This window comes from Erythrobacter sp. R86502, assembly GCF_042466465.1.
Lineage (GTDB): Bacteria > Pseudomonadota > Alphaproteobacteria > Sphingomonadales > Sphingomonadaceae > Erythrobacter.
In genome coordinates this window covers 2168862-2224170 of the sequence record NZ_JAXHCJ010000001.1, presented here as the reverse complement: position 1 = coordinate 2224170, position 55309 = coordinate 2168862, and the positions used below count along the sequence as shown (strand labels likewise).

Annotated in this window: 60 protein-coding genes and 1 tRNA gene (2 of these 61 only partly in view); 46 read left to right on the top strand and 15 right to left on the bottom strand. The window is 62.5% G+C overall.

What is annotated here, in order from left to right:
* From SJY33_RS10690 to SJY33_RS10630, 13 genes are all read left to right on the top strand, one after another.
* A protein-coding gene (locus SJY33_RS10690) for a MarC family protein (protein WP_379923573.1) crosses the window boundary here: on the top strand, positions 1-609 show its 3' portion. Its footprint begins 15 nt before the window's first position; the window shows 609 of its 624 coding nt (coding positions 16-624); its start codon lies beyond the left edge, outside the window; it ends in the stop codon at positions 607-609.
* Positions 610-755: 146 nt separating this feature from the next.
* Complete coding sequence (locus SJY33_RS10685; protein ID WP_379922742.1) at positions 756-1337, top strand: TerD family protein; 582 nt, start codon at positions 756-758, stop codon at positions 1335-1337.
* Positions 1338-1393: 56 nt separating this feature from the next.
* Entirely contained in the window at positions 1394-2539 is a 1146-nt protein-coding gene (locus SJY33_RS10680) for a TerD family protein (RefSeq protein ID WP_379922741.1), read from the top strand.
* Positions 2540-2583: 44 nt separating this feature from the next.
* Complete coding sequence (locus SJY33_RS10675) at positions 2584-3636, top strand: DUF475 domain-containing protein (RefSeq protein ID WP_379922740.1); 1053 nt, start codon at positions 2584-2586, stop codon at positions 3634-3636.
* Between the two features lie 76 nt (positions 3637-3712).
* Entirely contained in the window at positions 3713-4291 is a 579-nt protein-coding gene (locus SJY33_RS10670; protein ID WP_379922739.1) for a TerD family protein, read from the top strand.
* Positions 4292-4349: 58 nt separating this feature from the next.
* On the top strand, positions 4350-4931 hold the full coding sequence (locus SJY33_RS10665; RefSeq protein WP_379922738.1) for a TerD family protein: 582 nt from the start codon (positions 4350-4352) through the stop codon (positions 4929-4931).
* Between the two features lie 20 nt (positions 4932-4951).
* Positions 4952-6109 carry a S1C family serine protease gene (locus SJY33_RS10660; protein WP_379922737.1) on the top strand — a complete coding sequence of 386 codons (1158 nt, stop codon included), beginning with the start codon at positions 4952-4954 and terminating at the stop codon, positions 6107-6109.
* Positions 6102-7244, top strand: coding sequence for a phosphoribosyltransferase domain-containing protein (locus tag SJY33_RS10655; RefSeq protein WP_379922736.1), 1143 nt, complete (start codon positions 6102-6104; stop codon positions 7242-7244). Before SJY33_RS10660 ends, SJY33_RS10655 begins: the two co-directional genes overlap by 8 nt.
* The gene (locus SJY33_RS10650) at positions 7241-7990 is read left to right on the top strand and encodes a sucrose-6-phosphate hydrolase (RefSeq protein WP_379922735.1); all 750 of its coding nucleotides are present in this window, start codon (positions 7241-7243) and stop codon (positions 7988-7990) included. The genes SJY33_RS10655 and SJY33_RS10650 overlap by 4 nt, the downstream gene beginning before the upstream one ends.
* Positions 7990-9063, top strand: coding sequence for a cysteine protease StiP domain-containing protein (locus SJY33_RS10645; RefSeq protein ID WP_379922734.1), 1074 nt, complete (start codon positions 7990-7992; stop codon positions 9061-9063). Before SJY33_RS10650 ends, SJY33_RS10645 begins: the two co-directional genes overlap by 1 nt.
* Positions 9063-9977, top strand: coding sequence for an HpcH/HpaI aldolase/citrate lyase family protein (locus SJY33_RS10640; RefSeq protein WP_379922733.1), 915 nt, complete (start codon positions 9063-9065; stop codon positions 9975-9977). The genes SJY33_RS10645 and SJY33_RS10640 overlap by 1 nt, the downstream gene beginning before the upstream one ends.
* Complete coding sequence (locus SJY33_RS10635) at positions 9974-10933, top strand: toxic anion resistance protein (RefSeq protein ID WP_379922732.1); 960 nt, start codon at positions 9974-9976, stop codon at positions 10931-10933. The genes SJY33_RS10640 and SJY33_RS10635 overlap by 4 nt, the downstream gene beginning before the upstream one ends.
* Positions 10934-11012: 79 nt before the next feature.
* Entirely contained in the window at positions 11013-11489 is a 477-nt protein-coding gene (locus tag SJY33_RS10630; RefSeq protein ID WP_379922731.1) for a hypothetical protein, read from the top strand.
* Positions 11490-11492: 3 nt separating this feature from the next.
* Here the strand turns inward: SJY33_RS10630 and SJY33_RS10625 are convergent, their stop codons facing one another.
* On the bottom strand, positions 11493-11780 hold the full coding sequence (locus tag SJY33_RS10625; RefSeq protein WP_379922730.1) for a YciI family protein: 288 nt from the start codon (positions 11778-11780) through the stop codon (positions 11493-11495).
* Positions 11781-11940: 160 nt separating this feature from the next.
* Here SJY33_RS10625 and putA point away from each other — a divergent pair, with 160 nt between their 5' ends.
* Together putA and SJY33_RS10615 are read left to right on the top strand one after the other, a co-directional pair.
* Positions 11941-15075, top strand: coding sequence for a bifunctional proline dehydrogenase/L-glutamate gamma-semialdehyde dehydrogenase PutA (putA, locus tag SJY33_RS10620; protein WP_379922729.1), 3135 nt, complete (start codon positions 11941-11943; stop codon positions 15073-15075).
* A 7-nt stretch (positions 15076-15082) separates the two neighbouring features.
* Positions 15083-15787: an endonuclease/exonuclease/phosphatase family protein gene (locus tag SJY33_RS10615; protein WP_379922728.1), complete on the top strand. Its 705-nt coding sequence runs from the start codon at positions 15083-15085 to the stop codon at positions 15785-15787.
* A gap of 18 nt (positions 15788-15805) precedes the next feature.
* Here the strand turns inward: SJY33_RS10615 and SJY33_RS10610 are convergent, their stop codons facing one another.
* Entirely contained in the window at positions 15806-16765 is a 960-nt protein-coding gene (locus SJY33_RS10610) for a sensor histidine kinase (RefSeq protein ID WP_379922727.1), read from the bottom strand.
* Positions 16766-16964: 199 nt separating this feature from the next.
* Here SJY33_RS10610 and dcd point away from each other — a divergent pair, with 199 nt between their 5' ends.
* On the top strand, positions 16965-17519 hold the full coding sequence (dcd, locus tag SJY33_RS10605; protein WP_379922726.1) for a dCTP deaminase: 555 nt from the start codon (positions 16965-16967) through the stop codon (positions 17517-17519).
* Between the two features lie 112 nt (positions 17520-17631).
* Positions 17632-18810, top strand: coding sequence for a saccharopine dehydrogenase family protein (locus SJY33_RS10600; protein WP_379922725.1), 1179 nt, complete (start codon positions 17632-17634; stop codon positions 18808-18810).
* Between the two features lie 84 nt (positions 18811-18894).
* Here the strand turns inward: SJY33_RS10600 and SJY33_RS10595 are convergent, their stop codons facing one another.
* Together SJY33_RS10595 and SJY33_RS10590 are read right to left on the bottom strand one after the other, a co-directional pair.
* Positions 18895-21096, bottom strand: a complete 2202-nt coding sequence (locus SJY33_RS10595; RefSeq protein WP_379922724.1) for a TonB-dependent receptor — start codon at positions 21094-21096, stop codon at positions 18895-18897.
* A gap of 266 nt (positions 21097-21362) precedes the next feature.
* Positions 21363-21437 (bottom strand) — tRNA-Gly (locus tag SJY33_RS10590).
* A 231-nt stretch (positions 21438-21668) separates the two neighbouring features.
* On the opposite strand from SJY33_RS10590, the gene SJY33_RS10585 reads away from it, so the two are divergent.
* From SJY33_RS10585 to SJY33_RS10570, 4 genes are all read left to right on the top strand, one after another.
* A complete protein-coding gene (locus SJY33_RS10585; protein WP_379923572.1) occupies positions 21669-22601 on the top strand; it encodes a tetratricopeptide repeat protein in 933 nt (310 codons plus the stop codon).
* On the top strand, positions 22598-23224 hold the full coding sequence (locus SJY33_RS10580) for an LON peptidase substrate-binding domain-containing protein (RefSeq protein ID WP_379922723.1): 627 nt from the start codon (positions 22598-22600) through the stop codon (positions 23222-23224). The genes SJY33_RS10585 and SJY33_RS10580 overlap by 4 nt, the downstream gene beginning before the upstream one ends.
* Before the next feature lie 217 nt (positions 23225-23441).
* Complete coding sequence (locus tag SJY33_RS10575; protein ID WP_379922722.1) at positions 23442-24518, top strand: HWE histidine kinase domain-containing protein; 1077 nt, start codon at positions 23442-23444, stop codon at positions 24516-24518.
* Positions 24482-24874, top strand: a complete 393-nt coding sequence (locus tag SJY33_RS10570; protein ID WP_379922721.1) for a response regulator — start codon at positions 24482-24484, stop codon at positions 24872-24874. Before SJY33_RS10575 ends, SJY33_RS10570 begins: the two co-directional genes overlap by 37 nt.
* An 84-nt stretch (positions 24875-24958) precedes the next feature.
* Here the strand turns inward: SJY33_RS10570 and mtnP are convergent, their stop codons facing one another.
* Positions 24959-25825 carry an S-methyl-5'-thioadenosine phosphorylase gene (mtnP, locus tag SJY33_RS10565; RefSeq protein ID WP_379922720.1) on the bottom strand — a complete coding sequence of 289 codons (867 nt, stop codon included), beginning with the start codon at positions 25823-25825 and terminating at the stop codon, positions 24959-24961.
* Positions 25826-25878: 53 nt separating this feature from the next.
* A complete protein-coding gene (locus SJY33_RS10560) occupies positions 25879-26583 on the bottom strand; it encodes a glutathione S-transferase family protein (protein ID WP_379922718.1) in 705 nt (234 codons plus the stop codon).
* Between the two features lie 187 nt (positions 26584-26770).
* On the opposite strand from SJY33_RS10560, the gene SJY33_RS10555 reads away from it, so the two are divergent.
* Genes SJY33_RS10555 through SJY33_RS10540 form a run of 4 tightly spaced genes read left to right on the top strand, consistent with a single transcriptional unit; the run spans position 26771 to position 31670 of the window.
* A complete protein-coding gene (locus SJY33_RS10555; protein WP_379922717.1) occupies positions 26771-28198 on the top strand; it encodes an aldehyde dehydrogenase family protein in 1428 nt (475 codons plus the stop codon).
* 48 nt (positions 28199-28246) lie between these two features.
* On the top strand, positions 28247-29026 hold the full coding sequence (locus tag SJY33_RS10550; RefSeq protein ID WP_379922716.1) for a M48 family metallopeptidase: 780 nt from the start codon (positions 28247-28249) through the stop codon (positions 29024-29026).
* Positions 29023-30384, top strand: coding sequence for a phosphotransferase (locus SJY33_RS10545; RefSeq protein WP_379922715.1), 1362 nt, complete (start codon positions 29023-29025; stop codon positions 30382-30384). Before SJY33_RS10550 ends, SJY33_RS10545 begins: the two co-directional genes overlap by 4 nt.
* Positions 30384-31670: an acyl-CoA dehydrogenase family protein gene (locus SJY33_RS10540; RefSeq protein WP_379922714.1), complete on the top strand. Its 1287-nt coding sequence runs from the start codon at positions 30384-30386 to the stop codon at positions 31668-31670. The genes SJY33_RS10545 and SJY33_RS10540 overlap by 1 nt, the downstream gene beginning before the upstream one ends.
* Before the next feature lie 11 nt (positions 31671-31681).
* Here the strand turns inward: SJY33_RS10540 and SJY33_RS10535 are convergent, their stop codons facing one another.
* The 8 genes from SJY33_RS10535 to SJY33_RS10500 all read right to left on the bottom strand — a co-directional run bounded on the left by SJY33_RS10535 (position 31682) and on the right by SJY33_RS10500 (position 38172).
* Positions 31682-32407 carry a sigma-70 family RNA polymerase sigma factor gene (locus SJY33_RS10535; protein ID WP_379922713.1) on the bottom strand — a complete coding sequence of 242 codons (726 nt, stop codon included), beginning with the start codon at positions 32405-32407 and terminating at the stop codon, positions 31682-31684.
* Positions 32404-34503, bottom strand: a complete 2100-nt coding sequence (locus SJY33_RS10530; RefSeq protein WP_379923571.1) for a flagellar biosynthesis protein FlhA — start codon at positions 34501-34503, stop codon at positions 32404-32406. Before SJY33_RS10530 ends, SJY33_RS10535 begins: the two co-directional genes overlap by 4 nt.
* An 11-nt stretch (positions 34504-34514) precedes the next feature.
* Positions 34515-35540: a transglycosylase SLT domain-containing protein gene (locus tag SJY33_RS10525; protein ID WP_379922712.1), complete on the bottom strand. Its 1026-nt coding sequence runs from the start codon at positions 35538-35540 to the stop codon at positions 34515-34517.
* 111 nt (positions 35541-35651) lie between these two features.
* Positions 35652-35987, bottom strand: a complete 336-nt coding sequence (locus SJY33_RS10520; protein WP_379922711.1) for a flagellar protein FlgN — start codon at positions 35985-35987, stop codon at positions 35652-35654.
* On the bottom strand, positions 35980-36303 hold the full coding sequence (locus SJY33_RS10515) for a flagellar biosynthesis anti-sigma factor FlgM (protein ID WP_379922710.1): 324 nt from the start codon (positions 36301-36303) through the stop codon (positions 35980-35982). Before SJY33_RS10515 ends, SJY33_RS10520 begins: the two co-directional genes overlap by 8 nt.
* A gap of 79 nt (positions 36304-36382) precedes the next feature.
* Positions 36383-36910, bottom strand: a complete 528-nt coding sequence (locus SJY33_RS10510) for a flagella basal body P-ring formation protein FlgA (protein WP_379922709.1) — start codon at positions 36908-36910, stop codon at positions 36383-36385.
* A 117-nt stretch (positions 36911-37027) separates the two neighbouring features.
* A complete protein-coding gene (locus SJY33_RS10505) occupies positions 37028-37501 on the bottom strand; it encodes a hypothetical protein (protein WP_379922708.1) in 474 nt (157 codons plus the stop codon).
* The gene (locus tag SJY33_RS10500) at positions 37498-38172 is read right to left on the bottom strand and encodes a MotA/TolQ/ExbB proton channel family protein (protein ID WP_379922707.1); all 675 of its coding nucleotides are present in this window, start codon (positions 38170-38172) and stop codon (positions 37498-37500) included. The genes SJY33_RS10505 and SJY33_RS10500 overlap by 4 nt, the downstream gene beginning before the upstream one ends.
* 234 nt (positions 38173-38406) lie before the next feature.
* On the opposite strand from SJY33_RS10500, the gene flgB reads away from it, so the two are divergent.
* From flgB to SJY33_RS10420, 16 genes are all read left to right on the top strand, one after another.
* Positions 38407-38760 carry a flagellar basal body rod protein FlgB gene (gene flgB, locus SJY33_RS10495; protein WP_379922706.1) on the top strand — a complete coding sequence of 118 codons (354 nt, stop codon included), beginning with the start codon at positions 38407-38409 and terminating at the stop codon, positions 38758-38760.
* Positions 38761-38765: 5 nt separating this feature from the next.
* Positions 38766-39176 (top strand): flagellar basal body rod protein FlgC, encoded by a 411-nt coding sequence (gene flgC / locus SJY33_RS10490; protein ID WP_379922705.1) that lies wholly within the window; start codon positions 38766-38768, stop codon positions 39174-39176.
* Positions 39176-39502: a flagellar hook assembly protein FlgD gene (locus tag SJY33_RS10485; RefSeq protein WP_379922704.1), complete on the top strand. Its 327-nt coding sequence runs from the start codon at positions 39176-39178 to the stop codon at positions 39500-39502. The genes flgC and SJY33_RS10485 overlap by 1 nt, the downstream gene beginning before the upstream one ends.
* A 36-nt stretch (positions 39503-39538) precedes the next feature.
* On the top strand, positions 39539-40351 hold the full coding sequence (locus tag SJY33_RS10480) for a flagellar hook-basal body complex protein (RefSeq protein WP_379922703.1): 813 nt from the start codon (positions 39539-39541) through the stop codon (positions 40349-40351).
* A 4-nt stretch (positions 40352-40355) separates the two neighbouring features.
* Positions 40356-41114, top strand: a complete 759-nt coding sequence (locus SJY33_RS10475; protein ID WP_379922702.1) for a flagellar basal body rod protein FlgF — start codon at positions 40356-40358, stop codon at positions 41112-41114.
* Positions 41115-41132: 18 nt separating this feature from the next.
* Positions 41133-41924, top strand: coding sequence for a flagellar basal-body rod protein FlgG (gene flgG, locus SJY33_RS10470; RefSeq protein WP_379922701.1), 792 nt, complete (start codon positions 41133-41135; stop codon positions 41922-41924).
* A gap of 8 nt (positions 41925-41932) precedes the next feature.
* Complete coding sequence (locus tag SJY33_RS10465; protein ID WP_379922700.1) at positions 41933-42649, top strand: flagellar basal body L-ring protein FlgH; 717 nt, start codon at positions 41933-41935, stop codon at positions 42647-42649.
* A gap of 26 nt (positions 42650-42675) precedes the next feature.
* Positions 42676-43776, top strand: coding sequence for a flagellar basal body P-ring protein FlgI (locus tag SJY33_RS10460; protein ID WP_379923570.1), 1101 nt, complete (start codon positions 42676-42678; stop codon positions 43774-43776).
* Positions 43773-44105, top strand: a complete 333-nt coding sequence (locus SJY33_RS10455) for a rod-binding protein (protein ID WP_379922699.1) — start codon at positions 43773-43775, stop codon at positions 44103-44105. The genes SJY33_RS10460 and SJY33_RS10455 overlap by 4 nt, the downstream gene beginning before the upstream one ends.
* Entirely contained in the window at positions 44105-45445 is a 1341-nt protein-coding gene (gene flgK / locus SJY33_RS10450) for a flagellar hook-associated protein FlgK (RefSeq protein ID WP_379922698.1), read from the top strand. The genes SJY33_RS10455 and flgK overlap by 1 nt, the downstream gene beginning before the upstream one ends.
* A gap of 14 nt (positions 45446-45459) precedes the next feature.
* A complete protein-coding gene (locus SJY33_RS10445) occupies positions 45460-46380 on the top strand; it encodes a hypothetical protein (RefSeq protein ID WP_379922697.1) in 921 nt (306 codons plus the stop codon).
* A gap of 12 nt (positions 46381-46392) precedes the next feature.
* Positions 46393-47256 (top strand): flagellar motor stator protein MotA, encoded by an 864-nt coding sequence (gene motA / locus SJY33_RS10440; RefSeq protein WP_379922696.1) that lies wholly within the window; start codon positions 46393-46395, stop codon positions 47254-47256.
* Between the two features lies 1 nt (position 47257).
* Entirely contained in the window at positions 47258-48175 is a 918-nt protein-coding gene (locus SJY33_RS10435; RefSeq protein WP_379922695.1) for a flagellar motor protein MotB, read from the top strand.
* A gap of 163 nt (positions 48176-48338) precedes the next feature.
* Positions 48339-48647 (top strand): PadR family transcriptional regulator, encoded by a 309-nt coding sequence (locus SJY33_RS10430; protein WP_379922694.1) that lies wholly within the window; start codon positions 48339-48341, stop codon positions 48645-48647.
* On the top strand, positions 48644-49210 hold the full coding sequence (locus SJY33_RS10425) for a hypothetical protein (RefSeq protein ID WP_379922693.1): 567 nt from the start codon (positions 48644-48646) through the stop codon (positions 49208-49210). Before SJY33_RS10430 ends, SJY33_RS10425 begins: the two co-directional genes overlap by 4 nt.
* A complete protein-coding gene (locus SJY33_RS10420) occupies positions 49210-49560 on the top strand; it encodes a hypothetical protein (RefSeq protein ID WP_379922692.1) in 351 nt (116 codons plus the stop codon). Before SJY33_RS10425 ends, SJY33_RS10420 begins: the two co-directional genes overlap by 1 nt.
* A gap of 154 nt (positions 49561-49714) precedes the next feature.
* On the opposite strand, the gene SJY33_RS10415 is transcribed toward SJY33_RS10420, so the two are convergent.
* On the bottom strand, positions 49715-50539 hold the full coding sequence (locus SJY33_RS10415) for a flagellin (protein WP_379922691.1): 825 nt from the start codon (positions 50537-50539) through the stop codon (positions 49715-49717).
* A gap of 285 nt (positions 50540-50824) precedes the next feature.
* Between SJY33_RS10415 and SJY33_RS10410 the strand changes: the two genes are divergently transcribed.
* The 5 genes in view from SJY33_RS10410 to SJY33_RS10390 are tightly spaced (at most 3 nt apart) and all read left to right on the top strand, a layout consistent with a single transcriptional unit that may run on beyond the window.
* Positions 50825-52129: a sigma-54 interaction domain-containing protein gene (locus SJY33_RS10410; protein ID WP_379922690.1), complete on the top strand. Its 1305-nt coding sequence runs from the start codon at positions 50825-50827 to the stop codon at positions 52127-52129.
* Positions 52126-52488: a flagellar hook-basal body complex protein FliE gene (gene fliE / locus SJY33_RS10405; protein WP_379922689.1), complete on the top strand. Its 363-nt coding sequence runs from the start codon at positions 52126-52128 to the stop codon at positions 52486-52488. Before SJY33_RS10410 ends, fliE begins: the two co-directional genes overlap by 4 nt.
* Positions 52489-52491: 3 nt before the next feature.
* Positions 52492-54174 carry a flagellar basal-body MS-ring/collar protein FliF gene (gene fliF, locus SJY33_RS10400; RefSeq protein WP_379922688.1) on the top strand — a complete coding sequence of 561 codons (1683 nt, stop codon included), beginning with the start codon at positions 52492-52494 and terminating at the stop codon, positions 54172-54174.
* Entirely contained in the window at positions 54171-55214 is a 1044-nt protein-coding gene (locus SJY33_RS10395) for a flagellar motor switch protein FliG (protein WP_379922687.1), read from the top strand. Before fliF ends, SJY33_RS10395 begins: the two co-directional genes overlap by 4 nt.
* A protein-coding gene (locus tag SJY33_RS10390) for a FliH/SctL family protein (protein ID WP_379922686.1) crosses the window boundary here: on the top strand, positions 55207-55309 show its start. The gene runs 539 nt beyond the window's last position; only the first 103 of its 642 coding nucleotides appear in the window; the start codon lies at positions 55207-55209; its stop codon lies off the right edge, out of view. The genes SJY33_RS10395 and SJY33_RS10390 overlap by 8 nt, the downstream gene beginning before the upstream one ends.

Here is a 55309-nt window from a genome sequence, read left to right as displayed (position 1 = left end):
ATTTCCGCCTTTGTGACTCTGTTCGTGGTGATCGACCCTCCGGGGTGTGCGCCGATCTATGCCGGACTTACCAAGGGTGCCACGCGCGAACAGGCGCGTACGATGGCGTTGCGGGCTACTTTCATCGCCACCATTATCCTGCTGATTTTTGCCCTGTTCGGGCAGGAATTACTCGGTGCGCTGCATATTGAACTGGATTCGTTCCGCATTGCTGGCGGGCTTATGCTGTTTTTCATCGCGTTTGACATGGTGTTCGAAAAGCGCACGCAGCGGCGCGAGGAACGGGCTGAAAAGATCGCTGCGACCGCCGAAGTCGAAGACGTATCGGTTTTTCCCATGGCGATGCCGATGCTGGCGGGCCCCGGCGCGATTGCAGCGATCATGCTGCTGATGAACGAAGCCGAAGGCTGGCCCGAAATGATCGAAGTGCTGGCCGCGCTGGGGCTGGTGCTGGCCATCACCGCCGCAGCACTGGTGGCTGCGGGGCCGCTGATCCGCCTGCTGGGCGACAAGGTCGAGGCCGTCATCACGCGGCTGCTTGGCGTGTTGCTGGCGGCGCTGGCGGCGCAATATGTGATCGACGGGCTGAAAGGCAGCTTCGGTATCTGAGGCTGGTGAAACCCTTTGCTAGTTAATGAATCTGTAATAAATTCAAGGATTCACGCTGGATAACCGAAGCTTGGGCTACACTTGACACCCCACAGCCCAGCAGGGATACACCGTACTTGCATTTTATGCGGGGAACGGGGGTTTCGGTGGGAATTTCGCTCAAGAAAAGCGAATCGGTAAGCCTGGCAAAAGCCGCGCAGGACGGATTGTCTCACATCAGCCTTGGCGTGGGTTGGGATGTGGCGAAGAAGGGCTTTTTCGGCGGGTTGCTGGGCGGCGGCGGCGATATCGATCTTGATGCGTCGTGCATCACCTTCGATGCCGACAAGACCGTGCTGGAATTGGTGTGGTTCGGAAAGCTTACCAACGCATCGGGCACGATCCGGCACAGCGGAGACAATCTAACGGGCGAAGGTGACGGGGACGATGAAAGCATTGTCATCCAGCTCGACAAACTCGATAGCCGCGTTGAATATATCGTGCTCACGGTCAACAGCTTCCGTGGGCAGACCTTTGACAAGGTCGCCAATGCGTTTGGCCGGGTGGTCGATGCGCGCAGCGGGCGTGAGATTGCCCGGTTCGACATATCGGATTCGGGCCCGCACACCGGCTTTGTGCTCGCCAGCCTGTCGCGTAACGGCGGGCAGTGGGATTTCAAAGCGATTGGTGAACGCACGGGCGGGCGCACGGTTCAGGATCTGACCGGCCCTGCCCGCGCTATTCTGTAACAGAATCCGGACGCCGGGAACACGGCGTCATATGCAACCCGGCGGGAGCCTGAACCATGCAATTGCAACGCGGCGAAAAGCGCGCACTCGCCGATCTGGGTATTGCGCCCCAATGCGAAATGACGATCGAATTCGGGATGGATGGCATCGATATTGCGGCCTTCGGTCTCGAAGCGGGGCAGAAAATCGGCGATGATCGCTATGTCGTGCTGTTTTCGAATCCCCGGTCACCCGGCGGGGAAATCAGCATGACAGGCACGCCGGGGTCGGCCCGTTTCACAATCGATCTTGCAAAGCTGCCCGTCACTATCGACCGCATCGTGTTTACCGCCACGCATGACAGCCGCGCCGTTGGCGAAGCGCGTCCGCTGCGTTTGGCTATCGATGGCGGCAAAGCCACCTTCGATGCGGCCGCGGGCCTTACCAACGAAAAGGCGGTGATGCTGGCAGAACTCTACCGCCATGCGTCAGGCTGGAAGCTGGGCACGATCGGGGCCGGTTTTGCCGGTGGCCTTGCCGCGCTGATAAGGCATTTCGGCGGAGAGGTTGCCGAAGCTGCGCCTCCGCCGGCCCCGCCGCCGCCTCCCGCGGCCCCCGTAAGCTTGAAGAAGATCAGCCTCGACAAGGGCAATTCCTCGGTCAGTCTGAAGAAGCAGGGCAGCAGCTTCGGGGAAATCGTGCTCAACCTCAACTGGACCGCGCGCACGCAGAAGAAAGGCTTTTTCGGCGGCAGCCAGCAGCTCGATCTGGATCTGGGCGTGATCTTTGAACTGGCCGATGGCCGGGGCGCAGGCTGCATCCAGGCGCTGGGCCGCAGCTTCGGTTCCTACCACCAGCCGCCCTTCATCGAATTGTCGGGCGATGATCGCACCGGCGCGGTCGCCGCTGGGGAAACGATCCGGGTCAACGGCCAGCATTTCGATCAGATCCGCCGCATCGGCGTGTTCGCGCTGATCTACGAAGGCGCGCCCAATTGGGCCGAGACCGATGGAGTGGTCAGACTGAATATTCCCGGCCAGCCGGAAATCGAGGTGCGCATGGACGAAACCGGCAGCCGCGATCGGCTGTGCGGGATCGCCACGATCGACAATGTCGGCGGCGAATTGAAGATGAGCCGGCTGATGCGCTTTTATTCCAGCCAGAAACCTTTTGCCGAAGACATCGGTGTCTATCTTCAATGGACACGTGGCAGTAAGGACTAGGCCACAAGGTCCCGCACGATGCGGCCAGAAGGAAAGACGTTTCGATGTTCAAACATTTCGGGGGCTCGCTGCTATTTACCCTGGCGGGCCTGCTTTTGGGCGCGTGGTATGGCTGGGAGCTGACCGGCACGCTGGATGGCATGCTGGGGATCGTGTGGATCTGCGCGGTGCTGGCGGTGCTGGAAGTGTCGCTGTCCTTCGACAACGCCGCGGTCAACGCGTCTGTGCTGAAGGATATGTCGCCGATCTGGCAGCAACGCTTCCTCACCTGGGGTATCGCGATCGCGGTGTTCGGGATGCGGATTGTCTTCCCGCTGGTGATCGTGATGGTCGCCGCCCAGCTTGGCCCGGTCGAAGCGGTCAATCTCGCGCTCAATTCCCCGGCCGAATATCAGCGCATCGTCAGCGATGCGCATATCGGGCTGATGGGCTTTGGCGGCGCGTTCCTCGGGATGGTGGGCCTTAAATACTTTTTCGATTCCGAAAAGGAGGTCGACTGGATCGCCGCGATCGAACGGCCGCTGTCCAAGGTTGCCGAGATTGAGGCGATTGCGATCGGGCTGGTGCTGGCCGCGATCTGGGGCACCTCGACCATGCTGGCCGATGCCGATGCGCTGACCTTCATCACCGCCGCGATTGCCGGCCTGCTGGTCTATCTCGCGGTCGAGATCGTCAACCACCTGCTCGAACCGCCCACGCCCACCACCGGCGATGTCGCCAAGGCGGGCTTCGGTGCGTTCCTGTATCTCGAAGTGCTCGACGCGAGCTTCAGCTTCGACGGGGTGATCGGGGCATTTGCGCTGACTAACAACCTCATCATCATTGCCATCGGCCTCGGTATCGGCGCGATGTTCGTGCGTTCGATGACGATCTTCCTCGTGCGCAAGGGGACGATGTCGGAATATCGCTATCTCGAACACGGCGCTTTCTATGCCATCATGGCGCTGGCGATCATCATGTTCATCAACACCTTCGCGCACATCCCCGAAGTCATCACCGGCCTGATCGGCGCGGTGCTGATCGGATTGGCGTTCTGGTCCTCGGTGCGCTGGAACAAAAGCAACCCCGACGGGACGCCCGAAGACGCGCTGGCCTAAGGCCGGCGCACCATTTCACCACGAACGGCGGCCGCATCACACCCGGCCGCCAGACTTGAGAGAAGGAAGACGTACTATGGCGATCTCACTGTCGAAGGGGGGCAATGTCAGCCTGTCGAAGGAAGCCCCCGGGCTTGACCGCATCATGGTTGGTCTAGGCTGGGACGTGCGCGCCACTGATGGTCAGGATTTCGACCTCGATGCCTCGGCGTTCCTGTGCAAGAGCGATGGCAAGGTCCGCAATGACGCCGATTTTGTGTTCTACAACAACAAGAACGCGGGCGGCGGCGCGGTCATCCATCAGGGCGACAACCGCACCGGCGAAGGCGACGGCGATGACGAACAGGTCGAAATCACCCTGTCCAAGATGCCCGCCGATGTCGACAAGGTCGCGGTGGTCGTGACGATCCACGATGGCGACAGCAAGGGCCAGACCTTCGGCCAGGTGTCGAACGCCTTCATCCGGCTGGTCGATACCAACAACAACAACGAAGTCGTGCGTTTTGACCTGTCGGAAGATGCCTCGGTCGAAACCGCGATGATTCTGGGCGAAGTTTATCGCCACGGCGCAGAATGGAAGTTTCGCGCGGTCGGCCAGGGGTTCAAGGGCGGCCTCGGCCCGCTTGCCGGTCACTTCGGTGTGAACGTCGGCTAAAGCGCACGCGGCGCGCTGTGCAGACGGCGCGCCGCACGTCAAAAGGGGAGCACTGACTATGGCGGTTTCGCTCAGCAAAGGCGGCAATGTTTCGTTGTCGAAGGAAGTACCGGAGCTCAACGCCGTCACAGTCGGTCTTGGCTGGGACGTGCGGCGCACCGATGGCACGGATTTCGATCTCGATGCCTCGGCCTTCGTGGTCGGTGCGGATGACAAGGTGCTGTCGGACGCGCATTTCATCTTCTACAACAACAAGACCTCGCCCGATGGCGCCGTGGTGTACAGCGGCGACAATCGCACCGGGGAAGGCGACGGCGATGACGAGACGATCCACATCGATTTCGGCAAGCTGGCGCCCGATGCCAAGAAGGTTGTGATCGCGGTCACGATCCATGATGGCGAAATCAACGGCCAGAACTTCGGTTCGGTCCAGAACGCCTTTGCGCGTGTCACCAACCGTGCCGATGGCAAGGAGCTGGCTCGTTACGACCTGTCCGAAGACGCCTCGATGAATGTCGCAATGATCTTCGTCGAACTCTATCGCGGCTCGGCGGGGGACATCAAGGTCAAGGCGATCGGCGAAGGCTGGCGCAGCGGGCTTGCGGGCCTCGCGGGCGCGATGGGCGTTAATATCGGCTGATCGGGCAGGGCCGCAAACACATGCCGCCTGCTCAGCCCGGACAGCGCCTTCCCATCAGCCCCAAGGCTGATTGCCGCATCGCCATGCAAGGGCCGGAAGCCCCGCGCATCGCAATCGCGGCGATCAGTCACGCTGGTGGCCAGGATGGCCGCGCGCTCGCCTTCGACCGGACCGACCCGCAGCATTGGAACATGGACAGCATGGCCGAACTGGACGGCGATTTCGAGATCGTCGCCTATGTCATGGATGATCGCCATGGCGGCTTCGCCAATGCGGCCTATCCGATCCATATGGAGGTGGACGGCACGACGCACGTGATGCCAGCGCCATCGGAACAGCTTGCTGCGGTCATCCTCGCCGAGGTTTATACCCGCAATGGCGAACGGCGAATGAAGCTGTCGAACGAAGGGTTCACCTTTGGGATCGATGCTTATGTCAGGTCGCGCAATCTGGGCGCGGTGACGGTGCCGTTCCGCAATGCGCCCGATATTCCCCCTCCCGGAAACGGCCCGATCCCCCACCCGGACGGCCGCAGTCACAATCGTCCCAAGCCTGCACCCGGCCAATTGATCGGATCGGGCAGCGGCGTGCTGATCGCGCCCGATCTGATCATCACGAATGCTCATGTGGTCGAGGATGGTCAGCGTTTCGAAATCGATCCGGCGCGTGACAAGGCCGTGGTGCTGGCGGTGGACGTGCAGCACGATCTGGCACTGCTGCGCTGCCAGACCGCAGGCACCCCGCTGCCGCTTAGGATCGGATCACCGCTGTTTCTGGGCGAGGATATCATGGCCGCCGGATTCCCGCTGATCGATGTGCTGGGCGCCGATCTCAAAGTGACAACGGGCAATGTCTCGGGTCTGACGGGCGGCGGCGGGGATGTGTCGCGTTTTCAGTTTAGCGCGCCGATCGGTTCGGGATCATCGGGCGGCGCCATCATCGACGAGTTCGGCAATTTGGTGGGCATTACATCGGCCAGCCTCGCGCACGACAATATGCGCCATCGCGGCTCGATTTCGGAAAACGTGAACTTCGGCATCCGCGCCGCGCTGGTGTACGAAATGGCGGCGGCAGCGGGGGCGGATGTGCCGCCGCTGGCGATTGCGACCGACAATTTGCGCCGCAATGTCGTGGGCCGGTTGCGGGGCGGCGTTGTCAGTATCATCATCCATGCCTGACACAGTTGGCGATATGGTGACGGTTGATTTGCCAACCGGGCAATTGGTGCTGCGCGGCGTAGCGCCTGCCCGGGTGGCGCAGCTGTGCGATTTTGCTGCAAGAGCCAATCCCAAACGCGGGTTCCTGATCGTGTCGAAAGTCCTGGGGCGGCATCTGCCCGCAGCGCCTCACGCCATGCGCGCTGCCGCCGATGCCCTTGCAGTGCAAATACCGGGCGGGCTGGCAGAACCAGTGCTGTTCTGCGGCATGGCCGAAACGGCCACCGGCCTTGCGCAAAGCGTATGGGCGGCATGGCGCGTGCGGAATCCGGGCTGCGCCAGCGCCTATATCCAGAGCAGCCGCCAGATCGCGCCAGGCGCGCGTGTCCTGTGCCGGTTCGAAGAAGGCCACAGCCACGCCGCATCGCATATGGTGCAGGTCAGCGCCGATATCGAGCCGACGCTCGCCGCTGCCCGCAGCCTTGTGATCGTCGATGACGAATGCAGCACCGGCAGCACCTTTGTCGAAGCGGCCGAGGCGCTGGTTGCAGCGCTTCCGCAGATCGAGGCGGTGCATTGCGCCAGCCTTACGGACTGGAGCGCGGGCGGCTTCCTTACCCGGATGCCGCGTCCCGCCGCCACCCATGCGCTGATCGCAGGCACGCTCGAATGGACGCCGGGCGCGGGGCAGGCCGCTGCCATCCTCGCCCCAGCCGCAGGCCGCCACGGCACCGCGCCTGCTTCGGGGATGCGCAGCCGCACCGGCTTGCTTGCGCCCGAGGCCGCCCACCGCGCGCCGATCGTTGCCGCACCGGAGGAGCGGGTGCTGGTTCTGGGTGATGGTGAGCACGCCTATGAAGCACTGCGGATCGCCGAAGATCTTGCCGCACAAGGCGCGATCACCGCCGTCCAGTCGATCACCCGCACACCTGCTCTGATCGGCCATGCGATGCAGAGCGTCACCATGCTTGCCGACGCCTATGGTTCGGGGGCGACCTGCCATGTGTACAATCTGCTCGCGCACGAACCAGACCGCATCGTGGTTGCTTCCGAAATTTCGGGCGGTCAGGCGCAGGCGTTGGCGCGCTGGTTATCGGACGAAGGCAGCAGTGCGGTGGTAGAACTTGCCCGGTGCCGCTACGGGCCGCAGCCATGACCATGCGCCCGCTGATCCTTGCCGACCTCGATGACAGCCTGTTCCAGACGCGGGGCAAATGTGGCGATTGGCCGGACAATTCGCTGAGGCCCATGAGTTGCCTCGTCGATGGCAGCCCCAGTGGTTTTGCCACGCCGCCGCAGCAAGCCTTGCTGCACTGGCTGGAGCAGGGCGATATGGTCCCTGTGACAGCACGCAGCCGCGAGGTCATGGCGCGGGTGGATATTGCGCAGGCTCCTGCGGTCTGCGCCAATGGGGGCTGTGTTCTCACCGCCGATGGGACACCCGATACGGTCTGGCACCGCCATCTTGAAAGCGAAGCACGGCGATCCGACGCTGCAGATACGCTTTATCCTGACCTTACCAATGGGCTTGACCCTGTTGCCTTCCGTCATTGGGTGGTCAGCGAAAATGGCCTCCCGCTCTATGTTGTCATCAAAAGCAATCACGGCGATGAACGTGCGTTGGCCGACGTGGCAGATGCCTCGACATCGAAGGTGCCCGATGGCTGGCGCACCCACGCCAATGGCAACAACCTGGCATTCCTGCCACCATGGCTCAGCAAACGGGCTGCTGTGCGATACATCCTCGACAAAGTGCGGCGCGAAAGCCCGGAACGGCTGGTGATCGGCATTGGTGACAGCTGGTCAGACACGGGCTTTCTCGATCTGACCGACATGGCGATGATGCCGACACAGGGTCAGCTGTGGCAGCACATTGCGCGCGGGAACGAATGGGTCGACTGATGCCTCCTTTCCACGGCTCCTACGCGCCTGCGGACGTGACCTTCCTGCTCAAGCCCGCGACCATCGGCCTGACCGACGTGCGCGCCAAGGAGGCGCTGATCCAGTCGGGCGAGCGGCATTATTCGGAAATGCTGTCACCCGAACGTCTGCCCGATGCCCGCTATCTCGATCTTTATCATGCCGCCCTGACAAGGAACGGCAGTCGGTTGCGGCACGATGTCGCCGCGCTCGCCGACGCAATTGTTGCGCGGCCCGAAACGGCGCAAAGCTGCACTATTGTATCGCTTGCCCGAGCTGGCACCCCCATCGGCGTCCTGCTGCGACGTGCGCTGGTCCGGCGGGGCCTGGATGTGGTGCACTATTCCATCAGCATCATTCGCGGCCGCGGGATCGACCGGACAGCGCTGGCCCACATTGCTGCAGCACGCGGGACATGCGATACGGTGTTCGTGGATGGCTGGACGGGCAAAGGCGCGATCACCGGCGAACTGGAGGCCAGTCTGCACGACGGCAGCACCGGATTTGCCCCCTTCCTTGCGGTGATTGCCGATCCTGCAGGCTGCGCTTCGCTGGCGGCAACATCGGAGGATTATCTGATCCCGTCCGGTATCCTTGGCGGCATTGTGTCAGGGCTGGTCAGCCGGTCGGTCCTGTCGGATGATCTTGTGGGGCCGGGCGATTTCCACGCCTGTCGCTACCTTACCGAATTTGCCGATGTCGACCAGTCGCGCGCCTTTATCGCCGCGGTTGAGGCAGCCGCGCTTCCCAACGTGCCATCGCCCGCCTGGAGCCGCGCCGGCGCCTGTCAGAGCCGCCTGTCCTGCGCGGCGCTGCTGGATAGTCTGATGGCCGAATGCGGGGTACCGGATCGCAACCGGATCAAACCCGGCATTGCCGAAGCGACCCGCGCGGTGCTCCGCCGGGTTCCCGACGCGGTGTTTGTGCGCGACAAGGGGGACGCGGAAGTGGCGCATCTTCTTCATCTGGCCGCACAATCGGGTATAGATGTGTACCAGCGCAAACTTGGCAACTATCGTGCCGTCACCGTGATTGCCAAGGCAGGAGACCTGTGATGACCAAGGCAGTCGAACTGGGCGCGACGCTTTACATCCCGGTGCAGCACCCCCGGCTGGCCGAGGTGCTTGCCGGTGCCAACGCCGATCTGCGTTCGGTGGTGATCTGCCTTGAAGATTCGCTTCACGAAGCCGATGTCGGCGCGGCGCAGGCGGTGTTCAGCGACACCCTGCAATCCCTCGCGGACGCCCCGCCGCAGCTCATCGCCTATGCCCGGCCGCGCAATCCCGCGATGCTGACCTGGATGCAGGCGCAGCCCGGGGTGGAGCGATTGGCAGGCTTCGTCTTGCCTAAGATCACCAAGGGCAACTTGCCCGACTGGCTGGCACGGTTGGAAACCTTCACGCACGGGATCATGCCCACTATCGAAAGCGCCGAAGCCTTCGACCGTATGGCGCTGTCGCATATGGCCGCCGTGCTGCAACCGCTTGGCGACCGCGTTCATGCGGTCAGGATCGGGGGGAACGACATCCTCAACCTGCTTGGTGTGCGGCGTTCGCGGGAGCGGACGGCCTATGACGGCCCGTTGGGCCTTGCCATCACCACCATGGCATCGGTGTTTCTTCCCGAAGGCATGGCGCTGTCTGCTCCGGTGTTCGAACACTATGCCCAAAGCGACCTGCTGCGGGAGGAAGTCGCGCGCGATATCGACCATGGCCTGCTGACAAAAACCGCGATTCATCCGATGCAGGTGGGTATCATCCATGAAGCGCTGCGTCCGTCACCAAGCGAAGCGGACGAAGCCCGCGCCATCCTTGCCCGCGAAGCGTGCGCGGTGTTCGGACATGGCGGCAGCATGTGCGAGCCGACCACTCATGCGCGCTGGGCTGCAGGCGTGCTTGATCGCGTGGCTGTCCACGGGCTGCGCGGCGCCATTCCCGGCGTGTCAGAGCAGCCGACGCGGGTCGCGTGACCGCAATTACCAAACGACGCCATGCGGAACTCGCCGGGCAGGCGTTGAAGTATGTGGCCGAATTGCTGCTGATCGAGCCGCTGAGCCCAGCGTTTGACCACAAGCTTGAACAGGTCGAGGCATTGGGGCGGAGCGAAATCGCGCAGCTTTCCGCGCGCCACGCCGGAAGCCTTGCGCACGTCGCGCCGCCGCCGACGGGCGGGATCGCCCGCGCAATTGCGGGTCTTCGCAGTCTTGCCGAAAGCCTTGAACCGCTGCGGCGCGGCAATCTGGCGGGCGGGACGAAGCGTTTTGCTCTGATCCCGGTGACGCCGGACCCCAAGGCCTATTTCCGCCGCTATCGCGCCGCGCAAAGCGAGATCGAGGCCGCGCTTGCCGCTCTTACGCGTGAACGGGACGCACTGATCCGCGCCAACGTGTCGCTGGAGGCCGAGCAATCGGGCCTCGCACCGCTGCTCGGCGCGCTGGAAGAACACACGCTTTTTGCCGAGGAACTTGTCCTGACGCTGACGGTCCGCGCCGATTCCATTGCAACAACCCAACCCATGAAGGCGCACAGGTTGCAATCGGATGCGCTCCATACCGTCCAGACCCGGCTGCGCGATCTGACCGAGGCGCGCGCGCTTGCGCAGCAGGCCGTTGCCTTGCGCCATGTTGTCACCGATACCAATGCCCGCCTGATAGACGGCATTGAGCAGGCCACCGCCACCATGCTCCTTGTCCTGCGCACTGCAATCGAGGCCGCGCGGCTGATGGCTCAGCAGGAACTGGTGCTGGACGGTATCGCCAGCCTTGACCGTGCGGCGAGCAACCTGATCGCGGAGAACGAACCGGCGCATCAGGCCGATAGCGCCGAAGCCTTGCAGGCGGCCTTCGCCAAGCTCTACGAAGCGCTCGATCAGCTGGATACCGAGCGCGTCGGCAGCCCGTCGCGCATCCTTGATCCAAGGGGTTAAGCTGCTGGTGGCGCTGGCCTTGGCACGGTGTTAGGACACATCACCGGACACGCGCCGGGTTAGGGAGACGTGAAGGTTCGTGGGCCTGTTTGATTCGATCCGGAAGATGTTCGCTGCGCCAGACGCCGGGCCGGGCCCCACGCCCGCCGCGCCGCCGCCCGCGCCGCGCAAGCCCGCGTTCGATTATGAGGATCAGCGCATCCCCACAGGCGCCCGTGACAAGATCCGCACCATTCTTGCATGTCTTACCCAGGTCGAGGGCATGATGGACCGCGAACAGGTGCGAGCGGTCAGCCGAACCGAGATTGAACTGATGCGCGATGAGCATCTGCCCAAACTGGTCAAGAGCTACATCGACATCCCCAGCGCGCACCGCGCCGAAATCTTCCGCAAGACCGGCAAATCCGCCAGCTTCATTCTGGAAGAAAGCCTGGATGCGGTGCAGGCCCGGATCGACGAAATTGCGCGCAATCTGGCGCAGCACGATCTGGATGCCTTTTCCAGCAACGCAGCTTTCATCAGCCGCCGGTACAGCGATACCGACCCGTTCCGGTGAAGATCAGGCCCAATCGCCCAGCAGGGGGGTGAATTCGTCCACCCGGATCAACTGCCACACCCCGCCGGTAAGGTAGGGATCATCCGCCAGAATTGCGCGCGCGGCGGCTTCGTCTTGCGCTTTCACGATCAGCAGGGAGCCGATGATCAAACCGTCACTGCGCTTCAGCGGGCCGACGATCACGAAATGTTCGGCATTGGCGTGGATGAATTCCAGATGTGCGGGCCGATGGATTCCGCGCAGCCGTCCGCCGTCTTCGCCGTCGCGGCAGTGAAAGCAGAACATCCGCATGATCGAGAAGCCCCTGTTACTGGCGATGCAGGCTAACCCCGTGCGGCTGGCCGATCAAGGCGCACCTCTGGAAGCCTGTTGCAAAGACTGAACTTGAAGCGCAGCCTTGCGCGGTTCAGAGGCCGGGAATTGCCCTTCGAATCGTTTCAGGTGTTACCAGATGGCCGACTTCTCCGCCGCCCCCTCCCTTGACCGCACCGAATTGCGCCGTGCCTATCGGCAGGAGGAGGAAGCCTGCATTGCCGAGCGGCTGACGCAAGCTACGCCCGCCTCAAACGTTCACGCGGCGTCAGCGCGCCTTGCGATCGACCTCATCGAGGGCGCACGCGGCAAGAAGGCCAGCGGCATCGATGCCTTCCTTCAGCAGTATGGCCTCGACACCGAAGAAGGTATTGCGTTGATGTGCCTTGCCGAAGCACTTCTGCGCGTGCCCGATGCGGCCACCGCAGATGCGCTGATCCGCGACAAGATCGGCGCGATTGAATGGAGTGAGCATCTGGGCGAAAGCTCATCCACCTTCGTCAATGCCGCCACATTCTCCCTGATGCTGACCGGCGAAGTGCTAGATCCCCCAGATGCTCGCCAGCGCGGTATGGGCTCTGTGCTGAAGCGCGCGATGAACCGGTTGGGCGAGCCTGTGATCCGCACCGCAACCGGCCAAGCGATGAAGATCCTTGGCGGTCAATTCGTCTTCGGCCGCACCATCGACGAGGCCCTGAAGCGCGCTGCGCCGGAACGCGCACGCGGCATCACGCATAGTTTCGATATGCTGGGCGAAGCGGCGATGACCTTCGCCGATGCCGAGAAATACCGTCTGGCCTATGAGGCCGCGCTTGTCCGTCTGGCGCGCGAATCAGGCGCAGGTGTCGGCGGGTCACCGGGCATTTCGGTCAAGCTGTCGGCGCTCTATCCGCAATACACCTTCTTCCACGCCGACGAGGCCCGCGCCGCTATGGTGCCGGTAATCAAGGCGTTGGCGATCCGTGCGCGCGATGCCGACATCCATTTCACCATCGATGCCGAGGAAGCCGAACGGCTCGAACTCAGCATGGACATCATCGAGGAACTGGTTGCGGATGACGACCTGTTTCGCCGCCCTGATGGCAGCCGCTGGGACGGCTTCGGCCTCGCCATTCAGGCCTATCAGAAGCGCGGCGTTGCCATGTGTGACTGGGCGGGCAAACTGGCGCGGCGCCATGGACGCAAGTTGTTTGTGCGGCTGGTCAAGGGCGCCTATTGGGATAGCGAAGTAAAGCTCGCGCAGGTGGGCGGGTATAGCGACTACCCGGTCTTCACGCGCAAGGTCGCCACCGACGTCAGCTACCTTTCCTGCGCCGCGCGCCTGTTCGCCCACGCCGATGTGCTGCACCCCGCCTTCGCCACGCACAACGCCTATACGATTGCGGCAATCAAGCAGCTAAGCGAGGGCAAATCCTTCGAGTTCCAGCGACTGCACGGCATGGGCGAGGAAGTCTATCACGCGCTCCATGCGCTCGAAGGCAACCAGCGCACACCCGTGCGGATATATGCACCCGTCGGCGGGCACAAGGAATTGCTCGCCTATCTGGTGCGGCGTTTGCTTGAGAACGGGGCCAACACCAGTTTCGTCAATCGCATGGGCGATGCCGATATCCCGGCCAGGGAACTGGTAGGCGATCCAGTGGCGGAACTTGCCGCAATGCGGCCACGCCGCAACCCCGCGATCCCTTTGCCCGCCAACATCTTTGGAGGCCGCAAGAACAGCGGCGGTATCGACCTTAGCGATCCGCTGGTGCGCGAACCGCTGATGGCGCGCCTGAAACAGCTGGAAAGCACCCATTGGCGGGCCGAACCCACCTTCCCGGCGGCAACCGCAGGCGAGATTGCGCCGATTACCATGCCGCACAGCCTGTCCGAAGTGGTTGGCACCCGGCGTGATGCCACCGCAGAGGAAGTCGAAGCCGCGTTTACCCGTGCTGCCAAGATCCAGCCCGGCTGGGACGCGCTGGGCGGCGAAGCCCGTGCGCTGCTGCTGGAAGAAGCCGCCGACCTGTTCGAAGCCCACAGCGCCGAATTCCTGAGCCTGTGTCAGCGCGAAGCGGGCAAGACGCTGCTCGATTCGGTGCTTGAACTGCGCGAAGCGGTCGATTTCCTGCGCTATTATGCGCAAGGTGCGCGCCAGCAATTCGGCACGCCCACGATCCTGCCGGGCCCCACGGGGGAGGAAAACACGCTCTCGCTGCACGGGCGCGGAGTTTTTGCCACGATCAGCCCGTGGAACTTCCCACTGGCGATCTTTATCGGCATGGCTTCGGCTGCGCTGGCAGCGGGCAACAGCGTCATCGCCAAACCCGCCGAACAGACTCCGCTGATCGCCGCGCTGGCAGTGAAGCTGTGCCATGACGCCGGCATCCCGCCAGAAGCGCTGCAACTGCTACCTGGCGCAGGTACGGTCGGTCAGTTGATCACCGCCGATCCGCGCCTGGCAGGCGTCGCCTTCACCGGATCGACCGACACTGCGCGCGCGATCAATCGCACACTTGCCAACCGCGACGGGCCGATCGCCACCCTAATCGCCGAGACCGGCGGGCAAAACGCGATGATCGTCGACAGTTCGGCTTTGCCCGAACAGGTCGTGCGCGATGTGCTGGCCAGCAGCTTCCAGAGCGCGGGCCAGCGCTGCTCGGCGCTGCGGGTGCTGTATGTGCAGGACGACATTGCCGAGCCCATGCTGGAGATGATCCGCGGCGGGTTTGAAGCACTGCATGTGGGTGATCCGGCCAATCTGGCGACCGATGTTGGCCCCGTGATTGACGAGGATGCCAAGGCTGCGCTGGAACGCCATGTGCGGCGCTGCGAGGCGAGCGGGCGCACGGTCACGCGTTTGGTACTGCCGCCCGAAACCGCGAAGGGTTGCTTCGTTGCCCCTACCATCGTCGAACTCGGCTCGATCCGTGATCTGGCGCGCGAACATTTTGGTCCGGTGCTGCATGTCGTACGTTTTGCCGCGAGCGAGTTGGGCAAGGTGGTCGATGACATCAACAGCGTCGGCTATGGCCTGACGCTGGGTCTGCACAGCCGCATCGCCGAAACGCGGCGGCTGGTGCAGGCACGGGCGCGGGTGGGCAATTTCTACGTCAACCGCAACCAGATCGGCGCGGTGGTGGAAAGCCAACCTTTCGGCGGCGAGGGTCTGTCGGGCACCGGACCTAAGGCTGGCGGCCCGCATTACCTTGCGCGCTTCGCCACCGAACGCGTCATGACAATCGACACCACCGCCGCTGGCGGCAATGCCAGCCTGCTGGCAGCAGGTTAGCCCGCGGATGGCACAGCGCATCAAGGTCGCCAGTTACAATATCCACAAGGGTGTCGGTACGGACCGGCAGCGCGATCCTGCGCGAATTCTAAAGGTATTGCAGGAGGTGGACGCTGATATCGTCTGCCTGCAGGAAGCCGATTTGCGCTTTGGCAAGCGCACCAGCGTGCTGCCGCCGTTCCTGATTGCCAGCCACACTGATTACGTGCCCGTTCCGCTTGATGTTCAGCACGATTCAATGGGCTGGCACGGCAATGCGATTCTGGTGAAAAACGGAATCACTGTGGAAAGCCACGATATCATTCATATCCCTTGCCTTGAACCGCGCGGAGTGGTGACGGCGACGCTCGGGATTGGCAGCGCGCAGGTCAGCGTCTTTGGCATGCACCTGGATCTGTCGGGCCTGTGGCGGGTTCGGCAAGCCCGCGCAATTGCGACCTTGGCAGATTCGGCGCGTTCGGATCGCCCTACAATGCTGATGGGCGATCTGAACGAATGGCGCGCAAATTCAGGCTGCTTTCGCGAATTTGGCAAGCATTTCAGCGTGCTTGACCCCGGGCCAAGTTTCCCGAGCCGGCGACCATTGGGCCGTCTCGACCGGATCATGCATAGCGACCAGCTGAAAGCGACAGGCTGCGGCGTGCATCGCAGCCCCCTCGCAACAACCGCTTCCGATCATCTGCCCGTATGGGCTGAGCTTTCCATAGGATAGGGCCGCAGCCCTAAAGGTTTACACGCTGATGGGCAGCGTCACCTGTACCAGCGGGCCGTGGGTGTCCCACTGTGTCTGAATCGTTCCCCGATGCGCCTCGACCATGAGTGCGATCAGATTGAGACCCTGACCGCCTTCCCGGGAACGGACGGCCACCGGCAATGCGCCGCTTTCGTGCCAGATCAGTGAGACGGTGCCATCGTGTTCCATCGCGGCAATCGCGATCTTCCCGCCGTGGGCCAGTGCGCCATGTTTTGATGAATTCATCGCCAACTCGCCCACGATCAGCGCGACGGCATCAGCCTCGGCCCGTGACACCATGACAGATTGGACATCGTCAATAACAAGATCGCAGTCCCGCGATGCAAAGGGCTTTACCAGTGCGGGCACGAGATCGGCCAGATCGCGTGGCACATCGGGTGCCATGAAAAACGATTGCGCGGTGCTGAGCGCCATGAGGCGGCTATTCATTTGCCTGGCAAAGGCTTCGTTTTCTTCGTTGCCAGACGCCATGCTGCTGAGCAGCCCGCACACCATAGCATAGGTGTTTTTAAGCCGGTGCCGCAATTCATCCGCCGCAATCGCCAGCGCGCGCCGCTGCATCTCGGCTTCCGTTACGTCGCGGGAAATTGACAGGAAGCCGATGTCTTCACCACTTGGTGCGCTGACGCGAGATACGGTCACGTTCCACCAGCGCGGTGATCCCTTGGCTGTGGGGCAGAACGCTTCAAACCGAATGGTTTCACCCCTCTGTGCAGCTTCGAGCGATGCAGCAACCAAGCCGCGGTTCTCTTCGGGCCACAACCCCGCCCATTGACGCCCGTATACGGCTGTCGGGTCGTCGATCTGCATGGCGCACAGGCCGTTGGAATTCATCCAGAGAACATCACCCGCATTGTTGAGCAACTTTACGCAATCAACGCTTTGATCGATGACATTTGCCAGCGCTTCGGATGAGATATTAGCGGTGTCGAGCACGGTTTGGGGATCCCTGCGCCGGTACGACGCCTAATGCGCCAGTAGGCGCGGTGCAAATTCTTGGCAAGACAACTACCGGTCGCGCTGGCCATCCCGCGTCGGGTGGATTCGAATGGTATTGGCGGAAGGTTATCAAAAACTCTCCGGATAATTGTGGAAGGGCACTTGCTGGCATGCGCCGCGTCAGGGATCACGTCGTATGGCGATTCTTTCAGACAAATGGATACGTACCCAAGCCCGCGAACACGGCATGATTGAGCCCTTCGTCGAGGCACAGCGCCGCGACGGGGTGATCTCCTATGGCCTGTCGTCCTACGGCTATGATGCGCGGGTCGCGCCCGAGTTCAAGATCTTCACCAATGTCGACAGCTCGGTGGTCGATCCCAAGCAGTTCGACCCGAAGAGCTTCGTCGACCGCAAGACCGATTGCTGCATCATCCCGCCCAATTCCTTCGCGCTCGCCCGCACGGTCGAATATTTCCGCGTGCCGGAGGATGTGCTGGTGATCTGTCTCGGCAAGAGCACCTATGCGCGCTGCGGGATCATCGTGAACGTCACCCCGCTGGAGCCGGGCTGGGAAGGGCACGTGACGCTCGAATTCAGCAACACCACCCCGCTGCCTGCAAAAATCTACGCCAACGAAGGCGCGTGCCAGTTCCTGTTCCTGCAAGGCAACGAACGCTGCGAGACCAGTTACAAGGACCGCGCGGGCAAATATATGGGTCAGCGCGGGGTGACGTTGCCAAGACTGTGACCCACATCCGTTCGTGCTGCGCTTGTCGAAGCACCGTAATTTCTTCTAGCACGGCATCTGAAGAAGCAGGACGGCCCTTCGACAAGTTCAGGGCGAACGGAGATTGGATCATATGACCACACCTCGCGAATTCGACATTATCGTCTTTGGCGCCACCGGCTATACCGGGCGTCTGGTGGCGGAATATCTCGCCACGCATTACGGCCCCCGCGAAGACGGGCCGACATGGGCGATGGCAGGCCGTAGCCTCGCCAAGCTGGAGGAAGTGCGCGATCTGATAAGCGCGCCCGCCACCACGCCTCTGGTGGTGGCCGATGCCGACAACAGCGCAGATCTGGAAGCAATGTGCCGGCGAACACGCGTCGTCATCACGACGGTCGGCCCCTATCAGCTTTACGGCGACAAGCTGCTTGCAGCCTGCGTGGCGACTGGAACCGACTATGCTGATCTGTGCGGCGAACCTGTATGGATGGCCGAAAAGATCGCGGAACATCACGCCGCCGCACAGGCGAGCGGCGCACGCATCTCCTTCTCTTCAGGGTTCGATTCGATCCCCTTCGATCTCGGCGTGATGATGACGCAGAAAGCGTGCCGGGAACGGTTCGGCAAGCCTGCGCCGCGTATTCGCGGGCGAGTGCGTGCGATGCAGGGCACCTTCTCGGGCGGGACAGCAGCGAGCCTTGGCGCAACGATGAAGGCGGCGGCAAAAAATCCTTCGCTTATTAAAGTGTTGCGGAACCCTTTTGCGCTGACGCCCGGATTTGAAGGGCCCGACCAGCCATCGGGCATGATCCCATCCTATGAAGAGGATCTGGGTAAGTGGTCCGCCCCCTTTGTCATGGCGCCGATCAACACCAAGAACGTTCACCGCACCAATTTCCTGCTGGGTCATCCCTATGGAACTGATTTCAGATATGACGAAATGACGCTGACCAGTCCGGGCGATGCCGGGAAGGCGGCAGCCAATGCTGCGTTGGAATTCATGAAGAACCCGTTCGGGTCCAAGCCGCCAAAGCCCGGTGAAGGCCCAACGCAGGATGAACGTGAAAACGGGTTCTATGACGTCGTTTTTGTCGCCGACATGGCCGATGGTCAGCGCTTGCAGTACGGGGTCAAGGGTCGGTTCGATCCGGGTTACGGCTCCACCTGCCGGATGCTGTCCGAAACGGCCATTGGTCTGCTTGCCTGTGACAAGCCCGGCGGAATTGGCACACCGGGAAGCTTCCTGGGGGAAGATTTGGTCAAACGGTTGGAAGAACATGCCGAACTGACCTTCGCAGTCGAGGTCTGAGCGTTACGGAAAAAGGGGCAGCCGGTGTGCGCCGGCTGCCCCTGATTACGACCCTCCTGTTGCAGGGCCCTTGGAAAATACGGATCAGAAGCTCAGACGGATGCTCGCGCGAAAATTGCGTCCCACCAGCGGCACGAAGTCTTTTGTAAAGCTGGCGTGGCGGCGCCCGTTGACATCGAAAATGTTGTCGGCCGCGACCTGCAGTGTAACGTTCCGGTTATCCGCCAGAGGGCGCCAAGCGACCAGTGCGTTGACCAGTGTGAAACTGTCGGTCGGGGTTTCAAAGGTGGTAACGCGATTTTGTCCGTCAAACCATTGCACTTCGCCGCGCACATCAAACGCGCCTGTCTGGGCCTCCAGCGCACCCAGCAGGCTAAGCGGTGGGATGCGCGGTACAGCGGTGCCATCGGCCAATTCCGCCTCGACATAGGACGCACGCAGATCGGTCAGCAGGCGGAAACCAGCGGTGTCGATCACCGGATAGTTGAAATCGGCCTCGATCCCGAAGAAGTCGGCATCCTGCTGAAGATACTGAAAGACGGGGAGATCGTCCTCTTCTTCGCCAACGTCCTCAAGGAAGATGTAGTTGCCGAACCACTGCTTGAAAGCGGTAAGGCTGAAGGTGCCTTCGCCGATCGCGCCGCGCGCATAGGCTTCGATGCCCCAGGCGTTTTCCGTCCGGAGATTGGCGTCGCCAATTTCGAAGGCCTGCGTGGCGATATGCGGGCCGTTGGAGAACAGTTCTTCTGCACTCGGTGCACGTTCGGCGCGTGAACCGTTGATGCCGATGCGGATGCCCGCGACGCCTGCATAGACAACGCCAAGCGCGCCCGAGAAGGTGTCGAAATCCCGTTCGATGCCAAGTGTCTGCGCTTCGACCGTGGTGAATTCACCGCGCGCGGCCGCTTCGATCTGGATCGGGCCGGTGCCAAATTCCTGAAGCGTGAAGATGGCGAACTGGTCAGTCAGGTTGGGGGGCACATAGGCTTCGGCGCCTTCGGCAAAGAAATCACGGTGGAGGAATTGCACGCCGCTTGATCCCCGCAGCATCCCGCCGCCGTTCTGTACCAGTTCGGCCCGCGCTTCGAGGCTGGTGGAATCGAACACCGTGCCCACCTCGGCACCTTCGAATTCGGTATGGGTGTAGTCCGAATAACCGACCCGGAGCTTCAACCGCTCAAACGCGCCTTCGCCAAGGTAGACATCGCCCTTGAAGTCGGCACGAAACTGCTGGAGGCCGATGGTGACGAGCTCCTCGCCCTCTTCCTCATCGCCATCGTCGCCCTCGCCCTCTTCGCCATGATGATGACCGGCGCCGGGCCGGGTGGGAACGCCGTAACCGGTGTCATACCAGCCCAGCGATGCACCAAAGGTGCTTTCGCCCAGAATCAGCCCAAGGCCGGCGTTGACCGTCCAGCTTTCCATCGCCGAATTGGGCACGGTGCCGCGTTGGTTTGCCGCCTCGCGCAGTTCGGCGGCTTCTTCCAGTTCGCCCTCTGCAGCTTCTTCATCGGCATCGGCGAGCAGATCTGATCGCAAAGCAGGTGCCACTTGAAAACCGCCGATTTCGAAATCATCGGTCTGGCGGTACGAACCGTCGATATGCAGCACTACGGTCTGGCCTAAGCCCACATCAAGGCTGGCAGCGCCAGTACGCAGGTTGGTCGCGCTGTCGATCCCGCCAAAAGCATCGAGGTGGAAGTCCTCGTCCGGCATCCTGGTAGGAATGCGTTTGTCGATAACATTGACCGCACCGCCAATCGCCTGGCTGCCGTAAAGCAGCACAGCAGGCCCGCGCAGTACTTCAATCCGTTCAACCGTGATCGGATCGATCGTGGTGGCATGATCGACCGACGTGTTTGAAACATCCGAGGTGCCAACACCATCAACCAGCACGCGCACACGCTCACCCTGCTGACCGCGCAGGACCGGGCGCGAGGAGCCGGGGGCAAAGCTGGTTGCGGAGACGCCGGGAACCTTTGTGAGCAGGTCGCCCAATTGGCCGGTCACCGCGTCACGTTGAATATCGCCGATTTCGAGCACGCTGGTGCCGGCGAGCACGTCCAGCTCTTGCAGGCCTGCAGCACTTACAATGATCGCATTGATGTCGTCAGCTTGCCGATTGTGAACATCGTCTTCGACCAGCGTACCATTGGCGGGCGTTGTGACAGGAGCCGTGGGATTCCGGTTGGCGGACTGGGCGATCGCTGGCGTGGCTGCGAAAGCGACAGCGAAAACCGAGGCGAACGCGAGCGGGGACGACGCGGGCCGCGTGAGGTGCAACATGTGAAACGGATCCATTTATTAATGAGATAACGTATCACGGGTGTAACGGCTTCGCAGAGTATGGCAAGCAAAAATGCCCGCCGGACGTCGGGGAAGGACGTGCATAAGACAGCATGGGCACCACGCAGAGGGTAAACGAGCGAGGCCATGTCCACTGTGCAAAGCGGTCCTGCGGGGCACATAATGCACTGCCGCAGCGCACGATCGGCCCACTTGCCGAAGCAAGGTGCCCGAAGGCGAAAATTCGCATGTTTTTCGAAGAATAATGGAGCGGGCGAAGGGATTCGAACCCTCGACCCCAACCTTGGCAAGGTTGTGCTCTACCCCTGAGCTACGCCCGCTCACTGGCGCTGACAGAAACCCGCAATTGCATGGTTCCTGCCGGAGAGGCGGCGCGATTAGCAGCGCCTCGGCAACCCTGCAAGTGCTAATTTGCATCGATTGGCACTTGATCGCGTTTGACATAGTGTCCAGCACAAATCGGCGCTTCACATCGGCGCGTAAGGCCCCACATGAAGGGCGATGATGCGCAGACGCGCAATGACACAGCAGGAGCAACCATCTTGGCCAGCATGGGACTGAGCATCGAAGAACAAAAGGCCGTCGACCGGTTCCGCCAAACCGTGGTGGAGCCTTCGCAGAACAAGTTGGTGATTCTCGATTTCTGGGCCGAATGGTGCGGGCCGTGCAAGGCGTTGACCCCGATGCTGGAAAAGGTCGCAGCAGATTACGCCGACAAGGGCGTTGTTCTGGCAAAGCTCAATGTCGATGAAGAACAGTTCATCGCAGCACAGTTCCAGGTGCGTTCGATACCGACGGTCTATGCCATGTTCCAAGGCCAACCGGTGGCCGATCTCACCAGTGCACGCACCGAATCGCAGTTGAAGCAGTCGCTGGATCAGTTGTTGGCGCAATTGCCGGTGCAGGCGGGCGATGCGGATATGGCAGGGGCACCGCAGGGGCCATCCCCTGAAGAGCTCGCCCAATTCATCAAAATGGGGGAGGAAGCGCTTGCTGCAGGTGATGCGCAGCGTGCTGCCGGTATCTTTGCGCAGATTACGGAATTCGCCCATGACAGTGCGCCTGCGCACGCTGGGCTGGTCCGCGCACTCGTGCTGTTGGGGGAAACTGAACAGGCCAAACAAGTGCTGGCCGTGATCGACAGTGACCCGCGGCTCGCCGCCGATCCTGCGATTGCGCCAGCCCGCAGCGCCCTTGAACTGGCTGCAACCCGCGTCGATGACAGCGAACTGCAGTTATTGCGCACTGCGGCTGCCGCTGCGCCGGATGATATGGACGCGCAGTTTGCCTTTGCCGAAGCAGCATTTGCTGCGGGACAGCGGGATGATGCGGCTGACACGTTGCTCACGATGATTGCGACGGACCGCGAATGGAATGAGGGCGCTGCGCGTGCTCGGCTGCTGAAGATTTTCGAGGCGACAGGCTTGGAGGACGAATGGGTTATCGGCGTCCGCCGGCGTTTGTCGCGCGTATTGTTTGGATGACATCAGACACCATGATTCGCCGCCTCTCCATCTTTCCGCTTACGGGCGCGGTGCTGTTTCCCGGCATGCAGTTGCCGCTGCATTTCTTTGAGCCGCGATATCGTGCGCTTGTCAGCGATGCCCTGATCCGGGACCGTCAGATTGCCATGATCCAGCCGCAGAGACCTGTTGATGGCGCGCCGCTGTATTCGGTCGGATGCGTGGGCAAGATCGGCGAGGTGCAGGCGATGGATGACGGACGATACAACGTCATTCTTGAAGGCACGGCTCGGTTCCGGCTTGTGCGCGAGTTGGATGTGACCACTGCATTTCGGCAGATCGAGGCCGAACTATTCAACGAGGATGAGGACGAAACCCTCTCCTTTGCGCAGCGTGGCGGCTTTGAACGTGAGGCGCGCAATTTCGCCGATGCGCAGGGGTATAGCGTCGATTGGGATTCGGTCGAGCGGCTGGACGATCGTTCGCTGATTAATGGGGTTTCCCAGATCGCGCCATTTGATCCGGCCAGCAAACAGGCACTGCTGGAAGCGGCGACGCTGACCGAACGGTGCGAATTGCTTGTCCAGCTGATGCAATTCTATGGCCGAACCGACGGCAGCGAGGAAATTACCACCCTTCAGTAACGGTTGAGGCTGCCGGTATTTGCTTGAAACTAAAAATCGGCAGGAAGACTATAATAAAGCCTGAAGGCAGGAATAATTTGTTCACTTTCTCTATTGTTTTTCTGTTTTGATGATCGGTCGTAAGCGACCGGGATTCTTTGGAAATCCTGCCCCGGTTTTTCAAAATAGTAACGCTAGTTATCGACACGTGCGGGCAGATGCGCGATAAGCCGATATAATGAGCAGCACGAGCAATCAAAAAATAGAGGCACTTGAAAACGAGGTTTCGGAGGCACAGTCTTCTGAAGCACGTGCTCGTGCGGCGTTGGAGCGGGCACAGGCCCGCATACGTCATCTTGAAGCGGTGCTGGAAACCGTTCCCGTCGGCGTGATCATGGCGGATGAAAAGGGTCAGATCTTTCACGGCAACTCGCTTGCCGAAGAAATGGTGCGTCATCCCGTTCTTCCGTCGCCCAACGTTGACTCCTATGATGAATGGATCGCGTTCCATGAAAACGGGACGCAGGTAAAAAGCCGGGAATACCCGCTTTCGCGTGTGCTGAGTGAAGACATTGATGGATGTGAACTTGATGTCCACTACCAGCGCGGCGATGGGAAGCGTTTCTGGATGCGGATTATCGGGCGGGCCATCTTCGACAAAACCGGCAATCGGATCGGAGCATCAGTGGCCTTGATCGACATTGATCGGGAACGGCAACTGCAACACAGCCAGAACGTGTTGATCGGCGAACTGGACCACAGGGTCAAAAACGCGTTCAGCGTGGTTAAATCGATCGTTAGCCTGTCCTTGGGTACGCTTGGTGTTGAACGTTCGGTTCAGGACATCATCAACAGACGGCTTGATGCTTACGCCATTGCTCACGCCAAACTGGTGGGTACGCAGTGGGACCGCTCGCCCATCCGTGATGTGATATCGGACATTGTCGATCGAACGGCACAGGACCGTATCGTTTATGACGGTCCCGACATCGCCATCCCCTCTCGCGAAGCGTTGGCATTGTCGATGGCGATCTATGAATTGTCGACCAACGCGATCAAATATGGAGCGCTGTCCGTGCCAGAGGGTGGGGTGACGCTCCACTGGTCTGTCGACAACGATCATGCTCCCTCGCAGTTTTTTGTCGAATGGATGGAACACGGAGGTCCCGCTGCGGTTGTGCCGCTCACGACGGGATTTGGCTCGTTCATTATTGATAGCGCAATCTGCATGGAAACATCGGGCGCCGTGACGATGACATATGGCGATGAGGGTTTTCGATGGCAGTTAACAGCACCGGTCAAAGACGTGACTTAAATCACGCCGAAGGTCTGAAACGCATCCTTGTCGTTGAAGATGAGGTGATGATTGCGATCGATATCGCGCAAATGCTGAAAGGTTCGGGTCACGCGGTTGTTGGCCCGTGTATCCGCAAGAGCGACGCTGAAAAGCTTCTCGCCGAAATGGCATTCGATGGTGCCTTGCTCGATTTCAACCTCGGCAATGGTGATACATCGGAAAGTATCGCCAGCGCCCTGCGCAACCATCAGGTTCCCTTCGCATTCCTCACTGGCAACAACGCAAACACGATTACCGGGCTACAGAGCAGTGATACGGTCATTTCAAAGCCGGTTTCTCGCACGCTGATCCTTGAGGCAATCGCGCAGTGGTGAGTGACCTCGCAGCAGAACCTCAAGCACACAGTTAGTTCTGACGGGCTTGGCCGTCCCAAACCCGATAGCGCATACGCGGGTGCCTCAGCCGAACAATCGGCCCGCCACTGCATCAAGCCGCGCCATCACCTCGGGATCATGTTCGTCGGGCGCGGTAATCACCGCATCATCAAGCGCATGGTCGATGGGGGAAGGTTCGCGTTCGGCAGGAAGAGCAGCGATGAAATGAGCGACCATCGCACGGGCCAGGGCTCCGTTTGCCTGCATCTGGGCAACCACCTGCCCCACATCCACAGCATCGCCTTCGCGCCAGCAATCGTAATCCGTGACCATGCCGACAAGCGCATAAGGAAGCTCGGCCTCCCGGGCGAGCTTGGCTTCGGGCATCGCTGTCATCCCGATCACATCCGCGCCCCACTGACGGTACATCCGGCTTTCGGCGCGGGTCGAAAATTGCGGGCCCTCCATCGCCAGATAGGTCGCGCCCACTGCGCCCCTGCCATTGGCTGCCGCGATTGCTTGCGCAGCAATATCCGACAAGCGGGGGCACACCGGGTCGGCCATCGATACATGCGTGACAAAGCCGCTGGTGTAGAACGTGCTCGGGCGATTGACGGTGCGGTCGATAAATTGTTCGACCACCGCAAAGCGTCCCGGCTCCAATTCTTCGCGCAGTGAGCCGACCGCGGAAATGGCGAGAATATCGGTGCAGCCCGCGCGCTTCAGCGCATCGATGTTGGCACGAGAATTGAGCTCGGTCGGGGTTACCGGGTGCCCGCGGCCGTGGCGCGGTAGAAAGCGCACCTTCACACCATTGATCGTGCCGCACAGGATTTCATCCGACGGATCGCCCCACGGGGTATCGATTGCGATCCATTGCGCGTCTTCGACCGCATCCATGGCATAGAGGCCCGATCCGCCGATGATCCCGATGCACCATTCGCTGGCCATGCTGCTCGTCTGTTCCTTGTGTGCACCGCAAGTTGGGGCTTTGAGTGTGTGGCTTAGGTCAGGTCAAAGCGCGTGGGCAAGGCCTTGCGGATGATTGTTTCTGCCGCCCCGTAAGGTCCAGCAATCATCGGCAGAGCCTGCATCGCGGCAAAATGGGCCTCCAGCGCGGGCCAGCCATCCAGCGGCGTCTCTGCCACCAAAGCAACCTGCATCAGCACGGTTGCCACGGTAATGTCTGCGATCGAAAGCGCCTCACCGGCGAAGTACGCCCGACCGGCAAGTCGTGCCTCCAAGACATCGAACACCGGCGGCAATTGGTTCGCCCAGGCATCGCGCGCCTTTTCAAGATCAGGTTCCTGCCCCTTGCTGATGGCAAAAAAGATGGGGCGAAAAATCCCCAAACCACCCGCTGCGGCCAGCGTGGTGTCGGCAAATTCCTCGATGAACAGCGCCTCGCCCAGCGCCATCGGCGCTTCGGGGTAGAGCGCCGGGGCAGGGTGCTTCTTGTCGATGAAGGCGCAGATCGCGGATGAATCGGCGATGGTGCCGGCAAGACCTTCTTCCGCCACTGAACGGTCGCGCAGCACCGGGATACGCTTCATCGGGGAGATGTCACGAAACCACTGCGGCGGATCGAAGACGTTCACCGGCTCGATCTCGTACTCTACGCCCTTGGCGATACACATGCCTGCAACCTTGCGTACGAAAGGCGAAACGGGGCTGCCGTAAATTACCAGGTCGGGGCGGGAATCGTTCATGCGGCCTCTCCATCCAACGCGTCTCTCGCTGTCTCCATAAGCCCGTGCGCCAATTGCGCAATCGTGACCCGCCGGGCGAACGCGCTCGGGCTTGCAGCCGGTGGTACAGCATAGATTGCGTTTTCCGATGCAACGCGCCAACCTGACAAGGAGAGAGACGAATCCCCATTCGACGAGAGGAACATTCATGGTCACCCAGTACGAGAACCTGATCGGCGGCAAGATGGTCAAAGCCGATCGCTGGCTCGATGTGGTCAACCCGGCAACCGAACAGGTGATCGGCCAAGTGCCCGCTTGCGGCAAGAACGAGCTTGACCAAGCCGTTGCCGCCGCGCGCGAAGCGTTCAAAACCTGGAAGAACACGCCCATCGAAGAACGCCGCGCAGCGATCATGGCGATCTCGGGCGCGATTAAGGCCAATGCCGATGAACTCTTCCGGCTGCTAACCAGCGAACAGGGAAAACCGCACGATCAGGCCAAGGGCGAAATCTACGGCGCGGCCGGCATGAGCGCGGCGCAATCGACCCTCAGCCTCGACGATGAAGTGACTGAAGACAGCGACACCCGCCTCAGCCGCACCCGCCGTGTGCCGGTGGGCGTGGTCGCCGGGATCGTGCCGTGGAACTTCCCGGTCATGATGGCGATCCAGAAGATCGCGCCCGCGATGCTTTCGGGCTGCACCATCGTATTGAAGCCCTCGCCCTTCACGCCGCTGACCACCTTGCGCATCGCCGAGCTGATCGCCGACAAGGTGCCCGCGGGCGTCGTCAACATCATAACGGGAGAGGATGATCTGGGCCCGCTCATGACCAGCCATCCCGATATCGACAAGATCACCTTCACCGGATCGACCGCGACCGGCAAGAAGATCATGGAAGGTGCCTCGGCCGACCTCAAGCGCATCACGCTCGAACTCGGCGGCAACGACGCCTCGATCGTACTGCCCGATGCCGATCCCAAGAAGGTAGCCGAACAATTGTTCTGGTCGAGCTTCTCGAACGCCGGGCAAATCTGCGTCGCGGCCAAGCGCGTCTATATCCACGAAGATATCTATGACGAGCTTTCGGCAGCGATCGTCGAATATGCCAAGAACGTGACCGTCGGCGACGGCGCGCAGCAAGGCACGGGTGTCGGTCCGATCCAGAACAAGAAGCAGTATGACCGCGTGCTCGAACTGATCGAGGACGCCAAGGACAATGGCTACAAGTTCCTGCTGGGCGGCAATGCCGATCCATCGGGCACCGGCTACTTCGTGCCGCTGACCATCATTGATAATCCCCCCGAAGATGCGCGGATCGTCGCCGAAGAGCAGTTCGGTCCGGTCATGCCGCTGATGAAGTTCTCGACCGAAGAGGAAGTCATCGCGCGCGCGAACGCCAGCGAATACGGGCTGGCGGGCGCAGTGTGGACCGGCAATCCTGACAACGGCGTGAAGATCGCCGAACAGCTTGAAACCGGGACGGTGTGGGTCAACGAATACCTTCACCTGTCGCCCTTCGCGCCGTTTGGCGGGCACAAGCAGTCCGGCTTCGGCGCCGAATACGGCAAGGAAGGCCTCAAGGAGTTCACCTATGCGCAGGTGATCACCGTCAAGAAGGACAGCGTGCCCGCTTGATCGAAACGACACGGGCGGGCATCGTGCGCGGCCACAGGGAGGATGAATATGCGTAACAACTTCAAACGTCTGGCCGCGCTTTCACCGATGCTCGCCGCTGCGGGCCTTGCCGGGGCGGCGTTGCTGACCCCGGCTGGCCCGGCCCATTCGCAAAGCCTTGGCGATATGATGGGCGCGGCGAAAAAGGTGGCGCAGGCCGCTACCGTTTCAGACGAACAGATCGTCGCCTATTTCGGGCAGATGTCCGACGAGATGGACCGTCAAAACCCGCTTGCTCCGGCCAAAAGCCCTTATGCGGTGCGGCTTGCCAAGCTGACACAGGGGCTGAACACCTATGATGGGCTCAACCTCGATATTCAGGCCTATCTGGTCGATGATGTGAATGCCTTTGCAATGGGCGATGGCACGGTGCGGGTCTATTCCGGCCTGATGGACAAGATGACCGATGATGAAGTGCGCTGCGTGATCGGCCACGAAATCGGCCATGTAAAACTGGAACACGGGCAAAAGCGAATGAAGCGCGCTCTGCAGCAGGATGCAGCACTCAGCGTGGCGGGCACTGCCAGCGGCGGGGTGCGGCGGCTGGCCAATTCCGAGCTTGGCGGACTGCTCCAGAACGTGATGTATGCGCAGCATTCGCAGGCGGCGGAAACGCAGTCCGATGATTACGCGCTGAACTTCATGGCGGCCAATGGTTACGACCAGCAGGGCTGCCCTTCGGCGATGGACAAGTTGGCCGCGATGGGCGGTGGCGGCGGGATTGCGCTGCTGCAAACCCACCCCAATCCGGCCACACGCGCCAAGCGGATGCGCAAGCAGATCAAGTGATCGATCCCGATACGTTGCAGGCCGGGCTGGCGCGGGTGTGCGCCCGCGCTGGCCTCGGCGTGCTGGGGGGCGGCGCGCCGCAGCGGCTCACCGGCGGGGCAGTGATGGAAAGCTGGCGATTTGCCGCTAGCGAAAGTGCTTTCGTGTTGCGCCGAGCGCCGAGCCTCGCCTTTATGGAGGGGCGGCCTTACGGGCATGCGGTTGAAGCCGCACTGATCGAGGCCGCGCACGCCAAGGGCGTGACCGCGCCGGAAGTGGTGGCGGTGCTGGAGCAGGCTGACGGGCTGGGGTCAGGCTTCGTGATGCGCGCTCTGCCGGGGACGGCTGATCCCAAGGTCATTCTGGGGTGCGACGATCCTGACGGGCTGCTGAAGCAGGCGGCGCGGGATTTGGCGCGCATCCACCGGCTGCGGCCAGCGGACGTGCCCGAGGGCGTGCCGGTGATGGACTACCGTGCCGCCATCGCCGACCTCAAGGCGCAGTTCATGGAGGCAGGCGGGGATCGCCCGATCATCGCGCTGGGCCTCCGGTGGCTGGAGGACAATTGCCCTTCCGAGGTCGAACCCGTCCTCAACCACGGCGATTACCGCATGGGCAATCTGCTGGTCGAAGGCTCGGCGCTGACGGGCGTGCTCGACTGGGAGATCGCCCATTTCGGCGACCGCCACGAGGACTTGGCCTTCGGCTGCATGGCCGTGTGGCGCTTCGCCCGCTACGATCGCCCGGCGCTGGGGCTGGGTTCAATCGAGCACTACATCGCCGCCTATGAGACCGAGGCGGGTGTCACCATCGAACCGGCACGCTTCCGCTTCTGGACGATCTACCGCACCGTGTGGTGGGCATTGGGCTGCCTCAAGATGGCGGCGCAATGGCGCTCTGGGGCGGATCGGATGCTGGAGCGCGTGGTGATCTCGCGCCGGACCAGCGAGCAGGAGCTCGATCTGCTGCTGTTGCTGGAGGAGGACGCGCCGCAAAAAGAGCGAGAGCGAGAGGTCGCCAAGCCATTCATTAGCCGTGCGCGGGTTCAGCCTCCCGAGGGCGATGCCACGGTTGAGGAGCTGGTGACTGCCGTTTCCGAATGGCTCGAAACCGTGAAGCACCGCATGGAGGGGCATGATCGGTTTCAGCTGGCTGTAGCTCGTAACGCGCTTGGCATCGTCGCCCGTGAGATGGACATCGAATACTCCGAGATCGATCGGCAAGATCTGTCCGCGTATTTCCTATCGGGCGATGACTCGCTGAACTCGAAGGGGTTGCTCGCTCGACTTCGCTTCGATGCGCTTGAGATGATCAAGGTCGACAGCCCGAAATACTCCGCGCTCAGGGTCGCCCGAAAGAAGTGGCTAGGAGAGAACTAATGGACTTCGCCATCCCCGCCGACCTTCAGGCCTACCTCGACGAACTCGACGCCTTCATCGCCGCCGAGATCAAGCCGTTGGAGCAGCAGGACGACAACATCCGCTTCTTCGACCACCGCCGCGAATATGCGCGCACGGATTTTGAAGCGGGCGGCTTGCCCCGGCACGAGTGGGAGGAACTGCTCAAGGAAGCCACCCGCCGCGCCGACAAGGCGGGCCATTGGCGCTTCTCCGCGCCGAAGCGTTATGGCGGCAAGGACGGCAGCAACCTCTGGATGGCAGTGATCCGCGAGCACTTCGCGCGTCAGGGCCTCGGCCTGCACAACGATTTGCAGAACGAACACTCCATCGTCGGCAACTTCCCCTTCGTCGCCATGTTCGACCAGTGGGGCACCGAGGAGCAGAAGCAGGAATTCATCACCGGCGGGTTCGAGCGCACCCGGCGGGTCGCCTTCGGCCTCACCGAACCCGACCACGGATCGGACGCCACGCATATGGAGACGGTCGCCGTCCGAGAAACCCGCGACGGGGTCGATGGCTGGCGGATCGATGGCGAGAAGATGTGGATCACCGGCATGCACCTCGCCACCCACTGCGCGATGTTCGCGCGCACCAGCGGCAAGGCGGGGGACGCCAGCGGGATCACATGTTTCCTCGTCCCCAACCCCACCCCCGGCCTCGCAATCGAGGAGTGGCTGTGGACCTTCAACATGCCCACCGACCACCCGCGCCTCAGCTTGACCAACGTCTGGGTGCCCGACGATGCTGTGCTGGGCGTCGAAGGCCGCGGCCTCGCGCTGGCCCAAAGCTTTGTCCACCAGAACCGTATCCGGCAGGCGGCGAGCAGTTGCGGTGCGGCGCTCTATTGCATCGATGAAAGCGTGAAATACGCGCGGGAACGCAAACCCTTCGGCGAGGAGTTGGCCCGCAATCAGGCGATCCAGTTCCCGCTGGTGGAGCTGGCCACCCAGGCGGAAATGCTGCGGCTGCTGATCTTCAAGACCGCGTGGGAGATGGATCATCTGCCCCACGAACAGATCGAACGCACCATCAGCGACAAGGTCTCGATGTGCAATTACTGGGCGAACCGGCTGGTCTGCGAAGCGGCGGACCGCGCGATGCAGGTCCACGGCGGCATCGGCTATTCGCGCCACAAGCCCTTCGAGCATATCTACCGCCACCACCGTCGTTACCGGATCACGGAAGGGTCGGAGGAAATCCAGATGCGGAAAGTGGGGGCGTACCTGTTCGGCTATCTGGGGCCGAAGCGGGGGATGTACGAGTAGCACAAAAAAATTCAGCCGCCCGTCTCCAGCAAGCTGCGCAAGTCTTTTAGGGCCTTGGCGCGCAACTGATGAACACGCGGCACGCTGACATCGAGCACGGCGGCGATTTCGGTGAGGTTCAGTTCCTCTACGAAGAACAGCTGCAAAACCAGCTTCAGGCGATCGGGCAAGGCAATCATCGCATGCAGCAACCGATCCCGATCCTTCGCCGCGCACAGTGCTTCGAATGGATCGGGATCGTCGCTGGCAAAGGCCAGACTGGTCTCGTCATAGGCGTCATCAATGGAGGTGAGCTTGACGCCCGATGCTTCGATGGCGCGCAGTTCGTTGTCGGTGACGTCCATCGCACGGGCAAGCTCGGCCCGGCTGGGTTCGCGGCCCAAACTGCCACGCAGGGCCGACAGGGCACGTTCGTAGACGCTGCGCCTGGTTCGCGCTGTGCGGCTGTCGTGCGCGGTGCGGCGCACCTCGTCCAGCATTGCGCCGCGCACCCGAATTTTCGCATAAGCCGCAAAGCCGTCTTCTGTCGGGCCAGCGTGACGCTGGGCGCATTCGGTCAGGGCGAGAATGCCAGCCTGCACCAGATCTTCGATCTCCAAACCATCGCGGCCCCGCCCATTGATATGCCAAGCCGTGCGGCGGACCAGCGGCAAGAAGCGGCGCACCCGGTCTTCAACCTCGGCGCGGGAGGGTGCGTAAGGGTGTGCGAGCGCGAAGCCGACCGGATCGTGTTTCATGCCGCCAACTCCTGCGTTGAAGGCAACAGGGTGTCTTCGTCAGGCGCACCTATGACCGCGACCACCGCGATGGGCTGGGATGCGGGCAATTCGGCAATGGAAAGCACAAGGCAGCGCGGCGCGCGGGTCTTGAGCAGGGCATCAAGCGCGCGCCGTGCAGGCGGCTGAACGATAAGCGCAACGGGACCGCCTTGCGCATCGGCAATACGGCTGGCCTCGCGCACGATCATGCTGCCGCAATCGGGTTCGATCAACGGCTGGCCGGAGGCAGGGTCGATCATCCCGCCAAGAATTGCGCTTTCGAGCCCGGCGTCGAGCGTTACCACCTTCAGCGGTTCGCCGGGGGCGGCAATGCGGGCAACCAGCCGTGCGGCCATATCGGTTCGCACCGCATCGATCACCGCATCGAAATCGGTGGTCTTCTGCAAGGCCAGCGCCAAGGATGTGAACAGCGGCTGCGGATGAGCCAAACCGATCCCGTCGGCCATCAGCGCCCGCAAGGTGCGTGTCAGCGCGGCAAGCGGCAGGGGATCGGGCGTCACCGCCTCGACCAGCGCAGGGGCGCGAGCCTTTAGGCCTTCGACCCATTCGCGCACTTCGTCCGGGCCAAGCAATTGGTGTGCATCGGCCAGTAGTGCCTGATTGGCATGGGTGGCGATCACCGAAGCGGGATCGACCACCAGGAACCCTTCGGCCACCGCGTGATCGCGGGCAGAAGGGGCAATCCACAACGCCGGACAATCGAAGCTGGGGTCGCGGGTGGCTTCCCCTGTCAGGCCGTGTCCGGCCCGCACATCGCCTGCATCAATGGCAAGCAGCTTGCCCGGACGCACTTGCCCTCGCGCAAGGTTCACGCCGCCCATCAGAACGGCATAATCCTGTGCCGCCATGTCCAGCGAATCGCGAATACGGAACTGCGGCAGCACAAAGCCGAGATCGCGGGACAATTGCTTGCGGATACCGGTGATGCGGGTGATGAGCGGAGCGCCTTGTGCGGCATCGACCAGCCCGACCAGTCCATAGCCAAGCTCGATCGTCACCAGCGTCGCATCGGCGACATCGGACAAGGCGATATGATCGGGTGGGACATCATCGGTTGTGACCACCATCGGAGGCGGGGCTGCGGCCCGGCGTTTGAGGTGCCACCAGATCGCTGCAGCGATTGCCGCGCCAGGCAGAAAGAAAAGCTGCGGCATCGCGGGCACCAGCCCCACCGCGCCAAGGATCAAGGCCACCGGAAGCCAGCCGCGCGGATCGGCAAACTGGCCGCCGATCTGGCCGGTCAGATCGCGGGTGTCTGAAACCCGGGTGACAATGGCGGCGGCTGCGATCGACAGCAGCAGTGACGGCACCTGAGCCACCAAGGCGTCGCCTACGGCCAAGGTGACATAGGTCTCCCCCGCCTCGGCCGCGCTCAGGCCGTGGCTGGCCATGCCGATGGCGAAACCGGCAATGATGTTCACGCCAAGGATCAGAAGCGCGGCCACCGCGTCACCCTTCACAAACTTGGACGCGCCATCCATCGAACCGTAGAAATCGGCCTCCACGGTGACATCGCGGCGGCGTTCGCGCGCTTCGTCCGCCGTGACGAGGCCTGCGGCGATATCTGCATCAATAGCCATCTGCTTGCCGGGCAAGGCATCCAGCACGAAGCGGGCAGACACTTCCGAAACCCGGCCAGCACCCTTGGTAATGACGATCATGTTGATGATCATCAGGATCGCGAAAACGAAAAGCCCGACAGCGAAGTTCCCGCCAACCAGAAAGGCGGCAAAGCTTTCAATCACTTCGCCTGCCGCTGCGCCGCCTTCATGCCCGTGCACCAGCACCACACGGGTCGAGGCGACATTGAGCGCAAGCCGCAGCAAGGTCGCAAACAGCAGCACGCTGGGGAAGCTGGAAAAATCGAGCGGTCGGCGCGCATTCAGAGCCACCATCAGCACCGCGATCGAAATCGCGATGTTGAGCACGAAGAAGACGTCGAGCAGCAGCGCCGGAATCGGCAGCACCATCAGCGCCATGAGCGCAAAGATGCCGACCGGAAGCGCCAGTCCGGCAGACGCGATACCGAAACGCGTCAAAGGCGATGCGGGCATGATGGTCTGCGTCACAGGCCGAACGCCTTCAGACGATCATAGGCGCGGCGGACCGGCGCCGGCGCGGCGCCAGGATCGGTGCCGAAGGTCGCACTCAGAACCTGCGACATGGCGGGGCGTCTGGATGGCTGCAGGGCCGGGGCCGGTAGAGACGCCTGTGTCAACGCAGGCGGATAGCCGGGGCCGAACACGTCTTCGTCCGCAATGACATAGGGGGCGGGGGTGAAACCGCCCACCTGCGAATAACCTGTCTGCGGATAGTCGGCGCGGGCGAATTGTACGGCCTTGCCATCGCTGACCCGGTGGAGCGCCCAATCAAGTTTGCCTGCGACGACATCCATCACCTGCGCCAGACTGCGCGGCGCGCCATCGGCCGAAAAGAAGATGCCCCGATTGGCGGCAGCGGGCCGAGCAAACAGCGCAGCCGCGCTCTGAGCGGGATTGTTCTGCAGTTCGGTCAGAAATCGTCCTGCCCCGCCTGCACCAAGGAAATGAGCAAGGTACAATTCGGCGTGACTTGGTTGGCGGCCAAGGATCGGCACAAGATGCGTGCGGTTATCCTCTGCTAACCCGGCTGCCATCAATGATGCGGTTTGCGGATCGTTCCGCAGCGCCAAAATCGCCTCGCGGCGCGCCGGGTCGGCGACATAGGCATTGCCTGACTCAGTCACGCCGATCTGGTCGGCGACTGCACCCAGACCAAAGCGCGGCCCGTGCTTTTTCACCGTATCCAGCCACGTGCTTTCGATGAACTGGTACAATCCCGTCGCGCTTGAAGTGCCGGCGCGTGCGTTCGGGTTCATAGAGGATTCGACTTCGGCCTGCGCCAGAAGGTAATTGAAATCGACCGTGGTGGTTTGCGCCGCATGGGCGATAGCCGCTTCGACCGGAGTGGCAGGAGAGGCAATCTGGCGCACCACTGGCATCGGGCCGCGATCAGCTTGCGCTCGTGCCGCAGCATGAGAACGTGCCGCAGCTTCAAATCCAGCGTGCGGCGATCCTGCGGGAATGCCCCATGACGAAGCAGGCTGGTTCATGCGTCCTCGGCTCCATGGCAAACGCCGCAGGAATGTGCGGCGCTTTCAGGGGCATGATCTGCAAGCCGCGTGCCAGAACCGGGCAAAGCGTTACTTCGTAAGAACCCTTAGTCAGCCGCGGGTCGGTGCATAGGTTGCCTTGGGCAGCCGGCGCGGACCGCCCAGGGCTTCGATCCGGGCGGCCACATTGGCGGCGAGCAGATTGCGCACGCGGCGGTTGACCTCGTTCAGCTGGCGTGCGGTTTCGGCCAGACCACGCGTTTCGCCATCCAGCGCCTGCGGGGTGATGGCGGCCAGCGCATCGCACAGGACTTCCTTGTCCTGCGCCGCGCCGACAAGCCCATCGGCATCCAGCGCGGCAAGCGCTTGCCGCTCGCGTTCGAGCACGGCAATCATCTGCCGCAGGTTCATTGCCAGTGGAACGGTGGGGGCAAGGGTGTCAGCCACGGATTGCGTTCCCTTCTGGTAGCGACAGGCTAACTTGCGCCGCGATCATGGCGTCGACGATTTTGGCCGGCACCAAGGGGTAGGAACCTTTGCGAAGGGCATCGCGGATCTGGGCGACACGTTCGGCGTCCACTGGCGGACTAGCCGCATCGCTGCCGCTGCTGACTTCGAGGCTGATGCCCGAGGCAGAGCCTGATTGGAGCGAAGGGGCAGAGGTGGTGGAGCGGGAGCGCGCCTCGATCTGTGCGCGTTCGCCGATCGTCACGGCGCGGGCTGCGCTGACGCTTGGCAATTTGCTCAGTTCGACAGAGGGCATGGCAATGTCCTTCGATGGGGGTACTGTAAGGCAGAACGGTTCGGCGTTGCAGGGTTTAAGTGCCCGGCGCGGTCGATCTTCACCCTGCCGGAATGCTGACGAGGCCGGGGCGTTCGATCCGCGCACGCACTGGTTCCGCCTTGCGGCTGGTGCGCACGTCAATCCAGTCACCGACCGCGCCTGCCTCCACGGCTTCGCCAGGCTGCTGCACGCTGAACCCGCGCCCGCGAACCACGATGACAAGGGCATCGCCGCGCTTGATCACAGGGGCGGCGGCGGCGGTGTGTGCGACAGGTGTGATTGCCACGAAGATGCGCCAGCCTGCCGCGTTCGGACATTCGACCTTCACTGCAGTACGTGCCGCCGTATGCCAGCTTACGGCCAAAGGGCTATCGCACGGGGCCAATTGCAGGCGCGGGTCGCTCGCCAAACGCGCGCCGCCGGGCGTGCCAATCGCGGCGCCGGTAAATTCGGCAACGGCACGGTCTATGATGGCCGGATCGGTCATCTGCCGCGCCTCTGCCGCCGAATCACATAGCGGCAGCAGCATCGGCAAGGCCAGCGGGCTGAGCCGCCATCCATTCAGCCAGGACAAGGTGGTTTCCACGTGGGTGCGCTCCTTTGTATTGCACAAGTGCGTTCAGCACCATGCAGCAAGGGCCATGCCAACCGGCAAACAGCCGTGATAGCTGTCCGTTGCGCGACCTTAACAGGCAGTGCAAAATCAGGACGCGGCAGCGTGCGACGCTGTTTCTGCAATCAGGGTATCATAGGCCAGACTGGCATAAAGATCGGGCTGATCTCCAACGCTGATGATGGTACGCACCCGCGCGCCGCTGGCCCGAGCTTCGGCGGCAAGAGCTTGCGCCTGCGTCCAGGCCGCCGCCTCTTCGCCGCGCCGATGCACGGTGAAGATCGTCAAGGTGGCGCGGGGATCCGGGCCTTGCGCCGCCAGCCATTCGCGCAGCGGCGGCCCACTGGGCACCGGGCGGAACAGGGCTTGGGCAGGTGCGACTTCTGTACGAATCCTTCCTTGGGCGTCTTCTACACGCGCCTGCGTATCCGCCAGCCGCTGTTTGCTTGCGGTTTCAGCCGCAGGCAGCGCGGTCAGCGCCAGAAGGAAAAGGATCAGGGCCAGATCGGCCAGAATCAACTGCCAGCCATGGCCAGCGCGCTGATGGGCTGTCGCATGAGTCATGCCACGCCTCTCAGGTGCGCACGCCGGGCCTGGGCAGCCGCATCATTGATGCCCACCTGTGCGATGAACCAATCGGCCAGCGCTTCGCGGTTCTGTTCGTCGTGAAAGCCGCGCCGCTCGATCGCACTGGCCACCGGATAACAGACCAAATGCGCCAGCAACGCGCCATAAAGTGACGTAAGAACCGCGCTCGATACAGCGCCCATGATGATGATCGACGTATCCGGGCCGGACCCGGGCGCGAGCTGGGTGAGACCATAAAGCGTGCCGATCAGACCGAATACAGGGGCAAGTTCGCCGGCCCAGACGAATACCTGCGCGGCGCTTACCCGGCGTGCCTCATCAACCGCGCGCTCGGCCCGTCGGACATGCCCAAGCGCATCAAGCGCGCCGTGGCGCAGATAGGTTTCCAGCATCAGACCCAGTGCCCGGTCGGGCGGGAGGGCGGGATCGGCACGGTGATGCCCTTCGCGCTGAATCGCGCTGATGGCCACGGCCATTGCCTTGCGGTTGGCTTCGATCTGAAAGCTGCGTTGCATCAGCATTCCTGCGGCTCTGACTGCGCCGCCAAAGTCTCGCCATCCGCAGCGCGCCACGGTGGCCAGCACCGTGCCAGCTACAACGATCCCCAAGGCGCCGGGGTCAAACAGGTTTGTAAAAGCAGACGGCATCGCAGATCCCCTGTTGCTGAACGCCTTATCCAGAACGGCAGCGGCGCGGCGGCATTAAGCGAGGAAAAGCGCCGCGGCAGCAGTTTGCCTGTGGGGGTCTGATGCCCGGCAAAGCCTTGCCGTTCCGCGCACAGTGCAAAGGTCTGCAGGCGCTGGAAGCTGAATTGGCACGCTTCATGCTGAACCTTGTCACGTCAGCGGGCCTGCCCCGCGTGTGACAGGAGGCTAGCAATCGTGAACGAGCGACTTTTCGGAATACATGGCGCCGCGCTGACCCTGCGTTCGGAACGCATGGGAGTCATCGCATCGAACATCGCCAATGCCGCGACACCGGGCTACAAGGCGCGCGACCTGGATTTCAATGCTGCGCTGGATGCCCGGCTGGAACGCGCGCGCGGCGGGACCGGTGCCGCACGGGGTGCGGCGATGGTCTGGCGCAGTCCGACCATGCCGTCGATGGATGGCAACACGGTTGAACTGAGCCGCGAACAGGTGGCGTTTGCCGAAAACGCTGTCGCCTATTCCGCAACGCTCAGCTTTGTGCAGGGGAAGGTCAACACCGTCACTCGTGCCTTGAAGGGCGAATAGGCGCCATGCCCGATCGTGCGCCCATGACCCTGTTTTCCCTCACCACCCGCGCCATGAGCGCGCAGATGGTGCGGATGAATACGGCCACTTCGAACCTTGCGAACGCAGGGTCCGTTTCGAGCACGGAAGAAGGCGCCTACCGCCCGATCCGCGCCGTCTTTGCAGTGGAGCTTGACCGGGCGTCGGGGCTGGCAGGCGTAACCACCAGCGGCCTTGTGCGCGCCGAAACCGCCCCGACCAAACGCTACGACCCCAGCCACCCGCTCGCCGATGCAGAAGGCCATGTATTCGAAGCCCCGGTCGATGAAACCGCCGAGATGGTCGAGATCATGGAAAGCGCCCGTCAGTACCAGAATCTGGTGCAGGCGCTCCAGACTGCAAAGCAATTGATGCTCGAAACGCTGAGGAGCCAGTAATGCCCGACACCTCCATCAATCCTGCAACCCAGACCACGCTGGATCGGTTGAACACGCCGTCGCGCCTCAGCGGAAACGGCCTTGAAAGCCTGGGGCAGGCGGATTTCCTGCGGTTGCTGACCACGCAGTTGGCTTTTCAGGATCCGCTCGAGCCGACTGATAATCAGGACATGCTGGCACAGATGGCGCAGTTTTCGTCGCTCGCGGCGACAACGCAAAGCGGTGCCACGCTTGAAGACATCGCAGCCAAGCTCGACCGATTGATCGCCGCACAGGAAGCGGCCGTGCGGCCCGCTCCCGCGCCTGTCACCGTCCCGCAACCCTGACCCGACCCATTCCCTACTGCAAGAGGATCATCCGACATGTCGTTTTTCACTTCGTTGTCCGGCCTGCGAAACGCCGAAACCGATTTGCGCGTTATTGCCAACAATATCGCCAATGCCGAAACCGTGGGCTTCAAGAAAAGCTCGGCGCAATTTGCCGATCTGGTCGCCACCGGTTCGGCTACCGATCCGCGGCGCAGCCCCGGCATCGGCGCGACCGTGGCCGGGATCACGCAGGATTTCGTGCTCGGCCCACTTGAACAGACCGGTCGCAGCCTTGACCTGGCCATCGACGGGGACGGCTTCTTTGCGCTGTCGAATCCGTTTTCCGGCGACGTCACCTTTTCGCGCAACGGCAATTTTCGCCTGACCGCTTTGGGAGAACTGGAAGATTCCTGGGGCAATCGCCTGCAGGCCTATCCGGTCGATGCGGCCGGGAACCCGACATCAGCCGTCCCCGCCGATGTCAATGTTCCGATTGCCAACGGTGCCGGCTCCAGCCTGGCCAATGTCACCATCGACGTGCGCGGAACCGTGGTGGCGGCCTATGCTGATGGCAGCACCGAACCTGTCGGTCAGGTGGCACTGGCGACCTTCCCCGCGCCGGGCGGCCTGCGTTCCATCGGTCAGACCAAATGGCAGGCGACAGGGGATTCGGGTGCAGCGGTGTTCGGCAATCCGGGCATCGGCAGCTATGGTGAGATGATCAGTGGCGCGTTGGAACGATCAAATGTCGATCTGGCTGAAGAGATGGTCGCCTTGCTGACAGCGCAGCGCAACTATCAGGCCAACGCCCGGGCGATCGACACCGCGACGCAGATTTCGCAGACCGTGCTGAACCTGCGTTCGTAAATCGATGGACCGGCTGATCTACACGGCGCTGACCGCGATGAACGCGGCGATGGACCGGCAGCGGGTGGTGGCGAACAACCTTGCCAACGCCAGCACGCCGGGCTTTCGTCAGGAAATCTTCGCGGTGACGCCCGCAACATTGAAGGATGGTTCGCTGGAAGCGCGGGCCATGGCGCGTGGCAATGTCCGCGGCGCGGACATGCGTGCCGCCCGCGTGGTGCCAACTGGCAACCCGCTGGATGTGGCGCTGGAAGGCAAGGCGCTGATTGCGTACCAGTCCCCCGACCGACAAGGCGAAATCTACTCCCGCCGCGGCGATCTTCGTGTGGCGGCATCGGGGGTGATCGAGAACGGCGAAGGGCTGGCCGTGCTGGGGGAGGGCGGAACGCCCATCACTGTACCACCCGGCTTCGCGGTCAGCCTTTCGGCTGACGGCACGGTGCTGGCCAGCGACCCTGCCGCCCCCAATGCGGCCGCCGAAGCCATCGACCGCATTCGCCTGGTCAATCCCGAAGGCAGTCCGCTGGCCAAGGGAATTGACGGATTTCTGAAAGTGCCGACCCAGAACGGCGGCACGGGTGTCCTCCCGCCCGATCCCACTGCGCGCCTCACCCCGGGCGCGCTCGAAATGTCGAATGTCGAGACCGCCGATACGCTGGTGCAGATGATCGAAGCACAGCGCGCCTTTGAACAGCGCGCCAAGATCATCGCCACCGCCGGCACGCTTGATGAGGCTGGCAGCGGTCTGATGGCGCTGCGTTAATCCACGGAGATATGAAAGATGCCCACATCTGCCCTTCACGTCGCCCGCACCGGGCTTGAAGCTCAGGATGCGCGGATGCGCGTCATCGCCAACAATCTTGCCAATATCGGCACCACCGGTTTCAAGCGTGACCGTGCGGACTTCGCCACGCTGGCCTATCAGGAACAACGCGTCGCGGGCCAAGCTTCAACCGGGCAGACGGCCTTTGCGGTTGGTCTGAATCTGGGAACCGGCGTGCAGGTGCAGGGCACCAGCCGGATTTCCACGCAAGGAACGCTCAGCAGCACAGGCAATCCGATGGATCTGGCGCTGGACGGCGATGGGTTCTTTCAGGTGGAACTGCCGCCGGGCGGTCAGATCGGGTTTACCCGCGCGGGCAATTTTTCGCTGTCCAATGATGGCACGCTGATCACCGCGCAGGGATATGCCTTGCAGCCACCGCTTCAGGTGCCGGCGGGCGCGCAGACCATCAGCATCGCCCCGGATGGCACAGTCAGCGCGCTGACACCTGGGAACGCCGAGCCGACACTGCTGGGCCAGCTTACGATTGCCAGCTTCGTCAATCCGGCAGGGCTGCGCGCGATTGGCGACAACTTCCTGGTCGAAACCGCAGCGTCCGGCCCTGCCGAGCTCGGCTTCGCGGGAGAAAATGGGCGCGGGCAGATCCGGCAGGGAATGCTGGAACAATCGAACGTCAACGTGGTCGAAGAACTCGTCGAAATGATCGAGGCGCAGCGCGCCTATGAAATCAATTCCAAGATGGTGAGCGCGGTCGACGAGATGCTGCGCAACGCCAACCAGACGTTGTGAGGACGGGCATGCAAGGTCGCGTTATCATCCTTGCCGGGTCTTTGCTGCTGGCGGCCTGTGGCGGTTTGGGCGGCAAGGGGCCGCAGGCAGGCTTCACCGCGCCGCCGCCGCCGGGGGCTGCGATGGTGTCTGCCAGCGCGGGCGACCCACTGCTTGTCGCAGCGGTGCCGCCAATTGCACAGGCCCACAACAGCGGTGCGATTTTCCAGGCGGGCAACGGCTATGCGGCGCTGGTCACAGGCACACGTGCGCGCAGTCTGGGCGATATGGTGACGATCATCCTGACAGAAGCCACCACCACGACCAAAAGCACATCGGGGCGCACCGCGCGCGAAGGAAGCTTTGGCATCACCCCGCCTTCTTCGGGCCCGCTCGATTTCCTCAACCCTGATGCTCTTAAAGCTGCGGCCGAAGGGTCGTTCACTGGGGGAGGCAATGCCGCGCAGCAAAGCCGCCTGAACGGTGCGGTCGCAGTGACCATTGCCGCAATCTATCCCAACGGCACCGCCGAAGTGGTCGGAGAAAAGCAGATGATGTTCAGCCAGGGAGACGAATGGGTGCAGTTTGCCGGTCGGATCCGGCTGATCGATATCGATAGCGACAACCGCCTTGCCTCCTCGCTCGTGGCGAATGCACGGATCATCTATTCGGGCAAGGGCGCAGTGCAGCAGGCAAGCCGACCGGGCTGGCTCAGCCGCTTCTTCAATCTTGTCTCACCGTTCTGAAGGGCCTTGCGATGAACCGCATCCACATGCTTGCGCCGATCCTGTATCTGCTGATCGCCATGGTGGCAGGACAAGTGCCCGCGCCCGCCCATGCCGAACGCATCCGCGATCTTGGCCAATTTGAAGGGCTGCGCGCCAACCAGCTCACCGGATATGGCGTGGTGGTGGGTCTGCAGGGTACGGGCGATAACAACCTGCAATACGTGACTGAAGCGATGCGCGGCGTGTCCGGCCGGTTGGGATTGCAGCTGCCACCGGGTGTCTCGCCGATCCTGCGCAATGCCGCCGCCGTGATCGTGACTGCCGAACTGCCGCCCTTTGCCAAACCGGGCCAGCGGATCGATATTACCGTATCCACACTGGGCCAGGCCTTGTCCTTGCGCGGCGGAGCGCTGATCCTGACCCCGCTGTATGGCGCGGACGGGCAGATCTACGCGATGGCGCAAGGCAACGTCGCGGTTGGCGGTCTGGGCGTGACCGGGCGCGATGGATCGCAGGTCAGCGTCAATGTCGCCACCGTTGGCCGCATTGCCGACGGGGCGAGCGTCGAACGCGCAGTCGCCACCGGGTTCGACCTGTCGCCGACGCTGCGTTTCAACCTGCACAAGGCCGATTTCCTTACCGCTGCACGGGTGCGCGATGCGATCAATGGTCGCTATCCCGGCATTGCCAGCATCGCTGACGGGGTCAGCATCGAACTGGCTCTGCCACAAGGCAATGATCTGCGATCGGGCCTGATGGCAGAAATTGAAATGCTCGCCGTGACCCCTGCTCCTGTCGCGGCGCGGGTGATCGTCAATTCGCGCACGGGTACGGTGGTCATCAACGATGCCGTACGCCTTGCCCCTGCTGCGGTCAGCCATGGCAAGCTGGTCATCCGCATCGATGAAAACCCAGCGATCATCCAGCCCGCCCCTTTCGCAAACGGCCAGACCGCGCAAGAAGAAGCCACCGACATCACGGTTGAAGAAACCAGCAACCGGGTCGCCTACATGCCTGCCGCCGCTTCGCTGACCGAAATCGTCGATGCGCTGAACCTGCTGGGTGTGGGCGCATCGGATCTGGTCGTGATCCTGGAAAGCCTCAAGCAGGCGGGAAGCCTGCAAGCCGAAATGGTGGTCCTGTGACAGGGCCGCTCTCCCCCTCGGGCATGCCCCTGCCCGGCAGCGCGGTACGCTCCAAGCCTGCTCTAGGCTCTGAGCGTGCCGCGCTGCGTGAGGCGGCCGAAGGATTCGAGGCCATCATGGTGCGCAAGATGCTCGCCAGTGCACGCGCGGCCAGCTTTGCCGAAGAAACCCCGCTGACGGGCGGGGGGATGCAGCAGTTCCAGACCATGCGCGACGAACACTTCGCCGATATCGCCGCGCAGTCGGGCGCCTTCGGGTTTGCCCGCAGTATCGAAGCACAGCTTGCGCAATACCTGCCCGCTACTGATGCTGTTCAAGGGGATAGCTGATGCCGACCGCGATCTTTACCATTGCCCGTTCCGGCCTGACCGCAAGCAGGCGCAGTCTTGAACTGACAGCACAAAACATCGCAAACGCCGCCAACCCCGATTATTCGCGCCGAAATCTGACGCAGGGCGAGCTGGTGATGACCGGGTCGATCGGCACCAACGCGCAGGATTCGCTGGGCGGTGTGCGCCCGGGGGTGGTCGAACGGGCGGAAAGTGCGTTGGTTCAGCGGCAGGCGCGCGATGCATCGTCGGCGCTGGCCGCGGCAGAAGCGGAATTCCAGAGCCTGCGCGAAGCGGAAAGTGCCGTGGAAACGTCGGGTGTGTTCACCGGCATCGTCGATTTTGAAGCGGCATTGACCCGTCTGCAGAGCAATCCGCTGGAGCCAGCTTTGCGGTTGTCTGCTGTAGAAGCGGCGCGCAAGATGGCAGGCAATTTCCGGATCGCCAATGGTACACTGGGCAACGCGCGATCGCTGGTGCAGGCGGAAGTCACCGCCGAAACGTTGACGGTAAACGAACTCGCTAACGAACTTGCCGCAATCAATGCGGACCTGGCTGGCGCGCGGGAAGGCACCGCGGGACGCGCCGCATTGCTGGATGCGCGCGACAAGGCCTTGCGGGGTCTGTCCGAGGAGTTCGGTATCCAGCCGACTATCAACGCCGATGGCTCTGCCGATGTCAGCCTTACCGGAACCCCGCCCGTCATGCTTGTGACCGGTGCCACCGCGCAAAATGTCGCTGTAACCTTTGACCCCGATGGAACGGCGAGTTTTTCCGTTGGGGGAACCGGCTTTGTACCTTCGGGCGGCGCCATGACCGGGCGGGCAAGCGCGCTTGCCGAAATGGCAGGGGTGCAACTTGAACTCGATGCGCTGGCCGTGTCAGCCATCACGCTGTCCAACACTGCGCAGGCCAATGGCGTCGGGGCCGATGGCACCCCGGGCCAGGCCCTGTTCAGCGGCACCGGGGCCGGCAATATCGATGTCGTGCTCGCCTCTGCCGAAGGCCTGGCAACCGCGCCCGCCGGTGAGCCTGCAGGAAGCCGAGACACGGGCAACCTTGCTGCGCTGATCGCGAGTCTGGCTGCACCCGGCGGCCCATCATCGGGCGCCGACGGCATGTTGCTGCGCCTGTCGAGCCGGGTGTCCGCACTGGAAACCCGCACCGATGGGCTCGCGGTGGTGGCGGCGAGCGCCGAAGCCGAATTGCTCCGGGAAACCGGGGTCGATCTGGATAGCGAAGCGGCCAATCTGGTGCGTCTGCAGCAGTCCTTCGAAGCGAACGGCCGCGTTATCCAGGTCGCCGCCGAAATGTTCGATACGATCCTCGGCCTCAGATAAGGAAACGCAACCTCATGAGTTCCGTCACCAATTCGACCGGGTCGTTCTTCAATCGTTCGCTCGCTCAGATGAATGATTTGCGCGAAGGGATCGAACGCACGCGCGCGCAGATCGCAACCGGTCGCAAGATCGAGCGCGGATCGCAAGATCCGGCCGCGGCGGCGCAAATACGCAGTGTTGCCCGGCGAGAAGCGCTCAACAGCGTCGAAACCGACAACGCCGCGCGGCTCGGCCAGGATCTTGGCGCTGCAGCGACCGAGATCGAAGCCGTGACAACCTTGCTGCAACGGGCCCGCGAACTTGCCTTGCAGGCGGCCAACACGCCCACCGGGGCCGATGGCCGGCAGGCGATCGCCTTTGAACTTGGACAGTTGCAGGAAGAACTTTTCAATCGCGCCAATGGCACGTCGCTGACGGGTGAACCCTTGTTTGCGGGGCAGGCATCGGGCGTTGCCTTTACCCGCGATGCGCTGGGCAATGTCACCTACACAGGGACGCTGCAAAGCGGCGCAGTGCCGGTGGCACCGGGCACCGCGATCGAACGGGGCTTGCCGGGTAACGAGGTGTTCGAGTTCGATCTGGGCGGCACGCCCAGCAGCGCTTTTGCTGTCCTGGGCGGATTGGTGGGGGCGTTGCAAGGCGGCGCGCCTGATCCGGTTGCTGCGGCCAATGCTGCCATCGAGGGAATTGATGCCGCGCTCGATACCACCAACCGGGCCACCACGATTTTGGGCACGCGCATGGCGTGGGTTGAACAGGTCGAAGCCCAACAGGCCGATCGCAAGATCGCGCTCGCCGATCGCCGCAGCCGGGTCAGCGATACCGATATTGCCGACGCCATCGCACGTCTGCAGCAATCATTGACCGCACTGGAAGCCAGCCAGTCCGCCTTCGCCCGTGTCAGCGCGCTGACGCTGTTTGACGCGCTGCGCTAGGGAGTTTGTCCGGTGTTTGTTGCAATTGGTATCGTTGTTCTGCTGATCATGGTGTTCGGCGGCTTCATGCTCGCCGGGGGCGCCATGGGCCCCGTATTGGCGGCACTGCCGCTTGAATTCATGATGATCGGGGGCGCGGCCGTGGGCGCGACGCTGATCGGCAATTCGATGCACGAGATCAAATTGCTCGGCGCGGGAATGGGCAAGATCTTCAAGGGCCCGCGGTACACAGATGAAGACCACATCGATGCGATCGCATTGACGTCCAAGCTGATGAAGCTTCTTCGATCGGAAGGCGCGGTTGCGTTGGAAAGCCACGTGACCGAACCTGCCAGCTCCACCATTTTTTCCGAATACCCACGGCTTCAGGCCGATCCGGTCATCACTGCGATGGTGTGCGATCCCCTGACCTTGATGGTTGTGTCATCAGGTACGCTGGATACCCATGCGGTCGAAGACGTGATCGACAATGCGATCAAGACCCAGCTGCATGAAATGGACGAGCCGGCACACATGATCCAGTCGCTGGCTGACGCGCTGCCCGCATTGGGGATCGTGGCGGCGGTGCTCGGCATCATCAAGACGATGGGCGCCATCAACGAACCGCCGGAAATTCTGGGCAAGATGATCGGTTCTGCGCTGGTGGGGACGTTTCTGGGCGTGTTGCTGGCCTATGGCTTTGCCGGGCCGCTTGGCACCCGGCTGAAACAGATCAATACCCACGACCAACAGATCTTCCATTCGATCAAGCAGGTCATCATCGCCAGTCTGCATGGTTATCCGCAGCCTCTGGTACTGGAAGCGGCACGATCGGGCCTGCCGCCCGCGCATCGCCCGAAACTGACCGACCTGCTCGATATGATGCGGGGCCGCTGACGTGGCCGATGCCGATGCCAAACTGGCGATACCTGCGCCAATTATCGTCAAGAAGGTTACGATCGTCGAGGGCGGTCATCATGGCGGGGCATGGAAAGTCGCCTATGCCGACTTTGTCACCGCGATGATGGCGTTTTTCCTGCTTTTGTGGCTGCTGGGCGCAACCGAGGAAAAGCAACGAAAGGGAATCGCGGATTATTTTGCGCCCACCTTGGTCAAGATGCGGCAGGAAACAGCCGGGGCCGATGGGATGCTGGGAGGATCATCGCTGACCGATCCCGACAAGTTCCCCAACGCAAAAGGGCAGACCGGCTCACGGTCGATCACCATTCCGCGCGGGCTGACCGGTGGCCCCAGCGAAGGCGGCGGACGCGGTGAAATGGAGGCCAAGAAGCTCAAGGAACTGCAGGACAAGATCGAACGCAAGCTCGTCCAGCGGCGCCAGCTTCGCCATCTGGCGCGCCAGGTGCGCGTAATGCGCGCGCCCGAAGGTATTCGCATCGACCTGATGGACAATGCCGATTTTTCGATGTTCGAACTCGGCACCACGATCCTGACCCGCGAAGCGCGCGGCCTGCTGGAAGTGATGGCTGAAACGCTCAAGGATGAAAGCGCCCCTCTGATCCTGCGCGGTCATACCGATTCGCTGCCATGGCGCGGCGGCGTCAAAGCCAACAACTGGTCACTTTCCACCGGCCGGGCCGAAGCCACCCGGCAGGCACTGGTGCTGGGAGGTGTCGCACAAAAACGATTCGCCCGCATCGAAGGCGTCGCGGAAACCGAGCCGCTGGTGACAGACAACCCCGCAGACCCGCGCAATCGCCGGATTTCCATGTTGCTGCTTGAAGGTCGCGGCACCGCAGGACTGGCTGCCGCCGCAGCAGCTACCGCAACATCGGAACCATCTGCGCTCCGCTGATCGGAAGCTGCGACAGTATCCCGGTGCCTACGTCCGGCACAGCGTCACGCAAATAAACGCGCAACGCGTCCGGCGGTCCCTTTGTCATTCGTTGAAAAAAGCGCCCGCCGCGACCGGAATCAAAGCGCTTGCACTATAAACTCTACATATGTAGACGCAAGCAATGGTCAGACGCTCCAACATCTCCAGACAGACCCGCATTGCGCTGGCCGCGCTGCTCGAACAGCCGAGCGCGTGGCATTATGGTTATGATCTGATGGAACGCACCGGCATCGCTTCGGGAACGCTTTATCCGATGCTGATCCGGCTGTGCGATCAGGGCAATCTCGAAGCGCGATGGACGCCGTCCCCGCATGAGGGACGCCCACCTCGCCACGCCTATCGGCTGACCCCATCGGGGCTGGCGCTTGCGCGCAACCTTGCGCCCGGTGATGCGTTGACGCGCCAGAACATGAAGGGATTGGCAGTATGACCTTGCGGCGAAAATCACGAGCGCGGGGGTTGATTGCGCTGGCAATCAAACTGGCCCCGTCAGACCGCAAGATCTGGTTCGAAGCCATGGCGGCTGAAATTCATCATGTGCCCGACCTGCAACGAACATCCTTTGCCGCGGGCTGCGTCGTCGCGGCTGTCAGGGAACGGCTGTTTTCGCCGCTATTTGTGCAGTCGGCCGCGCGCAGCATCCTGGTAATGGCTGCGATGGGCTGGGCTGCGATGAATATCCGTTTTGCCGGGCGCATGTCGGTTACTGCGGCATCCGGGCTTGAAGGGTTCGCCTATCTGATGGCGTTCGTTTTTGTGGTGGGCGCATTTGCTACGGTCAGGTTCGGACACCGTGCGACAATCGCCTTGGCTGCGCCGTTCATGGCGCTGCTGGCTGTTGCCGCTGTAACGATCAGGCTGGGGGCGGCCTCTGCTCCCGTGTCCGATCTTTATGTCGCGCTGATTGTTGAGGATCTGGCGATCCTGATGGCTGCGGTGATGATGGCGATGGTGGCTGACCGGTTGATCCGGCATCAGCGGAAGTTTGTCTGATGCGCGGCCCACGTCTTGTTGCGGCTTTGGCCCTTGCGGCCGGGCTGCTGGGCTTCATGCATGTCGCGCTGACGCCGCTCGCCTTTGCGACCTGGACGATTGACGCCCTGTGGTTTGCCGGGTCGGGGCTGGCGATCATCGCTGCCGCTGGTGCGAATCTCATCGGGTTTCACGCCAGTGATCTGCGCCGCCGCGCCGCGTTGACAGTCATCAACCTTGCGATGGGCGGATTTTTCGCGGCGGCTTGGCTTGTTCTTCCCGAACCGCAGGTCATCATCGGCGGCGCGCTGTTTTTCAGCCTTGCCGTGGCAACGCTGCCTTTGCGCAAAGTGGCGGCCAATGCGGCGTGATATTCGTGTGTTGATATAGCGCGCGATGCAGGCGGGCTACCCGCTGCCAGCTGCTGAGTTGTGACGTGCCGCGATGGCAAAAAAGCCCGGAACCTTGCGGCTCCGGGCTTTAGGCCCGCGCTCAGGGGAAGAGCGGGAAGGGAGCTTTGCGGACTTAACGGAGCAGCGACAGCACGTTCTGCTGCGACTGGTTGGCCTGGGCGAGCATCGCGGTGGACGCCTGACCAAGGATCTGCGCCTTGGCGAGCGCGGTAGTTTCGGACGAATAGTCGGTATCTTCGATCCGCGAACGCGCATCCGACAGGTTGATTGCGTTGTTGGCCAAGTTCTTAACAGCCGATTCAAGCCGGTTTTGCGACGCACCCAACGTTGCGCGGGTGGTGTTCACTTTCGAAATGCCGGAGTCGATCGTATTGAGCACCGTATTGGTGGCGGAAGTCAGGTCAACGCCGGTGACGCCGGTGATGTCAGTATCGGTCAGAAGGTTGCCGAAAGTCAGCGTTACCGTGTCGGCAGCTTCCGCACCTGCCTGAATGGTCACGACACCCGTAGCACCCGCCGAGCCGTCGAACAGTTTGCTGCCGTTGAATTCGGTGTTGGTCAGAACATTGGTGATCTGCTGCGTAAGCTGCGTGGCTTCTGCCTGGATGTTGGTCTTGTCTGCGCCAGAATAGGTCCCGCTGGTGGCCTGAACCGCCAGTTCGCGGACGCGCTGCATCATGTTGCTGACTTCGTCCAGCGCGCCTTCAGCGGTCTGAGCCATCGAAATGCCGTCATTGGCGTTGCGAATCCCCTGGTTCATCCCGCGGATTTGCGAGGTCATCGAGCTGGCGATGGCGAGGCCAGCGGCGTCGTCCTTGGCCGAGTTGATGCGCTTACCCGAAGACAGGCGCTCCATTGCAGTGCCGAGCATCTTGCCGGCCTGAACGCTGGCGTTGGACGCCCGCAGGGCCGAGGTGTTGCTGTTGATAACGTTCATTGTCGAAACTCCCGAATGGTCAGGCAGGACGAACTGGCCCGTCGCTGCTGGCCCTTAGAGCGGCCGTTCGGAAGATTGTTTAAGCCGAAAAATTTCGGTCGGTTAAACAAGGTCTTGCCGCGCACCTGCCAGGGTAGGCAGTGGGGCGAGGCCAGACAACCTCTAGGTTTGCCGCAAGCTGCCTAGGGGAAGCTACGGGGACTTAAATTTGCCTATTGTGCAGCCTGTATGCGGCAGAGCTTTGCCGACACCAAATCAGGCGTCGACTGCACAGGGGCAATCACAATGGAACCGGCGATCAGCATGATGCGCGGCGATACGGCAATGGCTCCGCAAAGGGGCCACGGCACCGATGCGCATGATCTACTGGTCAATATGACCGTGCCGTTGATGGGCGGGCGCTGGCAGCGGGACCGTATCGTGCTGGGTGACGGACTGAGCCCCCCCATGGCCGCGGCAATCGCGCGGGGCGGCAAGATCGCGATTGGCCTGCATCATGCAAAATCCCCTTCACTGACTACGCTGGGGGCGAACCGGATTGCGCTGGCCTATGATCCGGCTGCGCTGGCCCAGGCGCGCCCCGCATTGATTGCGGCCTCTGCGCAAGGCGGCTGGCCGGTTGCAGGCGATCCGCAATCGCTGGCGTTGCTGACGCTTGCCGAACGGATTGCCGCCAGCGACATCCCCGTTCTTCTCGAAGGGCCGACCGGCACCGGCAAGGAAGTGTTGGCGCGGTTTGTCCATCGCCTGTCTTCCCGCGCCGATGGCCCCTTTGTTGCGGTTAACTGCGCCGCCATGCCCGAAGCGATGCTGGAAGCCTTGCTGTTCGGACACAAGAAGGGCGCCTTCACCGGGGCGGCCGAAGCTGCCGAGGGCCTGTTCCGCGCCGCGGATGGCGGCACGCTGCTTTTGGACGAGATCGGTGAACTGCCGCTGGCGCTGCAATCAAAGATGCTGCGCACATTGCAGGAAGGCGAAGTTTTGCCGCTGGGCGCAACCCGGCCGCTGACGGTCAATGTGCGCGTGGTCGCCGCCACCAACCGGCACCTGGCCGCCGAGGTTGAAGCCGGGCGGTTCCGCGAAGACCTGTTATATCGGCTGAACGTCTTTCCCCTCTCCCTGCCCGCGTTGCGCGACCGGCCGGGCGATATTGCGCCGCTGACCTTTGCCATGCTGTTGCGTCATGCTGGAGCGCCGGGACAGCCCGTCTGGATCGATGGCGCGGCGCTTGCGATGCTGGAAGGCCATGCGTGGCCCGGCAATGTCCGTGAACTGGAAAACGTGATCCGCCGCGCAATCCTGCTTGCCGGCACTGCGGATGCCATAACGCCGGCGCATATCGTGTTCGACACGGCGGTGCGACCGGTGTCCGAAAGCGCTGCCGCACCGCTGACCCGGCTGGCCACAACGCGCTCGCTTTCGGATGTGGCCTTTGCATCGGAAGCGCGGGCGATCCTTGATACGCTGGCACGCCATGGCGGCAACCGCGCTGCGACGGCGCGCAGTCTGGGCATTTCGGAACGCACCCTGCGCTATCGCCTCGCTTCGATGCGCGGTGCAGGCATGCTTGCGGTCGGAGGCGCTGCATGAACCCCGTGGGTCGCGCCAGCTTCGGGATTGAAGACGTGATGGCACTGCGCAGCCAGGTGCTTGCCCGCAGCGCCGCCTTGCGCGATGTGCGCGCCGCCAGCGAAGCGGGCAGCAGCCAGGCCCCCGCACAGGCGCCCGGCGCAGGCTTTGCAGACACGCTCAACAACGCGTTGAAGCAGGTCAACGCGGTCCAAGCCCATTCGTCGCAGATGCAGGTCGCTTATGAACGCGGGCAGGTGACAGATATTGCGCAGGTGATGCTGGCGCGGCAGGAAGCTGGCGTCGCGTTCGAAGCCACGTTGCAGGTCCGCAACAAGCTGCTCAACGCGTATCAAGACATCATGCGGATGGGAGGCTGATAAATGGCCGACACTCTGCCCGTGCCGTCCGACCCCGCCGGTCTGGCCCTTGCGCCCGTCCCTGCCGCGGCCCGGTGGCGCACGATGCTGCCGCCCCCGGTGGCGGATTTTGTCAGCCAGCCCGCTCTGGCCCGTGCCTTGCCTGCTCTGGCCGGTATGGGCGGACTGGCGGCGGCAGCGATGGTGTGGATGGCGATATCATCCGGCCCGGACCGCGTGCTTTACACCAGCCTCACCGATGCTGAACGCGCCAAGGTGGTTGAAACGCTGGAGGCTGGCGGAATTGACTATGGAATCGACAATTCGACAGGCGCGCTGTCGGTTGCCGAAGACGATGTCTACCGTGCCAAGATGCTGGTCGCCAGCGATGCCGGGATCGCCGCTCCCGAAGGCGCCGAAGCGATGCTGGACGCCATGCCGCTGGGCACTTCGCGCACATTGGAAGGCGAACGCCTGCGGCTGGCGCGCGAACGCGAACTTATGCTGACGATCAAGGAAATCGACGGCATCGAAAGCGTCCGCGTCCACCTTGCAACGCCCGAACGATCGGTTTTCGTGCGTGAAAACAATCCGCCGTCTGCATCGGTCATGGTGCGACTGGTAGGCGGGCGCAGTCTGTCGCAGGAACAAGTGGGCGCTATCGTCAATCTCGTCGCAGGATCAGTGCCCGGGCTGACCGCCGATGCGGTGCGGGTGGTCGATCAGAACGGCCGGCTGCTGTCCGATCCGCGCAGCCAGCAAGGCGAAGGGCTGGCGCTGCAACGCGAACATGAAGCCAAGCTGCGCGAACAGGTGGATGCGCTGTTGCTGCCCTTGCTGGGCGAAGGCAATTTCAGCGCGCAGGTGCAGGTCGAACTGGATTCAAGCGAAGTCACCACCGCCCGCGAAACTTACGAGAAGGAAGGCGTGGTCCGCGCCGAAAGCGAACGCAATTCCAGCCGCACGGGCGCAGGGCCTGCTGGCGGGGTGCCGGGCGTGCCCGCCAACACCCCGCCCCCGCAGGCTGAACTGGTCGATGGCGCACCCGATCCCGCCGCGCCTGCGGCAGGCGGATCGACCGACACCGAGAGCGCGACTGACCGTTCCTATGAACTGGGTCGCGAAGTCGCCGTGACCACTGCAGGGCCGGGCGCGCTGCGCAAGCTTTCGGTGGCGGTAGCGGTCAGCGATGCGGCACTGAAAGCCGCAGCCCCTCTGACCGCCCAGCAAGTCCAAGCGCTGGTCAGCGCGGCCGTCGGCGCCAATACACAGCGCGGCGATATGGTCGAAGTGGTCGCGAGCAAGTTCGAACCTGCCAATCTGGAACCGCCCGCCTTCTACGAAGAGCCGTGGTTTGCGATGCTGGTGCGATACGGTACCGCGTTAACCGCGGTCTTGCTGGTGCTGCTGCTTGCGGTGCGCCCCCTGATCGGCAAGCTGAAAGGCAAATCCGATGCCGTATCGGCTGCGCCCCAGATTGCAGCCGATAATGGCGCCTCACTTTCGGCGTCGGGTGATGGCGAAGCGGAGGGCGCCGGTCATTCCGCAACCCCAGAAGACGCAGGCACACCGCTGATCGACTTGCCACGTCAGGTCGAACTGGCGCGCCGCCTGGCCGCAAGCCAGCCCGAACGCGCGGTCGAAGCCTTGCAACGGATGCTCGAAGCGCCCGATCCCGCCGCCGCCAGCGAAGCAGGCGCGGCATGAGCGTTGAGGCTGCCTTGACCGATCCGGCCCCTGTGTCCCCCGCGCCGGTGCTATTGAGCCGGGTGGACCGCGCCGCAGTATTTCTGATGCTGCTGGACGATGCCGAGGCGACCAGTCTGCTGGCACGCCTGAGCCCTGCCGAGCTGGAAAAGCTGGGTGCAGCAATGATGGGCCTGCGCGAAATCGAACAGCCGCACATGGCCGAAGCGCTTGCCGATTTCGCGGACGAGGCTTCGCGTGAGGTTCTGCCGATGCGCGGCCGCACCGATCGGGTGCGCAGCCTGCTCGACAAGGCGCTTGGCCCGGCGCGTGCGGATTCGATGATGCAAAGGATCGAACCCGACGCTGCACCGCGCAGTCTGGAACTGGCGCAATGGCTGGCCCCCGGCGTGCTGGTGCGTCTGATCCTGGACGAACATCCGCAGGTGATTGCGGCGCTGCTGCTGCTGATCGAACCCGAACCTGCAGCCGCAGTGCTCGCCATGCTGCCGTTCGAGCTGCAATCGCTGGTGGTTGAACGTGTGGCCAAAAGCGGCGCAATCTCGCGCGCTGCGATTGCCACGATCGATACCCTGCTGACCCAGCGCATTTCGGCGACCTATGGCACGGCGGCGATGATGCTGGGCGGTCCGCGCGATGCGGCGAACCTTATCAACCTTGCAGCGGGCGAAGTGCGTGGCACGGTGCTGCCCGCCATCGCCGAACGCGATGCCCCGCTGGCCGAAAAGATCGAAGAGGAACTGTTTACCTTCGAAATGCTGTTCGCGCTCGATCCGATGGGGATGGGCCGCCTGCTGCGCGATGTCGACAACGAAAAGCTGGTCGATGCGCTCAAGGGCCTCAAGGAAGCCGATCGTGCACCCTTCTTTGCCGCCATGTCGAGCCGCGCTGCCGACGGCGTGCGCGACGAGATCGATCTGCGCGGCCGCCTTGCCAAGAGCGAGGTTCTTGCCGCGCAGAAGGCGATCGTGGAGATCGCGCGCGGGCTTGCCGATTCTGGCGAAATCGTGATCGGAAACGGTGGGGGCGATTTTGTCTGATTGGCTTGGTGCGCTCACTGAAACCCGAGTTGCCGCAAGTGGCGCCGAATGGATCACGCTGCTCGATGCGGATGCAGGCTTTTGCGAAATGGCGG

Excerpts from the sequence above, each read along its gene's own strand:
- SJY33_RS10680 (WP_379922741.1), top strand. The coding sequence starts at position 1,394 with ATGCAATTGCAACGCGGCGAAAAGCGCGCACTCGCCGATCTGGGTATT.
- SJY33_RS10675 (WP_379922740.1), top strand. The coding sequence starts at position 2,584 with ATGTTCAAACATTTCGGGGGCTCGCTGCTATTTACCCTGGCGGGCCTG.
- SJY33_RS10670 (WP_379922739.1), top strand. The coding sequence starts at position 3,713 with ATGGCGATCTCACTGTCGAAGGGGGGCAATGTCAGCCTGTCGAAGGAA.
- SJY33_RS10665 (WP_379922738.1), top strand. The coding sequence starts at position 4,350 with ATGGCGGTTTCGCTCAGCAAAGGCGGCAATGTTTCGTTGTCGAAGGAA.
- SJY33_RS10660 (WP_379922737.1), top strand. The coding sequence starts at position 4,952 with ATGCCGCCTGCTCAGCCCGGACAGCGCCTTCCCATCAGCCCCAAGGCT.
- SJY33_RS10655 (WP_379922736.1), top strand. The coding sequence starts at position 6,102 with ATGCCTGACACAGTTGGCGATATGGTGACGGTTGATTTGCCAACCGGG.
- SJY33_RS10650 (WP_379922735.1), top strand. The coding sequence starts at position 7,241 with ATGACCATGCGCCCGCTGATCCTTGCCGACCTCGATGACAGCCTGTTC.
- SJY33_RS10645 (WP_379922734.1), top strand. The coding sequence starts at position 7,990 with ATGCCTCCTTTCCACGGCTCCTACGCGCCTGCGGACGTGACCTTCCTG.
- SJY33_RS10640 (WP_379922733.1), top strand. The coding sequence starts at position 9,063 with ATGACCAAGGCAGTCGAACTGGGCGCGACGCTTTACATCCCGGTGCAG.
- SJY33_RS10625 (WP_379922730.1), bottom strand. The coding sequence starts at position 11,780 with ATGCGGATGTTCTGCTTTCACTGCCGCGACGGCGAAGACGGCGGACGG.
- putA (WP_379922729.1), top strand. The coding sequence starts at position 11,941 with ATGGCCGACTTCTCCGCCGCCCCCTCCCTTGACCGCACCGAATTGCGC.
- SJY33_RS10615 (WP_379922728.1), top strand. The coding sequence starts at position 15,083 with ATGGCACAGCGCATCAAGGTCGCCAGTTACAATATCCACAAGGGTGTC.
- dcd (WP_379922726.1), top strand. The coding sequence starts at position 16,965 with ATGGCGATTCTTTCAGACAAATGGATACGTACCCAAGCCCGCGAACAC.
- SJY33_RS10600 (WP_379922725.1), top strand. The coding sequence starts at position 17,632 with ATGACCACACCTCGCGAATTCGACATTATCGTCTTTGGCGCCACCGGC.
- SJY33_RS10595 (WP_379922724.1), bottom strand. The coding sequence starts at position 21,096 with ATGTTGCACCTCACGCGGCCCGCGTCGTCCCCGCTCGCGTTCGCCTCG.
- SJY33_RS10585 (WP_379923572.1), top strand. The coding sequence starts at position 21,669 with ATGGGACTGAGCATCGAAGAACAAAAGGCCGTCGACCGGTTCCGCCAA.
- SJY33_RS10580 (WP_379922723.1), top strand. The coding sequence starts at position 22,598 with ATGACATCAGACACCATGATTCGCCGCCTCTCCATCTTTCCGCTTACG.
- SJY33_RS10575 (WP_379922722.1), top strand. The coding sequence starts at position 23,442 with ATGAGCAGCACGAGCAATCAAAAAATAGAGGCACTTGAAAACGAGGTT.
- SJY33_RS10570 (WP_379922721.1), top strand. The coding sequence starts at position 24,482 with ATGGCAGTTAACAGCACCGGTCAAAGACGTGACTTAAATCACGCCGAA.
- mtnP (WP_379922720.1), bottom strand. The coding sequence starts at position 25,825 with ATGGCCAGCGAATGGTGCATCGGGATCATCGGCGGATCGGGCCTCTAT.
- SJY33_RS10560 (WP_379922718.1), bottom strand. The coding sequence starts at position 26,583 with ATGAACGATTCCCGCCCCGACCTGGTAATTTACGGCAGCCCCGTTTCG.
- SJY33_RS10555 (WP_379922717.1), top strand. The coding sequence starts at position 26,771 with ATGGTCACCCAGTACGAGAACCTGATCGGCGGCAAGATGGTCAAAGCC.
- SJY33_RS10550 (WP_379922716.1), top strand. The coding sequence starts at position 28,247 with ATGCGTAACAACTTCAAACGTCTGGCCGCGCTTTCACCGATGCTCGCC.
- SJY33_RS10540 (WP_379922714.1), top strand. The coding sequence starts at position 30,384 with ATGGACTTCGCCATCCCCGCCGACCTTCAGGCCTACCTCGACGAACTC.
- SJY33_RS10535 (WP_379922713.1), bottom strand. The coding sequence starts at position 32,407 with ATGAAACACGATCCGGTCGGCTTCGCGCTCGCACACCCTTACGCACCC.
- SJY33_RS10530 (WP_379923571.1), bottom strand. The coding sequence starts at position 34,503 with ATGCCCGCATCGCCTTTGACGCGTTTCGGTATCGCGTCTGCCGGACTG.
- SJY33_RS10525 (WP_379922712.1), bottom strand. The coding sequence starts at position 35,540 with ATGAACCAGCCTGCTTCGTCATGGGGCATTCCCGCAGGATCGCCGCAC.
- SJY33_RS10515 (WP_379922710.1), bottom strand. The coding sequence starts at position 36,303 with ATGCCCTCTGTCGAACTGAGCAAATTGCCAAGCGTCAGCGCAGCCCGC.
- SJY33_RS10505 (WP_379922708.1), bottom strand. The coding sequence starts at position 37,501 with ATGACTCATGCGACAGCCCATCAGCGCGCTGGCCATGGCTGGCAGTTG.
- SJY33_RS10500 (WP_379922707.1), bottom strand. The coding sequence starts at position 38,172 with ATGCCGTCTGCTTTTACAAACCTGTTTGACCCCGGCGCCTTGGGGATC.
- flgC (WP_379922705.1), top strand. The coding sequence starts at position 38,766 with ATGCCCGATCGTGCGCCCATGACCCTGTTTTCCCTCACCACCCGCGCC.
- SJY33_RS10485 (WP_379922704.1), top strand. The coding sequence starts at position 39,176 with ATGCCCGACACCTCCATCAATCCTGCAACCCAGACCACGCTGGATCGG.
- SJY33_RS10480 (WP_379922703.1), top strand. The coding sequence starts at position 39,539 with ATGTCGTTTTTCACTTCGTTGTCCGGCCTGCGAAACGCCGAAACCGAT.
- SJY33_RS10475 (WP_379922702.1), top strand. The coding sequence starts at position 40,356 with ATGGACCGGCTGATCTACACGGCGCTGACCGCGATGAACGCGGCGATG.
- flgG (WP_379922701.1), top strand. The coding sequence starts at position 41,133 with ATGCCCACATCTGCCCTTCACGTCGCCCGCACCGGGCTTGAAGCTCAG.
- SJY33_RS10465 (WP_379922700.1), top strand. The coding sequence starts at position 41,933 with ATGCAAGGTCGCGTTATCATCCTTGCCGGGTCTTTGCTGCTGGCGGCC.
- SJY33_RS10460 (WP_379923570.1), top strand. The coding sequence starts at position 42,676 with ATGCTTGCGCCGATCCTGTATCTGCTGATCGCCATGGTGGCAGGACAA.
- flgK (WP_379922698.1), top strand. The coding sequence starts at position 44,105 with ATGCCGACCGCGATCTTTACCATTGCCCGTTCCGGCCTGACCGCAAGC.
- SJY33_RS10445 (WP_379922697.1), top strand. The coding sequence starts at position 45,460 with ATGAGTTCCGTCACCAATTCGACCGGGTCGTTCTTCAATCGTTCGCTC.
- SJY33_RS10430 (WP_379922694.1), top strand. The coding sequence starts at position 48,339 with ATGGTCAGACGCTCCAACATCTCCAGACAGACCCGCATTGCGCTGGCC.
- SJY33_RS10425 (WP_379922693.1), top strand. The coding sequence starts at position 48,644 with ATGACCTTGCGGCGAAAATCACGAGCGCGGGGGTTGATTGCGCTGGCA.
- SJY33_RS10420 (WP_379922692.1), top strand. The coding sequence starts at position 49,210 with ATGCGCGGCCCACGTCTTGTTGCGGCTTTGGCCCTTGCGGCCGGGCTG.
- SJY33_RS10415 (WP_379922691.1), bottom strand. The coding sequence starts at position 50,539 with ATGAACGTTATCAACAGCAACACCTCGGCCCTGCGGGCGTCCAACGCC.
- SJY33_RS10410 (WP_379922690.1), top strand. The coding sequence starts at position 50,825 with ATGGAACCGGCGATCAGCATGATGCGCGGCGATACGGCAATGGCTCCG.
- fliE (WP_379922689.1), top strand. The coding sequence starts at position 52,126 with ATGAACCCCGTGGGTCGCGCCAGCTTCGGGATTGAAGACGTGATGGCA.
- fliF (WP_379922688.1), top strand. The coding sequence starts at position 52,492 with ATGGCCGACACTCTGCCCGTGCCGTCCGACCCCGCCGGTCTGGCCCTT.
- SJY33_RS10395 (WP_379922687.1), top strand. The coding sequence starts at position 54,171 with ATGAGCGTTGAGGCTGCCTTGACCGATCCGGCCCCTGTGTCCCCCGCG.